Source organism: uncultured Serinicoccus sp., assembly GCF_947500995.1.
Taxonomy (GTDB): domain Bacteria; phylum Actinomycetota; class Actinomycetes; order Actinomycetales; family Dermatophilaceae; genus Ornithinicoccus.
In genome coordinates, this window is record NZ_CANMUA010000001.1 from 572,617 (window position 1) to 627,745 (window position 55,129).

General features: G+C 74.3%; 61 protein-coding genes, 1 tRNA gene and 1 riboswitch (2 of these 63 running past the window's edge). Of the genes, 11 read left to right on the top strand and 51 right to left on the bottom strand.

Going from position 1 to position 55,129, the window contains the following annotated elements:
• The 4 genes from Q0967_RS02490 to Q0967_RS02505 form a co-directional block, all read right to left on the bottom strand.
• Window positions 1-794: the 5' end (the start) of a DUF4011 domain-containing protein gene (locus Q0967_RS02490; protein WP_298748964.1), read on the bottom strand. It extends 2,779 nt beyond the left edge of the window; the window shows 794 of its 3,573 coding nt (coding positions 1-794); its start codon is at window positions 792-794; its stop codon lies beyond the left edge, outside the window.
• Between the two features lie 70 nt (window positions 795-864).
• Complete coding sequence (locus Q0967_RS02495) at window positions 865-2,127, bottom strand: MFS transporter (protein WP_298748965.1); 1,263 nt, start codon at window positions 2,125-2,127, stop codon at window positions 865-867.
• 63 nt (window positions 2,128-2,190) lie between these two features.
• The gene (locus Q0967_RS02500; protein WP_298748966.1) at window positions 2,191-2,535 is read right to left on the bottom strand and encodes a UBP-type zinc finger domain-containing protein; all 345 of its coding nucleotides are present in this window, start codon (window positions 2,533-2,535) and stop codon (window positions 2,191-2,193) included.
• Window positions 2,536-2,609: 74 nt separating this feature from the next.
• Window positions 2,610-3,671: an aromatic acid exporter family protein gene (locus tag Q0967_RS02505; protein WP_298748967.1), complete on the bottom strand. Its 1,062-nt coding sequence runs from the start codon at window positions 3,669-3,671 to the stop codon at window positions 2,610-2,612.
• A gap of 89 nt (window positions 3,672-3,760) precedes the next feature.
• On the opposite strand from Q0967_RS02505, the gene Q0967_RS02510 reads away from it, so the two are divergent.
• Entirely contained in the window at window positions 3,761-4,237 is a 477-nt protein-coding gene (locus tag Q0967_RS02510; RefSeq protein ID WP_298748968.1) for a GyrI-like domain-containing protein, read from the top strand.
• A gap of 6 nt (window positions 4,238-4,243) precedes the next feature.
• On the opposite strand, the gene Q0967_RS02515 is transcribed toward Q0967_RS02510, so the two are convergent.
• From Q0967_RS02515 to Q0967_RS02525, 3 genes are all read right to left on the bottom strand, one after another.
• Entirely contained in the window at window positions 4,244-4,855 is a 612-nt protein-coding gene (locus tag Q0967_RS02515) for a hypothetical protein (RefSeq protein ID WP_298748969.1), read from the bottom strand.
• A 27-nt stretch (window positions 4,856-4,882) separates the two neighbouring features.
• Window positions 4,883-4,955: transfer RNA gene (locus Q0967_RS02520), tRNA-Arg, on the bottom strand.
• A 160-nt stretch (window positions 4,956-5,115) separates the two neighbouring features.
• Window positions 5,116-5,580 (bottom strand): SRPBCC domain-containing protein, encoded by a 465-nt coding sequence (locus tag Q0967_RS02525; RefSeq protein WP_298748970.1) that lies wholly within the window; start codon window positions 5,578-5,580, stop codon window positions 5,116-5,118.
• 80 nt (window positions 5,581-5,660) lie between these two features.
• Between Q0967_RS02525 and Q0967_RS02530 the strand changes: the two genes are divergently transcribed.
• A complete protein-coding gene (locus tag Q0967_RS02530; RefSeq protein ID WP_298748972.1) occupies window positions 5,661-6,128 on the top strand; it encodes an OsmC family protein in 468 nt (155 codons plus the stop codon).
• A gap of 34 nt (window positions 6,129-6,162) precedes the next feature.
• Here the strand turns inward: Q0967_RS02530 and Q0967_RS02535 are convergent, their stop codons facing one another.
• From Q0967_RS02535 to Q0967_RS02550, 4 genes are all read right to left on the bottom strand, one after another.
• Entirely contained in the window at window positions 6,163-8,979 is a 2,817-nt protein-coding gene (locus Q0967_RS02535) for an AAA family ATPase (protein WP_298748973.1), read from the bottom strand.
• Window positions 8,976-10,187, bottom strand: coding sequence for a metallophosphoesterase (locus Q0967_RS02540; protein ID WP_298748974.1), 1,212 nt, complete (start codon window positions 10,185-10,187; stop codon window positions 8,976-8,978). The genes Q0967_RS02535 and Q0967_RS02540 overlap by 4 nt, the downstream gene beginning before the upstream one ends.
• Before the next feature lie 118 nt (window positions 10,188-10,305).
• Complete coding sequence (locus tag Q0967_RS02545; RefSeq protein ID WP_298748975.1) at window positions 10,306-10,680, bottom strand: CrcB family protein; 375 nt, start codon at window positions 10,678-10,680, stop codon at window positions 10,306-10,308.
• The gene (locus Q0967_RS02550; protein WP_298748976.1) at window positions 10,677-11,096 is read right to left on the bottom strand and encodes a CrcB family protein; all 420 of its coding nucleotides are present in this window, start codon (window positions 11,094-11,096) and stop codon (window positions 10,677-10,679) included. Before Q0967_RS02550 ends, Q0967_RS02545 begins: the two co-directional genes overlap by 4 nt.
• Before the next feature lie 43 nt (window positions 11,097-11,139).
• On the opposite strand from Q0967_RS02550, the gene Q0967_RS02555 reads away from it, so the two are divergent.
• Window positions 11,140-12,666, top strand: coding sequence for a hemolysin family protein (locus Q0967_RS02555; RefSeq protein WP_299448946.1), 1,527 nt, complete (start codon window positions 11,140-11,142; stop codon window positions 12,664-12,666).
• Window positions 12,663-13,763, top strand: a complete 1,101-nt coding sequence (locus Q0967_RS02560; protein ID WP_298748978.1) for a hemolysin family protein — start codon at window positions 12,663-12,665, stop codon at window positions 13,761-13,763. Before Q0967_RS02555 ends, Q0967_RS02560 begins: the two co-directional genes overlap by 4 nt.
• A 22-nt stretch (window positions 13,764-13,785) precedes the next feature.
• Here Q0967_RS02560 and Q0967_RS02565 read toward each other — a convergent pair whose 3' ends face one another.
• The 12 genes from Q0967_RS02565 to Q0967_RS02620 all read right to left on the bottom strand — a co-directional run bounded on the left by Q0967_RS02565 (window position 13,786) and on the right by Q0967_RS02620 (window position 26,241).
• Window positions 13,786-14,736: an SDR family oxidoreductase gene (locus tag Q0967_RS02565; protein ID WP_299448948.1), complete on the bottom strand. Its 951-nt coding sequence runs from the start codon at window positions 14,734-14,736 to the stop codon at window positions 13,786-13,788.
• Entirely contained in the window at window positions 14,634-15,596 is a 963-nt protein-coding gene (locus Q0967_RS02570; RefSeq protein WP_298748981.1) for an SDR family oxidoreductase, read from the bottom strand. The genes Q0967_RS02565 and Q0967_RS02570 overlap by 103 nt, the downstream gene beginning before the upstream one ends.
• A gap of 29 nt (window positions 15,597-15,625) precedes the next feature.
• Window positions 15,626-16,390: an SDR family oxidoreductase gene (locus Q0967_RS02575; RefSeq protein WP_298748982.1), complete on the bottom strand. Its 765-nt coding sequence runs from the start codon at window positions 16,388-16,390 to the stop codon at window positions 15,626-15,628.
• Between the two features lie 177 nt (window positions 16,391-16,567).
• Window positions 16,568-17,410, bottom strand: a complete 843-nt coding sequence (locus Q0967_RS02580; RefSeq protein WP_298748983.1) for a C40 family peptidase — start codon at window positions 17,408-17,410, stop codon at window positions 16,568-16,570.
• A riboswitch (cyclic di-AMP (ydaO/yuaA leader) is annotated at window positions 17,409-17,558 on the bottom strand. Its footprint overlaps the gene before it by 2 nt.
• Window positions 17,559-17,770: 212 nt before the next feature.
• A complete protein-coding gene (locus tag Q0967_RS02585; protein WP_298748984.1) occupies window positions 17,771-18,478 on the bottom strand; it encodes a metal-dependent transcriptional regulator in 708 nt (235 codons plus the stop codon).
• 49 nt (window positions 18,479-18,527) lie between these two features.
• Window positions 18,528-19,220 (bottom strand): pyridoxamine 5'-phosphate oxidase, encoded by a 693-nt coding sequence (gene pdxH, locus Q0967_RS02590; protein ID WP_298748985.1) that lies wholly within the window; start codon window positions 19,218-19,220, stop codon window positions 18,528-18,530.
• The gene (locus Q0967_RS02595) at window positions 19,217-19,612 is read right to left on the bottom strand and encodes a hypothetical protein (RefSeq protein ID WP_298748986.1); all 396 of its coding nucleotides are present in this window, start codon (window positions 19,610-19,612) and stop codon (window positions 19,217-19,219) included. Before Q0967_RS02595 ends, pdxH begins: the two co-directional genes overlap by 4 nt.
• A 61-nt stretch (window positions 19,613-19,673) precedes the next feature.
• On the bottom strand, window positions 19,674-21,500 hold the full coding sequence (locus Q0967_RS02600) for a gamma-glutamyltransferase family protein (RefSeq protein ID WP_298748987.1): 1,827 nt from the start codon (window positions 21,498-21,500) through the stop codon (window positions 19,674-19,676).
• Between the two features lie 88 nt (window positions 21,501-21,588).
• Window positions 21,589-22,860: an MFS transporter gene (locus Q0967_RS02605; RefSeq protein WP_298749109.1), complete on the bottom strand. Its 1,272-nt coding sequence runs from the start codon at window positions 22,858-22,860 to the stop codon at window positions 21,589-21,591.
• 5 nt (window positions 22,861-22,865) lie between these two features.
• On the bottom strand, window positions 22,866-23,342 hold the full coding sequence (locus Q0967_RS02610; RefSeq protein ID WP_298748988.1) for a MarR family winged helix-turn-helix transcriptional regulator: 477 nt from the start codon (window positions 23,340-23,342) through the stop codon (window positions 22,866-22,868).
• 283 nt (window positions 23,343-23,625) lie between these two features.
• On the bottom strand, window positions 23,626-24,591 hold the full coding sequence (locus tag Q0967_RS02615) for a hypothetical protein (RefSeq protein ID WP_298748989.1): 966 nt from the start codon (window positions 24,589-24,591) through the stop codon (window positions 23,626-23,628).
• Window positions 24,592-24,777: 186 nt separating this feature from the next.
• Window positions 24,778-26,241 carry an NCS2 family permease gene (locus Q0967_RS02620; protein WP_298748990.1) on the bottom strand — a complete coding sequence of 488 codons (1,464 nt, stop codon included), beginning with the start codon at window positions 26,239-26,241 and terminating at the stop codon, window positions 24,778-24,780.
• Window positions 26,242-26,259: 18 nt separating this feature from the next.
• Between Q0967_RS02620 and Q0967_RS02625 the strand changes: the two genes are divergently transcribed.
• Complete coding sequence (locus tag Q0967_RS02625; RefSeq protein ID WP_298748991.1) at window positions 26,260-26,541, top strand: DUF2530 domain-containing protein; 282 nt, start codon at window positions 26,260-26,262, stop codon at window positions 26,539-26,541.
• A gap of 9 nt (window positions 26,542-26,550) precedes the next feature.
• Here the strand turns inward: Q0967_RS02625 and Q0967_RS02630 are convergent, their stop codons facing one another.
• The 4 genes from Q0967_RS02630 to Q0967_RS02645 form a co-directional block, all read right to left on the bottom strand.
• Entirely contained in the window at window positions 26,551-27,306 is a 756-nt protein-coding gene (locus Q0967_RS02630; RefSeq protein WP_299448954.1) for a DUF3027 domain-containing protein, read from the bottom strand.
• Between the two features lie 5 nt (window positions 27,307-27,311).
• Complete coding sequence (locus tag Q0967_RS02635; RefSeq protein ID WP_298748993.1) at window positions 27,312-27,713, bottom strand: cold-shock protein; 402 nt, start codon at window positions 27,711-27,713, stop codon at window positions 27,312-27,314.
• 155 nt (window positions 27,714-27,868) lie between these two features.
• Window positions 27,869-29,134 carry an ammonium transporter gene (locus Q0967_RS02640; protein WP_298748994.1) on the bottom strand — a complete coding sequence of 422 codons (1,266 nt, stop codon included), beginning with the start codon at window positions 29,132-29,134 and terminating at the stop codon, window positions 27,869-27,871.
• A gap of 189 nt (window positions 29,135-29,323) precedes the next feature.
• On the bottom strand, window positions 29,324-30,340 hold the full coding sequence (locus Q0967_RS02645) for an o-succinylbenzoate synthase (protein ID WP_298748995.1): 1,017 nt from the start codon (window positions 30,338-30,340) through the stop codon (window positions 29,324-29,326).
• Window positions 30,341-30,437: 97 nt separating this feature from the next.
• Here Q0967_RS02645 and Q0967_RS02650 point away from each other — a divergent pair, with 97 nt between their 5' ends.
• From Q0967_RS02650 to Q0967_RS02675, 6 genes are all read left to right on the top strand, one after another.
• Window positions 30,438-30,848, top strand: a complete 411-nt coding sequence (locus Q0967_RS02650; RefSeq protein ID WP_298748996.1) for a VOC family protein — start codon at window positions 30,438-30,440, stop codon at window positions 30,846-30,848.
• A 40-nt stretch (window positions 30,849-30,888) separates the two neighbouring features.
• Entirely contained in the window at window positions 30,889-31,830 is a 942-nt protein-coding gene (locus Q0967_RS02655; protein WP_298748997.1) for a 1,4-dihydroxy-2-naphthoyl-CoA synthase, read from the top strand.
• Between the two features lie 115 nt (window positions 31,831-31,945).
• The gene (locus Q0967_RS02660) at window positions 31,946-32,572 is read left to right on the top strand and encodes a hypothetical protein (protein WP_298748998.1); all 627 of its coding nucleotides are present in this window, start codon (window positions 31,946-31,948) and stop codon (window positions 32,570-32,572) included.
• Window positions 32,556-33,707 carry an o-succinylbenzoate--CoA ligase gene (menE, locus tag Q0967_RS02665; protein WP_298748999.1) on the top strand — a complete coding sequence of 384 codons (1,152 nt, stop codon included), beginning with the start codon at window positions 32,556-32,558 and terminating at the stop codon, window positions 33,705-33,707. Before Q0967_RS02660 ends, menE begins: the two co-directional genes overlap by 17 nt.
• 17 nt (window positions 33,708-33,724) lie before the next feature.
• Window positions 33,725-34,003: a PLD nuclease N-terminal domain-containing protein gene (locus Q0967_RS02670; RefSeq protein WP_298749000.1), complete on the top strand. Its 279-nt coding sequence runs from the start codon at window positions 33,725-33,727 to the stop codon at window positions 34,001-34,003.
• A gap of 10 nt (window positions 34,004-34,013) precedes the next feature.
• Window positions 34,014-34,889, top strand: coding sequence for a 1,4-dihydroxy-2-naphthoate polyprenyltransferase (locus Q0967_RS02675; protein ID WP_298749001.1), 876 nt, complete (start codon window positions 34,014-34,016; stop codon window positions 34,887-34,889).
• Between the two features lie 404 nt (window positions 34,890-35,293).
• Here Q0967_RS02675 and Q0967_RS02680 read toward each other — a convergent pair whose 3' ends face one another.
• The 24 genes from Q0967_RS02680 to Q0967_RS02795 form a co-directional block, all read right to left on the bottom strand.
• Window positions 35,294-35,542, bottom strand: a complete 249-nt coding sequence (locus Q0967_RS02680) for a DUF4229 domain-containing protein (protein ID WP_298749003.1) — start codon at window positions 35,540-35,542, stop codon at window positions 35,294-35,296.
• Window positions 35,539-36,537, bottom strand: a complete 999-nt coding sequence (ccsB, locus tag Q0967_RS02685) for a c-type cytochrome biogenesis protein CcsB (protein ID WP_298749004.1) — start codon at window positions 36,535-36,537, stop codon at window positions 35,539-35,541. The genes Q0967_RS02680 and ccsB overlap by 4 nt, the downstream gene beginning before the upstream one ends.
• Window positions 36,534-38,225 carry a cytochrome c biogenesis protein ResB gene (locus Q0967_RS02690; protein ID WP_298749005.1) on the bottom strand — a complete coding sequence of 564 codons (1,692 nt, stop codon included), beginning with the start codon at window positions 38,223-38,225 and terminating at the stop codon, window positions 36,534-36,536. Before Q0967_RS02690 ends, ccsB begins: the two co-directional genes overlap by 4 nt.
• Window positions 38,226-38,993, bottom strand: coding sequence for a cytochrome c biogenesis CcdA family protein (locus Q0967_RS02695; protein WP_298749006.1), 768 nt, complete (start codon window positions 38,991-38,993; stop codon window positions 38,226-38,228).
• Window positions 38,990-39,649 (bottom strand): TlpA disulfide reductase family protein, encoded by a 660-nt coding sequence (locus Q0967_RS02700; protein WP_298749007.1) that lies wholly within the window; start codon window positions 39,647-39,649, stop codon window positions 38,990-38,992. The genes Q0967_RS02695 and Q0967_RS02700 overlap by 4 nt, the downstream gene beginning before the upstream one ends.
• Window positions 39,646-40,356 carry a histidine phosphatase family protein gene (locus Q0967_RS02705; RefSeq protein ID WP_298749008.1) on the bottom strand — a complete coding sequence of 237 codons (711 nt, stop codon included), beginning with the start codon at window positions 40,354-40,356 and terminating at the stop codon, window positions 39,646-39,648. Before Q0967_RS02705 ends, Q0967_RS02700 begins: the two co-directional genes overlap by 4 nt.
• A gap of 46 nt (window positions 40,357-40,402) precedes the next feature.
• A complete protein-coding gene (gene hemL, locus Q0967_RS02710; protein WP_298749009.1) occupies window positions 40,403-41,725 on the bottom strand; it encodes a glutamate-1-semialdehyde 2,1-aminomutase in 1,323 nt (440 codons plus the stop codon).
• A 48-nt stretch (window positions 41,726-41,773) separates the two neighbouring features.
• Entirely contained in the window at window positions 41,774-42,247 is a 474-nt protein-coding gene (locus Q0967_RS02715; protein ID WP_298749011.1) for a MarR family winged helix-turn-helix transcriptional regulator, read from the bottom strand.
• A gap of 4 nt (window positions 42,248-42,251) precedes the next feature.
• On the bottom strand, window positions 42,252-43,244 hold the full coding sequence (hemB, locus tag Q0967_RS02720) for a porphobilinogen synthase (RefSeq protein ID WP_298749012.1): 993 nt from the start codon (window positions 43,242-43,244) through the stop codon (window positions 42,252-42,254).
• The gene (locus Q0967_RS02725) at window positions 43,241-44,884 is read right to left on the bottom strand and encodes a uroporphyrinogen-III synthase (RefSeq protein ID WP_298749013.1); all 1,644 of its coding nucleotides are present in this window, start codon (window positions 44,882-44,884) and stop codon (window positions 43,241-43,243) included. The genes hemB and Q0967_RS02725 overlap by 4 nt, the downstream gene beginning before the upstream one ends.
• Window positions 44,881-45,894, bottom strand: a complete 1,014-nt coding sequence (gene hemC, locus Q0967_RS02730) for a hydroxymethylbilane synthase (protein WP_298749014.1) — start codon at window positions 45,892-45,894, stop codon at window positions 44,881-44,883. The genes Q0967_RS02725 and hemC overlap by 4 nt, the downstream gene beginning before the upstream one ends.
• Window positions 45,887-47,257: a glutamyl-tRNA reductase gene (locus Q0967_RS02735; RefSeq protein ID WP_298749015.1), complete on the bottom strand. Its 1,371-nt coding sequence runs from the start codon at window positions 47,255-47,257 to the stop codon at window positions 45,887-45,889. Before Q0967_RS02735 ends, hemC begins: the two co-directional genes overlap by 8 nt.
• Entirely contained in the window at window positions 47,254-47,919 is a 666-nt protein-coding gene (locus Q0967_RS02740) for a redox-sensing transcriptional repressor Rex (protein WP_298749016.1), read from the bottom strand. Before Q0967_RS02740 ends, Q0967_RS02735 begins: the two co-directional genes overlap by 4 nt.
• 155 nt (window positions 47,920-48,074) lie before the next feature.
• Window positions 48,075-48,356: a glutaredoxin family protein gene (locus Q0967_RS02745; RefSeq protein WP_298749017.1), complete on the bottom strand. Its 282-nt coding sequence runs from the start codon at window positions 48,354-48,356 to the stop codon at window positions 48,075-48,077.
• An 80-nt stretch (window positions 48,357-48,436) separates the two neighbouring features.
• Window positions 48,437-48,535 (bottom strand): 30S ribosomal protein bS22, encoded by a 99-nt coding sequence (locus Q0967_RS02750; RefSeq protein ID WP_003792170.1) that lies wholly within the window; start codon window positions 48,533-48,535, stop codon window positions 48,437-48,439.
• A gap of 169 nt (window positions 48,536-48,704) precedes the next feature.
• Window positions 48,705-48,905, bottom strand: a complete 201-nt coding sequence (locus Q0967_RS02755; protein WP_058892081.1) for a helix-turn-helix domain-containing protein — start codon at window positions 48,903-48,905, stop codon at window positions 48,705-48,707.
• A 224-nt stretch (window positions 48,906-49,129) separates the two neighbouring features.
• A complete protein-coding gene (locus Q0967_RS02760) occupies window positions 49,130-50,317 on the bottom strand; it encodes an acetoin utilization protein AcuC (protein ID WP_298749019.1) in 1,188 nt (395 codons plus the stop codon).
• Window positions 50,318-50,347: 30 nt separating this feature from the next.
• Window positions 50,348-50,887, bottom strand: a complete 540-nt coding sequence (locus tag Q0967_RS02765; protein WP_298749020.1) for an N-acetyltransferase — start codon at window positions 50,885-50,887, stop codon at window positions 50,348-50,350.
• Window positions 50,888-50,962: 75 nt separating this feature from the next.
• Window positions 50,963-51,766 (bottom strand): pyrroline-5-carboxylate reductase, encoded by an 804-nt coding sequence (proC, locus tag Q0967_RS02770; protein WP_298749021.1) that lies wholly within the window; start codon window positions 51,764-51,766, stop codon window positions 50,963-50,965.
• 5 nt (window positions 51,767-51,771) lie between these two features.
• Entirely contained in the window at window positions 51,772-52,737 is a 966-nt protein-coding gene (locus tag Q0967_RS02775) for a proline dehydrogenase family protein (RefSeq protein WP_298749022.1), read from the bottom strand.
• A 16-nt stretch (window positions 52,738-52,753) separates the two neighbouring features.
• Complete coding sequence (locus Q0967_RS02780; RefSeq protein WP_298749023.1) at window positions 52,754-53,488, bottom strand: ABC transporter permease; 735 nt, start codon at window positions 53,486-53,488, stop codon at window positions 52,754-52,756.
• A complete protein-coding gene (locus Q0967_RS02785; protein WP_298749024.1) occupies window positions 53,485-54,252 on the bottom strand; it encodes an ABC transporter ATP-binding protein in 768 nt (255 codons plus the stop codon). Before Q0967_RS02785 ends, Q0967_RS02780 begins: the two co-directional genes overlap by 4 nt.
• Window positions 54,253-54,310: 58 nt before the next feature.
• Window positions 54,311-54,913: a TetR/AcrR family transcriptional regulator gene (locus tag Q0967_RS02790; protein ID WP_298749025.1), complete on the bottom strand. Its 603-nt coding sequence runs from the start codon at window positions 54,911-54,913 to the stop codon at window positions 54,311-54,313.
• 6 nt (window positions 54,914-54,919) lie between these two features.
• Window positions 54,920-55,129, bottom strand: partial view of a sugar phosphate isomerase/epimerase gene (locus Q0967_RS02795; RefSeq protein WP_298749026.1) — the 3' portion only. 600 nt of this gene lie beyond the right edge of the window; 210 of the gene's 810 nt are visible here — the last part of the coding sequence; the start codon falls outside the window, past its right edge; it ends in the stop codon at window positions 54,920-54,922.

Here is a 55,129-nt window from a genome sequence, read left to right on the forward strand (position 1 = left end):
CGGGCCGGGTCGTCGGCGCGCTCCTGGTCGGGGGACGTGTTGGCCAGCCGCACGTCGGCGCCCGCGAGCGCGGCGACCACGTCGTGGGTGGCCAGCGGCTCCGGGTCGCCGGTGTAGGACGTCACCAGGGGCAGCTTGGCCCACGGGAAGGTGCTGATGACCATCTGCGGGCCGATGGCGAAGCCGGCCATCTCGACGCAGATGTCCTCCAGCGCGCGATAGGTCAGCCGGGGGTCGAAGCCGTGGCTCTGGGCGGACAGCCCGGCCAGCAGCGCCGGGTCGGGCTGGAGGTGCGCCTCGCTGCGGAGGTAGTGCTCGAGGACCGGGTTGAAGACGACGTCCTCGTGCAGCTCGAGCACGAAGTCGGAGTGGGCCGCGTCGGTCGGCGTGATGGTGCACGCGCGCAGCAGCACGGGGGCGCGCGGCGGCACCGGCACGCGGTGCAGGGTCCAGGTCGCCAGGCCGATGGCGAGGAAGCTCGTCTCCAGCCCGTGCTCCCGGCGCATCTCGGTGACCTTGTCGCGGATGCCGCCCAGCCGGCGGGCCGCGTCGGTGAACGCCACCTGCTCGCGCACCAGGTCCGACAGCGGCGTCGGGCGACCCGACAGCAGCTTGGCAACCCCTCCGGGGTGCGCGAGGTTGAGGTCGAAGGTGCCGGTGAGGGAGGTGCGGTGCCACAGCAGCGTGTTGGCACCCCCGAGCTCGGCGACCTCGTGGCGCCAGCGCGTCCGGGCGCGCTGGACCGCCTCGACACGGGCCTCGTCGAGGGTGTGGGGGGGACGCAGCGAACTCACCGACACAGGCTAACGACTCCCGGCGGCAACGCCGCCTCCGCCACACCCGCGTGGCCGTCCCGCGGGCCGCCTACACCCCGACCGGGCTCCGCTCGCGGTCACCGCGCGCCACGGTGTAAGCCGCGAGCCCCGTAGCGGCGAGGGCGGCGACCGCGCAGAGCACGGCATACCCGAAGACGTCCATGACGACCCCGGCCAGGGCGCCCCCCACCGCGGCGGTCAGACCCATGACCAGGTCGGCAGCGCCCTGCACCGAGGCCCGCTGGCCGACGGGCACCGACCCGGCCACCGTGCCGGAGCCGGCCACGAAGGTGCAGGACCAGCCCAGCCCCAGCAGCACGAGGCCCGCGGTGAGACCCGCCGAGAAGCCGGCGTGGCTGAGCGCCGCCAAGAGGCAGGCGAGCACCAGCAGCCCGACCCCGAGGAGGACCACCGGGCGCGCCCCCAGGCGGTCGGTGAGCTGGCCGGTGACGGGCGCGAGGCCGTACATCCCGAGGATGTGCAGGCTGATGACCAGCCCGATGAGCTCGATCTCCGCCTGCCCGTGCCGCATGTGCAGCGGGGTCATGACCATGACCGCCACCATGACGACGTGCCCGACGGTGACCGCGGAGGTGGCCCACAGCGCGGTGGGCGTGGCCGCGATGATCCGCAGCCCGTCGACGACGTTGCCCTCCCGTCCCGGCGGGCGGTCGGTCTCCGCCCGGGCCAGCCGGCGGGCGGTGAGCAGCGGGTCGGGGCGCAGCAGGACGTGCAGGAGCACCGCGGCCAGGAGGAAGCCGAGGCAGGAGAAGACCCAGGCGCCGGCCAGCGGGGGCAGCCCGAGCATCCCGGCGACCGCCTTGCCGGGCCCGACCATGTTGGGCCCGAGGACGGAGCCGATGGTCGTCGCCCACACCACCCAGCTCAGCTGCCGCCCGCGGCGCTCGGGCGCGGCGAGGTCGGTCGCGGCATACCTCGCCTGGCTGTTGGCCGTGGTCGAGGCGCCGAAGAGGGTGGTGCCGAGGAGCAGCAGCCAGAAGGTGCCGGTCGCGGTCGCGGTGATCGCGAGGGCGGCACCCACCCCCCCGACGAGGTATGCCGTCGCCAGGCCGACGCGGCGCCCGTGCCGCCCCATGAGCGCCGCGATGGGGATGGTGAACAGCGCTCCCCCCAGCACCTGGGTGGTCGTGGCCAGTCCCGACAGCGCGTCGCGGCCGCTGACGTCCGCGGCCACGATCGCCCCGACGGCGATCCCGCTGGCCACCCCGATGCCACCGAGCGTCTGGCTGCCCATGAGGGTCAGCACGGTGCGCGACTGCACCGAGGCGGGACTGCTCACCGGCTCGCTCATGCCAGCACTATCCCAGCAGCAGCGGCCCCCGCCCACACCGGCTGCACGGCCGGTCTCGGCGACTCAGCGGATCTGCCGGCGCCAGTCCGACGGCACCGCCCCGGCCGGACCGGGCACCGGCTGGTCCACCGGCCTGCTCGTGGGACCGGCCAACGGCGGACCGTCGACCACCTCGCCCCTGTCGTAGTCCCAGAACCACTCCTCCCCCGGCTCGAAGCTCTGGACGACGGCGTGCCCGGTGGCCCGCGCGTGGGCCGTGGCGTGCTGCGAGGGGGAGGAGTCGCAGCACCCGACGTGGCCGCACCCGGCGCAGCGCCGCAGATGCACCCACCACCCGCCGCCGTCCAGGCACTCCACGCACCCGGTGCCGCTGGGCGGCACGGTGGGGTCGATCAGCTCGTTGCTCATGTCGTCCTGCCCGTCTCGCCTCGTGGTGTCACCGATACCCCAGGGTAGGGCCGACAGCACCCGGCCCGCGCGCCTCAGCCGGAGCGGACGACCTCCGAGGTCGCGACGTCGTCCACGATGGTGATGATGGCCCGCGCCATTTCGATGAGGCCGCCGTAGAGCGGCCAGCGCAGGTCCGGCAGCCCTCCGTCGGACAGGTCCGAGGCCAGCCGGTCGGTCCAGGAGCGCAGCTCCTGCACGTCCGCCTCGGGGTCCTCCACGCGCCGACCCAGCTCGTCGAGCAGCTCGATGAAGGGGTCGCGGAAGGCAGGGTCCCACTCCTCGGCGGCGACCGCGGACTCGTGCACGAGCCGGGACATCCCCCGCACCTGGGCGATGCCCTCCTCCAGCCGGGTGAGCACCCGCGAGAGCTCCTCGCTGCTGGAGGCACGGCGCCGGCGCGGGTTGCCCCACGTGCTCTCCTGCGCCTCGTAGACCAGCCGCCAGGCGCTGTCGAGCCTCCGGTCCAGGGTCCGGGTGCGGTCCACCCAGTCCCCGGTGGGCGCGTCGTCGGCCTGGTCCCGCAGCCCCGCAGCCATGTCCCGCAGGAGCTGGCCCAGACCGCGGTCGATCTCCCCCACCTGCTGCCGAGCGCTCTCGTCGCGCAGGGGGGCGGCGAGGACGGTGTTGACGACCAGGGCCAGCACCACGCCGATGGCGGTGGCGGCCAGCCGGTCGCCCAGGCCGCTCCAGCTGGTGTCGGTCGAGGCGGTGATGACGAACAGCACGGTGGTCGCCACGGTGATCCCCTCGTGCCGCAGCAGCCCCACCCGGGCGAAGCCCATCGCCAGCAGCAGCGCTAGCCCGAGCGTCAGGGTGCCGTGGCCGCCCACCTGCACGGCGGCGAACGCGAGCACGACCCCGACGGAGGTGGCGAGCACGGCCTGGGTCCCTCGGGACACCGTCCGGTAGACGGTCGCGTGCACCGTCAGGAGTGCGGTCCAGGGGGCGAGGAAGGCCTGGTCGAGGTCGAGCAGCGTGTCGGCGACGAGCCACGCCGCCACCGCGGCGAGCACGCTCTTGAGGATCTGGACGAGGTCGCTGCGGACGTCAGGCCGGCTGAGCCAGCGCCGCAGGCGCTGGGAACGGGTGGGCATGGCCCTGACTATGACATCCGTCCCGGGGTCGCACCAGCAGCGATGCCACCCCGGCCACCGGCCACGGCCCGGACGCGAGAGGATGCAGCATGACCGAGCACGCACCCACCCTCGTGACCATCGACCCGCGGCACGTCGCCGTCGTCTCCGGACTCGGCCTCCCCTCAGAGGAGGTGCGGTCCTTCTTCGACAGCGCCTTCCGGACCCTGCACCGCCAGCTGGAGAGCCAGCACCTGGCACCCGGCGGGCCCGCCTTCGCCTGGTTCCTCGGTCCCCCCGGGGACACCACCGACGTCCAGGTGGGGCACGAGGTCGACCTGTCCTTCGTCCCCACGGCACCGGTCGACACCCTGCAGCTGCCCGGCGGGCAGGCCGCCCAGCTCGTGCACGAAGGGTCCTACGACGACCTCGGCGAGTCCTGGCAGCGGCTCGTCGACTGGGTCCGGTCGCACGGTCTGGACGCCGGGGGCGGCATGCTCGAGGAGTACCTCACCGAGCCCGGTCCCGACGTCGACCCGGACACGGTGCAGACCCGGCTGAGCTGGTTCGTCACCCGGCAGGAGTGACCCGCCTCACCGGACCTGCTCCTTCCCCGTCTCCTGCCGACGCTGACGCACCACGACGAAGGTCGCGGCACCCAGGAGCACGCCGGCGACCACGGTGGCGACCGTCGCGGCGGTGCTGCCGAGCAGCTGCTCCAGGAGCACCCGGCTCTGGGAGGTCGGGTCGGCCAGCACCACGGTGACGAAAGCAGTGACCAGGACGGTCGCCAGGATGCCGGGCACCTGCTGCCACCGGCCGGTCAGCCCGAGCCGCTGGCGCAGCAACCTGCCCGCCTTGAGGATCCGGCCGGCCCGGATCAGCCGCAGCGCGCCGACCACGCGCAGCAGCCGGAGCAGCTGGAGGGGGCCGACGGCCAGGACCACGGCGAGCACCACGGCGACCGTGAGCAGGATCAGCCACCAGTTGCGGCGGACCCACGCCCGCTTGTCGCCGGCGACGAGGAAGAGGATGAGGGTCTCGGCGAGCAGGACCGCTCCGGTGAGCCAGTTGGTGACGGCGCCCACGGTGGCGTAGGGGTCGTCCAACAGGGTGAGGAAGACGGCGGGGACGGAGGCGAGGGCCGCGACCACGACGGGCAGCGCGAGGCGCTCCTCCCACTCCGCCTCCCGGTCCTGGCTCACCGGGTGCCTCCGGGATGCGTCAGCACGTGCCCCCGGCAGGATTCGAACCTGCGACACCCGCTTTAGGAGAGCGGTGCTCTATCCCCTGAGCTACGAGGGCGGACCGGGCCCGAGGGCGCCGGAACCGGCCCATCGTCTCACGCCGACCGCGGCGGCCACGGCCAGGTCGCTGCCCGACGGGCTGCCGGTGGCCGGGCAGACCGACGACGGACGCCCGCCGTGCGACAGGGGCACGGCGGGCGTCGAGGGAGGTACGGGGCTCAGCCGGTGGTGGCGGCGGCGAGGTTGCCCAGGCTCGTCTCCAGCTCCTCCTCGGAGACGAGCGGGAAGCTGACCTTCTTGAGCAGCGCCTGATCGGTGACCTTGCCCCAGTCGTAGGTCAGCCGGACCTCGGTGTGGTCCGGGCCCTGCGGGGTGAGCTCCCAGACCCACTCCCAGCCGGGCGGGTCGGTGTCGGCCGGCGCGGTCTGCCAGGCCACGAGCTTGTCCTTGTCGTAGCCGGTGACGTGGTTGTCGGTCTGGTAGTCGCCACCCATGTGGTCGCCGCTCATGTTCATCCGGAAGGTCTGCCCGGTCGAGGTGATGCGGTCGCCGTGGTCGACGGACAGGACGAATCCGGACCCGTCGATCCCGACGTGGTTGTCCGGCAGGGTGAGCACCTCGAACACGTCCTTGGCGGACGCGTCGATGGTGCGGCTGACGGTGAGGCTCGTCTGATCAGTCATACCCCGACGCTAACGAGCGGGCCGGGCTCGCGCGACCTGAGGCCGAGCCTGCCTCCGCCGACGCGTGGCACGCTGGCCCCATGGCGACGCACACCTTCGCGCTGGAGCTGACGTGGACGGGCAACCGCGGGACGGGGACGTCCGGGTACCGCGACTACGACCGGGCCGTGCTGGCCCGCAGCACGGGTATGCCGGACCTCGAGCTCTCCGCCGACCGGGCCTTCCGTGGCGACCGGGCACGGTGGAACCCCGAGGTCCTGCTCGTCGCCGCCCTGAGCGAGTGCCACCTGCTGTCCTTGCTGCACGTCGCCGTCACCCGTGGGGTCACGGTCGTGGACTACGAGGACGCACCGGTGGGCACGATGGAGCAGTCCGGGCTCGGGGGCCGGTTCACCGAGGTCCGGCTGCGACCGGTCGTCACGGTGGCCGACCCCGGGCACCTGGACCTCGTGCCGCAGCTGCACGCCGAGGCCGCACAGGCGTGCTTCATCGCCGCTTCGGTGAACTTCCCGGTGCACCACGAGCCCACGACCCGGGTGGCCGGGTGAGCCTCGAGCGGAGCAGGAGCCTCGCCCGCTCCGGTCAGGAGGCCGCCAGCCGGACCGTGTGGGCGTCGGGGATCGCGGCGTAGCGGTCCGGGGTGCAGGTGAGCAGGATGACCTGGACGTCCTCACCGGCCGTGCCCCGGGCGAAGGAGAAGACCCGGCCCATCTGCTCGAGGCGCTGCGGGTCGGAGTAGCCCAGCGCGTCGTCGATGACCACCGGCACCCCCTGGGCGGGGTCCACCAGATGCGCCACGGCGATCCGGGCGAGGATGCCGAGCTGCTCCTTGGCTCCGCCGGAGAGCTCCTCGAAGGGCACCGTCAGCCCGTCGAGCGTGCGGGCGCGCACGCTCAGCTGCTCGTCGACCGTGACGGCGAAGGTCGGCCCGTAGACCTGTCGCCCGAGCCGCTCGAGCGCGTCGGTGAAGGGCCGGACGTAGGCCCGGTGCGCCGACTCGCGGTGCTCGCGCAGGGTGCTGCGGAGGTGTCGCACCGCGCGGGCCCGGCGGTCCAGGCCGCCGAGGCGTCGCTCGGCGTCCTCGAGCGCCGACTCGGCGAGGGAGTAGAGCTCCTGTCGACCCTCGCCGGCCGCCAGCTCGACCTGGCCGGTGAGGGTGTGCAGCCGCTCGCGGGCCTGCTCCACGTCGTCCCGGGCGTGGCCGAGCGCCACCTGTGCCGCCTGCACCCGCGCGGCCAGACCCGGGACGTCCGCGGCACGCACGGCGTCCTCGGCGCGGCGGAGCTCGTCGCGGGCCGTCTCGAGCGCCTCCGTGCGGTCCCGGGCGAGGTCGAGCAGCACCTCGTCCGGGCGTTCTGCCCGCTCGCGCTCCAGCAGCTGCCTCTCCTGCTCCAGGCGGGGGCGCTCGCTCGTGAGGCGGCCGTGCAGCCGGTCCAGGGCGGCCGTCGCCGCGGCGGCCTCGTCCCGCGCCGCGGCGGCCGTGGCGGCGGCGTCGCGACGGGCCTCTCGCGCCTGCCGGACGCGGCGGCCGGCAGCTCGCTCGGCCTCCACCGCCGCCGCCCCCGCACGCTGGTCCTGCTCCTCGGTGACCTCCCACCCACCGTCGCCGCCCCCGGCGTCGTCCGCCCCGGTGGGCGGGCCTGGCTGGCGGGCACCCGGGTCGCGACCCGGGCCGGCCACCCCGGCCTCGAGGAGCGCCACCCGCTCGCGGCAGGCCCGGACCCGGTCCTGCAGGGCGGGCGGCAGGCACCCCGAGGCGAGGGCCTCGCGCCGGTCCGGCTCGCGGATCCCACGTGCGGCGAGCATGGAGGTGAGGTCGCGCTCGGCGTCGCGCAGCCGCTCGGCCGCCTCCGCCGCGGCGACGGCCCGAGCCCGGACCTCCTCGACGCTCTCGCAGCCCAGGTCCTGCAGGGTGCGGGTCAGGGTCGTGCGCGCCCCCTCGAGCTCGGCCCGGCGTGCGTCCCCGTCCGGCGAGCGGACCACCACCCGGGCCGCTCCCGGCACGATCACCTCGAGGTCGTCGGTCGCCGTCAGCTCGCACGCCTGCCCCGCCCCGAGGTCGGTGGCGGCGACGCCGGACCCGTCCACCGCGCCCACCCTCACGCCGGAGGACGACGCCTCGACGCGCACCGCGGCACTGGCGGCCTCGTGTCGCGCCCGGAGCACGTCGACCTCCTGCGCCCGCCGGTCGACCTCCTGGCGCTGGGCCTCGGTGACGAGCGACCCGGGGCCGGCGGCCCGCTCGCGCAGGACGACCTGCAGCTGCTCCTGCAGGGTCGCCACCACCTGCTCGAGCCCGCTCAGCTCGGTGCGGCAGCGACCGAGCTCGAGGCGTCGGTCGGCCGCCTCGCGCGCGTCCCGCGCCTGCTCCAGCAGATCCTCGGCCTCCTCCAGTGCGGCCTCGGCGCTCATGAGGTCCCCCTGCGCCGTGGTGAGCCGCTCCCGCAGCGCCTCGCCCCGGTCGGCGAGGTCGGCCAGCTGCTGCTCGAGCGCCGCCACCACCTCGTCCAGGCGCGCCACGCCCTCGACCCGCTCGTGGCGGTGCGCGTGCGCCTGCCGGGCCGCCTCGGCGGCCGTGCGAGCGCGCTCGAACCGGTCCGCGGCCCGCTCGTGCCCGGCCACCACCTCGGCCACCGCATCGGCCCGCTCGCGGGCGTCACGCAGGTCGCCCTCGCGGACGCCCACCTGCTGCACCGCCCGACCGACGGCCTCCCGCGCCCGCTGCTGGCGGTCCAGGAGGTCCTCGGCCTCGACCAGGCGCCGGTGCGCCTCGGCGACCTCGGCCTGCGCGGCGTGGTAGGCCTCGATGGCCCCCCGGTAGTCCCCCGTGGGCCTGCCGGTCCGTGCGGTGAAGTAGCGGAGGTACTCCTCTTCGACGAGGCCCAGCACCTGTTCGCCGTCGCCGTCGTGCAGGTGCGCGTCCGCCGCGGAGTCCAGCGCCTGCTGGAGCACACCGCTGGACATCAACGGCACGAGGGTGCCGTCGTCGGACTGAGCCAGCCGCAGCGCGTCCCACAGGGTGGTGTCGAGGTGGGAGACGAGCTGCTCCAGGCGTGCCTGCGCCGCCGACCCGGCCAGCTGCTCGGGGCGCTCGCCCAGCACCTCCAGCTCGGTGCGCGGGCTGCGCAGCCACTGCTTGGCCAGCCGCACCCGGGTCCCACCGATGGTGAACTCGGCCTCGACGAACGGGCCCACGTCGCGCCCGATCGGCTGCAGCGCCTGGGCCCTCGCGCTGCGCGACGTGGCCTTGAGGTCCAGCAGCCGGTCGAAGGCCTCCAGCAGGGTCGACTTGCCGATCTCGTTGGGCCCCTCCACCACGACCACCCCGCTCTCCGGGAGGTGGACGGTGCGGGCGGTGACGCCACGCACGTCGCGCAGGGTGATCCGGTGCAGCCTCATGACCTGCTCCTGCTCAGCCGGTAGAGCAGCGAGAGTGCGTCCCGGGCGCTCTCCTCGTCGTCGGCCCGGCCGACGACGAAACCGTCCCCGGAGGCCGGCGCCGGTGCTGGTGCCTGCGGCTGCTCCAGCGCCTGGCTCTGCATCTCGTCGACCGCCGCCGCGAGGTAGCCACCCAGGCCGAGCTCACGCCATACCTCGTCGTCGGAGACGACCACGACCTGGCGGTGCTGCTCGCGCTCGACCATCGCCCCGAGGTGGTCGCGGTGCCGCTCCCGCAGCTCCTCGAGGCGTGCGTGCTGGGCGACGGTCAGGGTGCCGCGCAGGTTGAGGAAGAGGACCGTGCGGTCCTTGTCCACCAGGCCGCGCAGCTCGGCGTCCAGGGCGTCCAGGTCCGCGTCGGTGTCCACCTCCCGCTCGAGCACGAGGAAACGCCACGTCGCGACGGGGTGCGGCGTCACCTGCACGCGCTCGCCCACGGCCCGACCGGGGTCGACGTCGACGACGAGCGCGTGCCCGGGGTCGACCTCCGTCTCCCGGGTGGGCTCCGGCGCGCCGGGGTAGTGGATGTCCTCGCGGCCGGCCACCGCGGTGCGGGAGTGCCGGTCGCCCAGCGCCACGTAGTGGACCCGCCCCTCGTCCAGCGCGGCCGCGAGGGACGCCGTGCGGATCGTCGCCGCGTCGCGCCACTGCGGGTCGAAGTCGTCCACCCCTCCGTGCCCGACGACCACGCGCACGACACCGTCCGGGGCCGGGCCCTCGGGCAGCAGGTCGACCGCCTCGCCCACGAGGTCGCGCCCCGGGTGCTTGCTCTCCCAGGGTGCCGCGACGAGCTCCAGCCCCGGCGCCACCTCGTGCACCCCGGCGGCGTCCAGGACGTGCACGTGCGGGGGGCACTCGCGCGTGAAGACGTCGGAGCTGTAGACGGAGGCGGCGTCGAGCGGGTCGTGGTTGCCGGGCAGGAGGTAGACCGGCACCGGCACCGCTCGCAGGGCCTCCAGGGCACGACGCACCGTCTGCCCGGTGAGGTGGTTGCTCTCGAAGACGTCCCCGCTCACCACGACGAGCGCGCAGCCCTGCTCCTGGGCCACCCGCCCGAGGGCGCGGATCGCCTCGACGCGGGCAGCGCTGAACCGCGCCTGGGCCTCCGGCTCGAGGAAGCGGCGGGTCAGCCCGATCTGCCAGTCGGCGGTGTGCAGGATCCGCACCATCTCGTCCGCCCTCCTCTCGTCTCCGGCCGGGGTGTCGCTCCCACGGTAGGAGAGCGCACCGACAGACCCCGGCAGGCTCCGGCCGTGTCGGCGATCCGGGGCTCGTGCGCGCAGGGCCTCACGCCCCCACGACGGCGACGGTCGCGGCCCGGGCCAGCAGCGCGGTCGGGATGCCGAGGGCGAGGGTGAGGACGAGGTATGCCGCCGCCCGGCCCCGCGACCGCCGCCCGATCTCCCAGGTGTGCACCGCCAGGGTGCTCCACGTGGTCAGGGCCCCGCACAGCCCCGTGCCCAGGAGCAGGAGGAGCCAGGGGGCGAGGGTCCCGGACAGCCCGACCAGCACGCCCAGCGCGCCGGCCCCCACGACGTTGACGACCAGCACGCCGCGCACGGGTCCGAGCGGCGGCCGCGAGGCCAGGTGGCGCAGCACCGCACCGAGGGCCCCGCCCAGGGCGATGCACAGGACCGCCACCAGGGCGGGGACGCCGGTCACCGTCGGACCCGCCGCAGCGCTGCTCCCCCGGCCAGCGCCGCGGCCCCGACGCAGAGCAGCACCGTGGCGAGGAGGTAGAGCAGGGAGGTGACCGGGTCGACCGTCCCGAGGACGGCCACCTGCACCGCATACGTGGAGAAGGTCGTGAACCCGCCGAGCAGCCCGGTGCCCACCCCGGGCCGCAGCCACCACGCGTGAGCGGCGTGGTCGTCGTGGACGACCAGCCACGCCAGGGCCGCGCTGCCGAGCACGTTGACCAGCATCGTCGCCCACGGCCACCCGCCCGACCCGGGCTCGTGCACGAGCACCGACTCGACGACCCACCGCAGCAGGGACCCCGCCGCCCCGCCGACGGCGACGGCCGCCAGGGTCTGCGGGTGCAGCGGGTGCCGGGCGGACCCTGGGGACGAGGACACGGGGCGACCCTACCCGCGGTCGTACACTGGGCGGCATGGATCGATGGGGCACCGACGCGCAACCTCCGAGTCCCGGGCCGGGCGGCACCCCCGCCCGGCTGACCTGCAGCACGGGGGCCGCCACGTGCTGATCGTGGGCGGCATCGCCGTCATCGTCGTCCTCACCCTCATGACGGGCTACTTCGTCGCCCAGGAGTTCGCCTACGTCAGCGTCGACCGCGGTCGGCTGCGCCAGCTCGCCGATGACGGGGACGCCCCGGCGCAGCGGGCGCTCAAGGTCACCTCCCGGCTGTCGTTCACCCTCTCCGGCGCGCAGTTCGGCATCACCGTGACGGCGCTCATGGTCGGCTACCTCGGCGAGGCCCTGCTGGTGCGGGGGTTGACCGAGTCGTATGCCGAGTCCGGCTGGCTCGCGCGCGCCGCCATGATCTCGCTCTTCTCGATCGGCACCCTCACCTTCTCCACGGTCCTGCAGATGGTCATCGGTGAGCTGGGCCCGAAGAACTGGGCGATCGCCCGCCCGGTGCCGCTGGCCCGGGCGCTCTCGCGCAGCACGCTGGTCTACCTCACCGTGCTCGGCCCCGTCATCTCGTTCTTCGACAAGGCCTCCAACGCGCTGCTGCGCTCGGTGGGCATCGAGCCGGTGGAGGAGCTCCCGCAGGGAGCCACCCCGGAGGACCTCACCCGCATCATCGCCGAGTCGCACAGCGGCGGCACCCTCGACGAGGAGCTGTCCGTCCTGCTGGGCCGCGGCCTCGCCTTCCGCGACCGGGTCGCCGAGGAGGTCATGACGCCGCGGACCTCGGTGCAGACGATCCAGGCCGACGAGCCGGCCGGGGTGGTGCTCGAGGCGCTGGAGAGCGGGCACTCCCGCTTCCCCGTCGTGGGCCGGGACATCGACGACATCGTCGGCGTCATCGGTCTGCACGACCTGCTGGCCGTCGAGCCGCGGGCCCGGCACACCACCCTCGTGCGCGACCTCACCGACGACGCCCTCATCCTGCCCGAGTCGCTCCCCCTGCCGAAGGTGCTGGAGGCGCTGCGGGCCGGTCATCAGCAGCTGGCGGTGGTGGTCGACGAGTACGGCGGCTTCGCCGGCATCGTCACCTTCGAGGACGTGGCGGAGGAGGTCGTCGGGGAGATCTGGGACGAGGACGACGACGACGAGGCGACCAGCGCGGCCCGCGCCGGGGGGGTCTGGGACCTGTCGGCCCGGCTGCGCATCGACGAGGTCGCCCAGCTCACCGGGGTCGAGCTGCCCACGCACGAGCACTACGACACCTTGTCCGGGCTCGTCCTGGACCAGCTGGGGCGCACCGCCGAGGACGGCGACAGCGTCGTCGTCACGTGGACCAGCCGCGACGGCGAGGGCGACGAGTACGTCCATCTCGCCCGCCTCGACGTCGTGCGGACGCGGCGCTTCGTGCCCGAGGTCGTGACCCTCAGCCCGATGGTGACGCGGACCCTGGAGGAGTGGCAGGAGCTCGCCGAGGAGGAGCGCGAGCACCTCGGCGACGGGCTGGTGATCGCCGCACCCTCGGGCGGCGACGGCGCGGAGGTGGCCCGGTGAGCACCACCCAGGCCCTCCTCGTCAGCGTGCTGCTGCTCGTCGCCAACGGCTTCTTCGTCGGGTCCGAGTTCGCGGTCGTGGCCGCCAAGCGGCACCGGCTGGAGGAGCGGGCGGAGGCCGGCAGCCGCGCCGCCCGGGCGGCCGTCGACGCCTCGCGCGAGCTCTCCCTCATGCTGGCCGGGGCGCAGCTGGGCATCACGCTCTGCACGCTGGCGCTGGGCGCGCTGGCCAAGCCCGCCGTCGCCTACCTCCTCGAGCCGGTCATCGATGCCCTCGGGGTGCCCGACGTGGCCGTGCACGCCATCGCGGTGGCCATCGCGGTCTCCGTCGTGGTCTTCCTGCACATGGTGGTCGGGGAGATGGCGCCGAAGTCGTGGGCCATCTCCCACCCGGAGAGCTCGGCCATGATGCTGGCGCTGCCCTTCCGTGCCTTCACCTGGGTCGCGCGCCCGGTGCTCTGGTTGATGAACGCCCTGGCCAACCAGCTGCTGCGCCTCGGAGGGATCGACCCCGTCGACGCCCTCGGCAACGCCCAGACCCCGGCCGACCTGCAGCTGCTCCTCGCCCAGTCCCACGAGCACGGGGTGCTGGAGGACGCCGACCACCAGATCCTCACCGGTGCGCTGCGGCTGGAGGAGGAGACGGTGGAGTCGGTGATGTTCCCGACCACCCAGGCGGTGACGGTCCTGCGGACCGCCACCGCGGCGGACGTCGAGCGCCTCAGCCACGGCAGCGGACGCTCCCGGCTGTTCGTCGTCGAGCCCACCGGCCGCGAGGGTCAGCAGCGCATCCGCGGCCTGGTGCACGTGCGCGACGCGATCCTCGCCTCGGCCCAGGGCCGGGGCGACCGCCCGCTCGGGGACTTCCTCCAGCCGGTCGCCTCCCTGCCGGCGTCGATGCCGCTCATCGACGCCGTCTCCAGCCTGCGCCAGCAGCGCGGCCAGCTCGCCCTCGTGCGGGACGACCAGGGGCGGGCCGTGGGCATGGTCTCCATGGAGGACATCCTCGAGCAGATCCTCGGCGAGTTCGACGACGAGTCCGACACCGGGTCGGCCGACGAGCCGGGCGCGGTGGCCGCCCGCCCCAGCCACGCCTGAGCGCCGACCCGCCCGCCACGCGTCAGCGGTAGCGGTGGTCGACGGCCTCGCCCTCCGGGGTCGGCGCGAGCACGTTGCCCGGCCCGTCGCGGCCGTGGTCGATGCCGCGCTCGAGGCCGAACGCCTCGAACAACGGGGTGATCATGGCGTCGTAGGCCCAGGGCGCCCAGCGGTACCCCCACGCGGTGGGTGCGGTCAGCGCGCCCACACGTCGCAGCCGACGCGGGCGGGCGAGCACCCGGACCACCTGTCGGGCCGCGTGCTCCGTGGACACCGAGGGCGGGGCGGGGCGACCGCGCCGGCCCTGGTAGGTGCCGGCCTGCACGTAGACCGGGGTGCGGACCGCCCCCAGCCCGACCAGGCTCACGTGCACCTGCGGCAGGGAGCGGGTCTCCACCTGCAGGCACCGAGCGAGCCCGTGCACCCCCCACTTGGCGGTGCAGTAGGACGACATCGTGGGCACCGGGATCTCACCGAGGAGGGACCCGACCAGCACCAGGTGGCCCGCGTCCCCCGCCCGGGCGAAGGCCCGCAGCGCCTCCTGCGCCACGTGCGCGGTGCCGTTCAGGGTGGTCCGGACCGCGGCGTCGAAGACGTCCGCCGGGACGTCCTCGAACCTGCCGTAGGCCAGCGTGGCGGGCGCGTGGACGACGGCGTCGGGCGGCGGCACACCCGCCAGGAGGCGGGCGACCGCCGAGCGGTCCGCGACGTCGCAGACGTGCACGGTCACCTCGCCGGCACCGTGGGCCCGGCACTCCGCGGCGGCGTCCTCCAGCGGGCCGGGGCTGCGCGAGGCGAGGTGCAGGTCCCAGCCCGCGGCCGCGAGCTGGTGCGCGGTGGCCCGGCCCACCCCGCTGGATGCTCCGGTGATCAGGGCGCGCACTCGTCCTCCAGGGACCGGGCCGCCCGGCCGTGGCGGGGCGGCACGCGACCGGCGCGGACCCGGTCCAGCGGCCTCCCGGGCCGCACCCATCCGCCGTGCACCTGCTCACCCTCGACGGGGGCGAAGAGGTTGCCCTCGCTGTGCTCGGCGGAGGTGCGGGTCATCGCGACCGCGTGGAAGACCCGGGTGACGATGGCGTCGTAGAGGCCGGGGAGCACCGTGAAGCCCAGGGCGACCCACGGTCCCAGCGTGCCCACCATCGCCGTCCGGCGGGGCCGGTCCAGGCAGGACAGGATCGCCTCGGCCACGGACTCCGGGCTGTCGACCGGGAGCGGGGGGCGCCGCCCCAGCCGCAGCCGGCTGGCGGCGTGCTCGTAGATGGGGGTGTCCACCGGGCCCGGGGCCACCAGGCTGACCCGGACGTGGCGGTGCCGGCGCTGCTCCACCTGCACGGTCCGGACCAGCCCGTGCAGGGCCCACTTGGCCGTGATGTAGCTCGACATGTAGGGGGTCACGACCCGACCGAGCAGCGAGCCGACCACCACCAGGTCGCCCCGGGAACCCCGGGAGTGGAAGTGGTGCAGCGCCGACCGGATGACGTTGGCAGCGCCGAGCAGCGTCACCTCCAGCACCCGGTCCAGGTGCTCCTCGGGCAGCTCGCGGAACTCCGCGTAGGCGATGACCCCGGCCGCCTGGACGACGGCCTCGACCGGCCCCGCCTGCGCGAAGGCCTCCTCCACCGCGGCCCGGTCGGTGACGTCGCAGACCATGGTGCCGACCGACGGGGAGCCCGCGGCGCGGCACTGCCGGGCCGCCTCCGCGAGGGCCGGGGCGGAGCGGGACAGGAGCACGAGCGGAGTGCCCCGCGCGGCGAGGGCCAGAGCGGTGGCCAGCCCGATGCCGCTGGACCCACCGGTCACCAGCACCGGACCGCGCGCGTCGCCGGGCACGTCCCTCCGCGACCGCCGCGACCGAGCCGTCACAGCCGCCTCACCCAGGGCTGGCGCAGCACCGGGGTCAGGTGGGGCCACAGCCCCGCCGGCACGAGGCGGGCACCCGTCATGAGCGCCCGCATCCGGCGGGGGAAGACGAGCACCGAGCGGTCCCGGGCCAGCCCGTGGAGGATCCGCGCGGCCGCGTCCTCGGCGGTGATCTTGAAGGGCTGCGGGAAGTCGGCCGAGTCCGTCATCTCGCTGCGCACGAAGCCCGGCAGCACCGACATCACCCGCACCCCGTCCGCACGCAGGGAGGCGCGCAGGGCCTCCAGCAGGTTGACCACGGCCGCCTTGGTGGGCCCGTAGTAGTCGGCGCCCGGGACTCCCCGGTAGGCGGCCACCGAGGCGACCCCGACGACGGTGCCGCCGCCCTGGGCCCGCAGGGTCGGCAGGGTGACGTCGAGGCACTGGCCCAGGCCGAGCAGGTTGGTGCTCACGTGCTGCTCGAAGGACTCCTGGTCCCACTCCCCCACGTCCGACACCTGCCAGGTGCCGGCGCAGTAGACGACGAGGTCGAGACCCCCGAGCTCGGCCAGCACGCCGTCGTAGGCGCTGCGCACGCTGTCGGCGTCGGTCACGTCCACGGTGACCGGGCGCATCCCCGTGCCCTCGCACAGCTCACGCAGCCGCTCCTCGCGCCGGGCGCTGACGACCACCTCGGCCCCGGCCTCGTCCAGCGCCCGGGCGAGCGCCGCCCCCAGGCCGCTGGAGGCCCCGACCATCCAGCACCGCGCACCCTCGACCTGCACGGGGACCTCCTGGTTCGGGACACGGTGACGCCGCCGGGGCGACCGGTCCCACGGTAGTCAGCCCGGGCCGTGCGCGCGCGTCGGCCTGCCCGGGTATGACGAAGCCCCGGTTCCGCACACGGGGTGCGGCCGGGGCTGTCGTCGGGGCGGGAGCGTGCTCGCCGCGGTGGGCTGGGGTCAGCCGACCCGGCCGTAACCGGAGACACCGTCGAACACCGGGCGCAGATCGAGGACCTTGCCCGGTCGGGGCGAGTCGTACATCATGCCGTTGCCGGCGTAGATGCCGATGTGGTAGGCGGGGTACCCGTAGAAGATCAGGTCGCCGGGCTGCGGGTCGCTGACCGGGGTGGCGTACGCCTGCTGGGCGGCGGCGGTGCGCGGCAGCGAGATGCCCACCGCCGCGAAGACGTAGCTGGTGAAGCCGGAGCAGTCGAAACCGGCCGGGGTGCTGCCACCCCACTGGTAGGGCGTGCCGACCAGGCCGGCGGCGATACCGAGCACGCCACCGGTCGGGGCGGGAGCCGCGGCGGGCTCCGGCTGGGACTGGACGGCCGGCTCGGCCGGGGCCGCGGGCTCCGGGGTGGCGGTGCGCTCGTTGGTGCGGCTCGCGCTGGTCTCCTCACGGGCGGAGACCTGCTCGGTGACCTGCTCCTGCGCGGGAGCGGCCTGCTCCTGCTGCGCGGGGGCGGCCTGCGCCGGCTCCTCGACCTCCACCTCGACCTCGGGGGTGTAGGCGGAGAACCCGCCGATCCCGAAGGAGTCGAGCTCGATGTCGGACGGGGCGGCGACGGCCTCGGCCGGACGGTCCACGGTGACCGTGCGGTCGGCGCTGACGCCCACACCGAGACGGAGCAGGCCGTCACGGTCCTGGGGCACCTCGGGTGCTGCGTTGGCGCTCAGCGCCGCACCGGCCAGCAGGCCGGTCGACGTCGCGGCCACGGCCGCCGTGCGGGTCAGGGTGATGCTGGTCGTGCGGAGACGACCGGGCCGACGGTGGCGGCCGGTGGTGCGCTGCGTCATGTAGATCCTCCAGTGCCTGCGGGGTGAGCTGTCGGGCTTCGGGCTGGAGTGCCCCTGGACCGGGTTGGCCGGTCCTTCGCCCCAAGGAGCCGCAGGGGCGGCTCCAGAGGTGGTTCCCCCGCTCCTGTCAAAGCGGTGTCGTACGTGCCACGGCCCCGATCGGCGCGCGGACAGGACTAGGCAGTCGCGCTCGGGGGTCCCCCCAGGGAGGAGGACTCTTCGAGGTTACACAGGGGTGCCACCAAATGTCACGCTCAGGTAACGACGGTGTGGACGGCCCGTGACCCCGTCACCCGTCGCAGGGCACCTGACCTGCGACGATGCCGAACCACTTGACCATTCTTCCAGGTAACGAGTGAGTCATCTCACAGCAACATCGGCGCCGGTGACGACACAGAACACGTGCCCGGCCACGTCCTGCGGCAGGGACACGGCCTCCCCGTCGACGGCTCCGACGATGGTCCGCCCCTCCTCGCCCCAGATCTCCACGTCGGCCCCCGGGCGGATGCCGGAGTCGAGGAGCAGGCCCAGCACCTCGGGGTCCACCTGCACCGGTTCGCCCAGACGTGCGACCCGGGCCGTCGTGCGCCCGCCCCGCTCGGCGATCTCGCTGCTGGCCTCTCCGTCCGCCGCCGGGGCGTCGTCGCGCCCGAGCTCGGCGAGACCGGGCACCGGGTTGCCGTAGGGCGAGCTCGTGCCGTCCTCGACCAGCTCCAGGATGCGCCGCTCGACCTGCTCGCTCATGACGTGCTCCCACCGGCACGCCTCGTCGTGCACGAAGGCGGGGTCGAGGCCGATGACGTCGGTGAGCAGGCGCTCGGCGAGCCGGTGCTTGCGCATGACCCGCACGGCAGCGGTGCGCCCCGCCTCGGTGAGCACGAGGTGGCGGTCCTCGGCCAGCTCCAGCAGGCCGTCGCGCTCCATCCTCGCCACGGTCTGGGAGACCGTGGGACCCGACTGCCCCAGCCGCTCGGCGATCCGCGCCCGCATGGGCAGGACGCCGTCCTCCTCCAGCTCGAAGACGGTCTTGAGGTACATCTCCGTCGTGTCGATCAGATCGCCGCTCACGGCGCCATCCTACGGTCGAGGTCCGACATCGCGTCCCGGTCGGCGGAGGTCACGGCTGGATCCGCCCGCGCCGCCAGGAGTCGGGCTCGTCCAGCCCGCCGGGCGCCACCCGGGTCCAGACCAGCCGGTCGTGCAGCCGGTTGCGCCGGCCGCCCCAGACCTCGACCCGCTCGGCCCGCACGCGATAGCCGCCCCAGTGGGCGGGCAGGGGCACGTCGTCGGCGTCGCCGGTGTCCGGCCAGCGCTCCTCGCACTGGCGGTATGCCTCCTCCAGCACCGCGCGGTCCGCCACCGGGTCGCTCTGGGCCGAGGCGTGGGCGCTGATCCGCGAGCCGTAGGGGCGGCTGCGGAAGTAGTCGGCGACGAGGTCGTGCTCCAGCGCCTCGGCATACCCCCGGAAGCGCACGGCGCGGAACATCGAGGGCCAGGTCAGCGAGACCGCCACCGCGTCGTTCTCCCGCAGCTGCCGCCCCTTGGCCGAGGCGGTGCTGGTGAGGAACCCGGGGCCGCGGCCGTCCAGGAAGCGCATGAGCACGGTGCGGACGTCCGGCATACCGCTGCCGTCGACGGTGGCCACCGAGATGGCCGACGGCTCGGGCACGTCACCCTGCTCCTGCTGCCGCGCGATCGCGGCGTCCAGCCACGCCTGCACCAGGGGCAGCGGCGCGTCCGGTGCGTCCGCCTCGACGATGCCCTCGCCGCTGTAGTCGGTGCGCCCGCCCAGGGCCGGCGTGCCGGTCACCGCTTGCCCCGTCGGGGCAGGTGCACGGTGCGGCGCAGCTCGTCCGGGGTCTGCCGCTTGCCCGGGTCGGCGTTGAGCAGCAGGGTGTCGAAGGCGGCGTCGGTGTGCGGGTGGACCCCCACCGGCTCGTTGCGCGAGAACACCACCCAGTAGGGGTGGCCCCGGTGGAAGACCTGCTGCAGCGACCCGTCCACCACGGTGTCGGCGTGCGCCATCGCGTGCTTGCGCGGGTTGGTGCGCGCCTTGGAGGCCTGGTCCTGCACGAACTTCGTCGCCGGCTCGCGCTGCTTGAGGATCTGGTCCACCACCTGGGGGCCGTACTTCTGGGCCAGGGCGTAGACGACCGGACCGTACTTGATCGCCTGCTTGGCCAACCGTGTCTTGCCAGCCACGGGTCCTCCTGCGGGTCTCGGGGTGCGCTGCCAGCCTAGGCGGTGCACCGGTGTCGATAGGTCAACGCCCGACGGCATACCCCTGCATCCCGCGCGGGTTGGCCGCGGCGCCGAGCACGCCGGTGTCCGGGTCGCGGCTGACCGCGCACATCCGCCCGAGGCTCCACGGTCCCTGGTCGAGCACCTCGTGGCCGCGTGACCGCAGCCCGTCCACCACCTCCTCGCCGAGGCGGGACTCGGCGACGAGGACGCCGGGCTCGCTGGCGCGGGGGTGGAAGGAGCCGGGGAAGCTCGTCGTGTGCACGTTGGGGGCGTCCACGGCCTCCTGCAGCCCGAGCCCGCCGACGAGGTGGCGCAGCAGGAAGACGCTCTGCCACTGGTCCTGCTGGTCGCCGCCGGGGGTGCCGCAGGCGAGCACGGGTATGCCGTCGCGCAGGACCATGGTCGGCGTGAGGGTGGTCCGGGGACGCCGCCCGGGGACCAGCGAGCTGGGCAGCCCCTGCTCGAGCCACATCATCTGCAACCGGCTGCCCAGCGCGAACCCCAGCTCGGGGATGAACGGGCTGGACTGCAGCCAGCCTCCGCTCGGGGTCGCCGAGACGAGCATGCCCCAGCGGTCGACGACGTCCACGTGGCACGTGTCGCCGCGGGTGACGCCGTCGCGCTGGACCGTGGGCTCCCCGGCCGTGGCGTCGCCGGGCTCCACCTCGGCCCCCTCGGTCTGCCGGGCCTGGGCCGCGACCCGCGGGGTGCGGCCACCGGGCGACCCCGGGCGCAGCTCGCGCGAGGCCTGGGCGGAGATGAGCGCGGCCCGCTGGGCGAGGTAGTCCTGGGCCAGCAGCTCGGCCACGGGCACGTGGACCTCGGAGCCCTCCTCGGCGCTGTCCCCGAACCACGCCTCCCGGTCGGCCATGGCCAGCTTCCAGGACTCGACGAGGGTGTGCACGCCCTCGACCGTGTCCAGGTCGACGTCGGCCCCCGGCCCGCCGGCGGCCTCGTCGACCATGGCGAGCACCTGCAGCAGCGCCGGTCCCTGGCCCCACGGACCGGTCTTGGCGATCGTGTGCCCGCGCCACTGCGTGGTGACGGCGTCCTCCCAGGTCGCCTCGAAGGAGGCGACGTCGTCGGCGGTGATCACGCCGGGGAGCACGGCGCCGCCGCTGTGCCGGAAGGCGCGCTCGGCGAAGGCCCCGACGGCCTCGGCGACGAAGCCCTGCCGCCATGCCCGCAGCACCGCGTCGATGCCACCCTCCCGGGTGGCTCCTCCCTGCACGGCGGCCTGCTCCTCCGCGAGCAGCCGCTCCAGGGTGTCCGCCCACGCCGGGTTGGTGACGAGGCTGCCCGGCTCTGGCGGCGCGCCGTCGACGAGCCACTGCTCGGCGGAGGTGTGCCAGTCGTCGGTGAAGAGCTCGGCCACCGAGGCGATGGTCGCGCTCACCCGCGGCAGGACCGGGTGGCCGTGCCGCGCGTAGTGCAGCGCCGGCTCCAGGGCCTGCCGGGCGCTCATCGTGCCCCGGTCGCGCAGCAGGGTGAGCCACGCGTCGACCGCCCCCGGCACGGCGGTGGCCAGCGGCCCGGACCCGGGGACCCGGTCCAGCCCCGCCTGGGCGAAGTGCTCCGGGGTGGCGCCCGCGGGGGCGGGCCCCTGCCCGCACAGCACCCGCGGGGTCGGGTCGTCCACGGAGGAGACGATGAGCGGCAGGTCACCGCCCGGCCCGTTGAGGTGGGGCTCGACGACCTGCAGGACGAAGCCGGCGGCGACCGCCCCGTCGGCGGCGTTGCCGCCGAGCTCGAGCATCCGCATACCGGCCGAGGACGCGGTCCAGTGCGTGCTCGACACCATGCCGAAGGTGCCGCTGAGGGTGGGGCGCGTGGTGAACGTCGTCATACCGCTCAGCCCAGCGTCGCGAGGACGGGGACGAGGATGAGGGCGGCCAGGGCCACCAGGACGACGACGCGACGGGTTCGGGCGCTCATCAGACCACCTTCTCAGGGAGGGGCTCGGTCATGCGCACCAGGTAGACCGGGCGCGGCCAGGTGGCGCGGAAGCGCAGCCGCAGCTGGTCGTGGCGCATGAGGTAGAGGGTCGCCAGCACCGCCGTGCCGCCGCACATGAGGGTGGCGATGAGCACGGTCGGGCGGGCGCCGAACTGCTCGGCGAACCAGCCGAGGAACGGCGAGCCCACCGGGGTGCCGCCCATGAAGACGGCCATGTAGAGCGCCATCACCCGGCCGCGCACCGCCTGGTCGACGGTGAGCTGCACCATGGCGTTGGCGCTGACCATGACGGTGAGCGCGCAGAGCCCGGTCGGCACGAGCAGGATCGTGTATGCCGTGAAGCTCGGCGCGAACGCGAGCGCGCCGGTGAGGACGGCGAAGGCGAAGAGGGACCCGAGCAGGAGCCGCCACCGCGGACGCTCCCGCCGGGCGGCCATGAGGGCCCCCGCGAGGGAGCCGATCGCCATGACCGAGCCGGTGATCCCGAAGTCGGTGACGCCCTTGCCGAAGACCTGGGTGGACATCAGGGCGTTGAAGATCTGGAAGTTCATCCCGAACGTGCCGTGCATGAAGGCGACGACGAGGATGAGCATGATGTCCGGTCGGCCGCGCACGTAGGCGATGCCCTCGCGGACCCGGCCGCGCGGTCCGGTGCGCGGCTTGCTCGTGAGCTGGCGCGGGTCCATCGCCAGCAGGGCCACGATGACGGCGACGAAGGTCAGCGCGTTGAGCAGCAGGGTGGGGCCGGTGCCGAAGGCAGCGATGAGCAGGCCCGCGACGCCCGGCCCGAGCAGCCGCCCGGAGTGGAAGGAGGCGGAGTTGAGGCCGACGGCGTTGGTGAGCTGCGCCTTGGGCACCATCTCGGAGACGAAGGACTGCCGGGCGGGGGCGTCCACGGCGGCGGCGGTGCCGGACAGGAAGGCCAGCACGAACATGTGCCACAGCTCCATGTGCCCGGTGAGCACGGCCACGCCCATGACCACGCCGAAGAAGGCCATGGCCGACTGGCTGACGAGCATGACGGAGCGCTTGGAGAAGTTGTCGCTGATGGCCCCCGCGAAGGGCGTGAAGAGCAGGATGGGCAGGAACTGCAGGCCGGTGACGATGCCGAGGGCCTGCGCCGAGTTGTCGGTGAGCTCGGTGAGCACCACCCAGTCCTGGGCCACCCGGCCCATCCAGGTGCCGGTGTTGGAGATAATGGCGCCGGTGGCGTAGATCCGGTAGTTGCGCACCGACAGCGCGGAGAACATCGCGCTCACCGGCCCTCCCCCCGGCGGGCCGTGCGGTCGCCCGCCCGGTCGGCCTCGAGGATCTGCTCGACGAGGTCCGTGGCCCGGCGCAGCAGGGCGCGGTCCTGCTCGCTCAGCCCCTCGAGCCGGGCGGCCATCCACGCGTCCCGGTGCTCGCGCTCGCGCTCGACGACCTCCCGGCCCTCCCCCGTCAGCGAGAGCCGGACCAGGCGACCGTCGTCGGCGTCGGGCGAGCGGACGACATACCCCTGGTCGGCGAGCTGGGCGACGCTGCGGCTCATGCTCGGCGCGCTCACCTGCTCGATCGCGGCCAGCTCGCCGAGGGTGCGCGGCTGCTCGTGCAGGCGCACCAGCACGCTGAAGTGGTGCGGGGCGATGGTGTTGTCGGCGTCGAAGCGCACCCGCCGCGCCACCCGCATGCAGGCGATGCGCAGGTCGTGCGCCAGGGCCGCGGTGGCGGGGTCCGGCGTGAGGTCAGGCATACGGTCGTTAGTTTAACTCATTACCTGACCTAACGACCTGCCGAGGGGGTATGCCGTCGGCCCCGCTGCCCGTGGTCCGCCACCGACCTGCTGGCTGCCGTGGGGACGGCATGCCGTGCGCGGTCATGGCCCCGAGAGGGCCACGGGCTCGCACAGCCTCCTGCCCTCACGTCCCGACACCGCCCCGGCTCAGCCCCAGCACGCACCTCCGTGCGCGGTCATGGCCCCGAGACGGCCACCACCGCGCACAGCCGCTCGCCCGCAGTGCCGCACAACGGGTGGCCTACGGGGACACCAGCCTCGCGTCGGTGGTGAAGGCGCAGCTCGGCGAGCAGGGCCCCGGCCGGCCGTCCCAGCCGTGTCGCCGCTGCACCAGTGCCACCTCGACCGCGAGCTCGCACGGGTGCAGGACGACATCGCTCCAGCCGGCCCGGAGCATGGCCCGGCCCTGCACCAGGCCGTTGCGGTCGCGGGCCCGGTCGAGGTGCTCGCGGTCCGCGTGGAACAGCGCCCCGTCGATCTCGACCCCGACACCGCGCTCCGGGTCGAGCAGGTCGAGGTACTGCAGCCCCTCCGTGGGGGTGGCCCCTCGGGTGCCGACCAGCTCACCCGACGGGGCCACCGCCACCTGTGGGGTCATGGTGGGGAGCCCGTGGGGCCGCTCGACGTCGCGGACGTAGCGCCACTCCGCCACGCTGCCCAGGCCCAGCTCGGCCGCCTCCAGCACCGTCTCGAGCTCGGCCCGCCGGGGATGGCTCGGGTGGTGGGCCAGCTCGGCCCGGAGCACGGCCGGGCTCGAGCGACCCGGCCGGCAGGCCCGCAGCAGCAGGGCCACCATCTCGTCGTCATCGGTCCGGGGCAGAGCCAGGACGTCGAGGACGCTCTGGTGCAGCCCGCTCACGGGGATGCCGGAGCGGACCGCCCGGGTCAACCGCCGTCGACGGCGCACCCGGACACCACGCAGGTCCGCGCGCAGGGTGCGGGCGGCCGGGATCGCGACGGTGATGACCGGCGGCCGACGGTCGCTGAGGCCCCACAGTGGCAGGGCGCACTCCTCGCTCGCGACGGCTCCCGGGCCGGCGGCCAGCACCGCTGCCGCCACGCGCTCCTGCCAGACGATGGGTCCGGAATGGGTGAGGTAGACCCCGCGGTGCATCACCTGCCACTGCCTCCGGGCGAGCAGGCCGCGGACCTGCTTGGCCGACCGCCCGGCCGCCAGCGCCTGCTTCCTCGTCACGACCCCCTGCACGGGTCCAGCCTGACAGTGCGGCGACGTCCTTGGGCCCGTCGTCCACAGGGCACCCTCCCGCCGTGCACGGTCGTGGCCCCCAGAGGGCCACAGGTGCGCACAGTCATGGCCCCGAGGTGGCCTCCAGCCGCTCCACCCACCCGCCGTGCGCGGTCGTGGCCCCCAGAGGGCCACGGGGGCGCACGGTCAGACGCCGAGCAACCCCCGGATCGGGTCGATGCCGAAGTAGACGAGGAAGAGCACGGCCACCAGCCACATGAGCGGGTGCACCTGCTTGGCCTTGCCGCGCACCACCTTGAGCAGGACCCACGTGACGAAGCCGGCGCCGATGCCCGCGGTGATGGAGTAGGTGAACGGCATGAAGACGATGGTGAGGAAGGCCGGGAAGGCGATCTCGAGGTCGTCCCAGTCGATGCCGACGACCTGCTGCATCATGAGGAAGCCCACGACGACCAGCGCCGGCGTCGCGGCCTCGTGCGGCACGATCGCGACCAGCGGCGACAGGAAGGTCGTGAGCAGGAAGAGCACGCCGGTGACCACGGAGGCCAGCCCGGTCCGCGCGCCCTCGCCGACCCCCGAGGCGCTCTCGATGTATGACGTGTTGCTGCTCACCCCGCCGGCGCCACCGGCGATGGCACCGATGGAGTCGACGACGAGGATCTGCCGGGTCCGGGGCGGGTTGCCCTCCTCGTCCAGCAGCCCGGCCTCGGCGCCGACCGCGACCATGGTGCCCATGGTGTCGAAGAAGTCGGCCAGCATGAGGGTGAAGACGAGCAGGAACAGCGCCGTGAACCCGATGGCCTCGACCGAGCCCAGCAGGCTGAACTGACCCAGCAGCGAGAAGTCCGGAGCGGCCACGACGCTGTCCGGCAGGGCGGGCACCCCCAACCCCCACCCGGTGGGGTTGCTGCCGTCGGGGGCCTGCGGCCCGATCTCGAAGACCGCCTCGACGAGGATCGCCAGGAGGGTCCCGCCGACGATGCCGTAGAGGATCGCCCCCTGCACCCGCAGGGCCATGAGCGCGGCGATCGCGAAGAGCCCGACGAGGAAGACCACCGTCGGCCAGCCGGCGAGGAAGCCGCCGACGCCGAGCTCGACCGGGACCGGGCCGCTGGCGGGCCGGCGCACGATCCCGGCGTCGACCAGGCCGATGATGGTGATGAACAGGCCGATGCCGACGCTGATCGCCGTCTTGAGCTGGGTGGGCACGGCGCGGAAGACCGCCTCCCGGAACCCGGTCAGCACGAGCACGAGGATGATGATGCCCTCGAGCACGACGAGCCCCATCGCGTCGGCCCAGGTCATCCCGTCCAGGCTCGCGATGCCGTAGGCGACGAAGGCGTTGAGGCCCAGCCCGGTCGCGAGCGCCAGCGGGTAGTTCGCCACCACCCCCATGAGCACCGACAGCACCCCCGCGACGAGGGCGGTGCACGCGGCGATGACGGCCAGGTCCCCGCCCGCGAGCAGCTCGCCGGTGCCGTCGGGCACGGTGCCGATGATGAGCGGGTTGAGCACGACGATGTAGGCCATCGTGAAGAAGGTCGCGAGCCCGCCCCGGAGCTCTCGCGCGAGCGTGGACCCGCGCTGCGAGATCTGGAAGAAGCCGTCGAGGGAACCCGGGGAGCGCGTGTCCGGCGCGGTGGTCGACATGCGCGTTAGCGTAGTCGGGTGAGCACCGGTCCCCAGCACGCCGACGACGACCCCGCCGCGGCCGGCCGCGGCGGACACCTCGCCCCCCTGCAGCCGCCGGAGGTGCCGCTGCGCACGATCACGCTGGTCCGCTGGGGGACCCTCGCCTGGGGGGTCGTGCTGCTCGTGCTGCTCGTCGTGCCGACGCTGCGCAGCGGCGACCGCGACTGGTGGGTGTGGGTGCCCGTCGCCGGGATCGTCGGTGGCCTGCTGGGGTATAGCTACCTGCGCCGCGGCAAGGGCAACGCCGCCGCGGCGTGACTCCGGGGCTCAGCGCTCGGTGAAGACGATCTCGGTCTCGTCGTCGAGCACCGGGGGGTCGATCTCCTCGCTGGGCCGCTGCTCGACGTCGACCTCGCTGTGGGCGCCGCAGCCGAAGTCGAGGGCCACGACGGCACCGTCGGCCGGCGACCACTCGTTGGCGCAGACGCCGAAGACCGAGCGCAGCGCGCCGGACATGGGGACGAAGTAGCCGCAGGTGCGGCACGGCGCGGGCGCCTTCCGGGCGCCCTCGCTGGCGGGTCCGTGCTCGCCGTCGTGCCAGCGGGTCGCCGCCGCGTCGCGACCCTCGGGCGAGAGGACGCGGGGGCGACCCAGGCCGAGCTCCCACAGGGCGACGGCGTCGACGTCCTCCTCGCCGGTGGCCTCGAAGCCGGCCTCCAGCCGCGGGTCGTCCTCGACGAAGGCGGTGCGGTCCCCGGGGCCGATGTCGCCGGGTGCCAGACGTTCGGCGTACGGCACCCACTCCGGCGCGAGCAGCGCGCCCTCGCCGGGCAGCAGGTGCACCTCGCTGACGGTGGCCTTGCGCGCCCGCGGGACCCGGGAGAGGGTGACCGCCCAGCGCCAGCCCGGGTAGGCGGAGGCGGAACAGGCGAAGTAGTGCGTCGCCAGCCGCTCGGCCTCCAGCACCACCTCGAGGTGCTCGCCGACCGTCCCGGGCTCGGCGATCTCGAGAGCGGCGGCGCGGGCGACCTCGACCGCCCCGGTCAGGACGGCATCGCTCTTCGGGCTCCTCGCGGTGGGCATCCGGGTTACTTCCCCGCCTCGAACTGGTCGGCGACCGCGCGCAGCGCCTTCGCCATGGCCGTGCCGTGCGGGCGGTCGGGGTAGTGACCCCGGCGCAGCGAGGTGGAGGCCTGGTCCAGCAGGGTGATGAGGTCCTCGACGACGACCACCATCTCCTCGGCCGGCTTGCGGTCCCGCATCGACAATCCGCGGGAGACCGAGGGCGCCGGGTCCATGAGCCGCACGTGCAGCGCCTGGTCGCCGCGCTTGCCGGCGACGATGTCGAACTCGACCTTGCTGCCGCGCTCCAGCGCACCGACGCCGTCGGGCAGCGCGGAGCGGGGTACGTAGACGTCGTGGCCCTCGTCGCTGGACAGGAAGCCGAAGCCCTTGTCCTCGTCGAAGAACCTGACCTTGCCGGTGGGCACGGAGAACCTCACGAAGGGTGTGGGGGATGAACGGGGTCCACCGAGGATATCCCGCACGAGGGCGCGGGTCGAATGGCTTCCCCGGGGCAGACCTCACCCCCGGTGCCGGATGGGCGGCACCGGGGGTGAGGCGACTCGCGTGTCGCCCCGAGCGACTAGACGCGGGCCTCCTCAGCGATGGGGTCGTAGGAGGCATCCCCCTCACTGAAGGCATAGGCGGACTCGCTGTGCTCGGACAGGTCGATGCCGCGCTCCTCGTCCTCCGGGCTGACCCGGAAGCCGATGGTCTTGGCGATGACGAGGGCGATGACCGTCGTCATGACACCCGTGTAGAGCAGCGTGAAGACGGTGGCCACGACCTGGGCGACCATCTGGTCCATGCCGCCACCGTAGAACAGGCCGCCGCCCTCGCCCTCGACCGGCAGGGCCACGAAGCCGATCATGACGGTGCCGATGATGCCGGCGACGAGGTGGACGCCCACCACGTCGAGCGCGTCGTCGTAGCCGAACTTGTACTTCAGGCCGACGGCGAGCGCCGAGCCGATCCCGGCGACCACGCCGAGGAGCAGGGCGCCCAGCGGGGAGACGCTGGCGCAGGCCGGGGTGATGGCGACCAGACCGGCGACGACACCGGAGGCCGCACCGATCGAGGTGGCGTGGCCGTCACGGACCTTCTCGGTGACCAGCCAGGCGAGCATCGCCGCGGCCGGGGCGGCCAGGGTGTTGACCCAGATGAGGCCGGCCTCCTCGGCGGAGCCCGCGGCGCCGCCGTTGAAGCCGAACCACCCGAACCACAGCAGGGCGGTGCCGATCATGACCAGGGGGATGTTGTGCGCCTTGTGGAAACCCTTGGCGAAGCCGGCGCGCGAGCCGATGACGTAGACGAGGACGAGCGCGGCCAGCCCGGCGTTGATGTGGACGACCAGGCCGCCGGCGAAGTCGATGGCCTCGCCGAAGGTGCTGCCGATCCAGCCGTCGGCCGAGAGCAGGCCGCCGCCCCAGACCATGAAGGCCAGGGGGCAGTAGACCAGGGTGACCCAGACGGGCACGAAGACCGTCCAGGACGCGAAGCGGGTGCGGTCGGCGATGGCGCCGGAGATGAGGGCGACCGTGATGATCGCGAAGGTGGCGCCGAAGCCGATGCCGATGAGGTCGCTGGTGCCGACCGCGCCGGTCAGGCCGAAGTCACCGGCCGGGTTGCCGACGATGCCCCCGAGCAGCGGCGGGGCCGAGCTCATGCCGTAGCCCCACAGGACCCAGATGACGCCGACCAGACCGATGGAGATGAAGGACATCATCACCATGTTGAGCGCGGCCTTGGCCCGGGCCATGCCGCCGTAGAAGAACGCGAGACCGGGGGTCATGAGCAGCACGAGCGCCGCGGACACCATGACCCAGACATCGCTTGTCGAGAGTTCCATCGTTGTGCCTCCAGTGAGTGGTGCGGACGAGTGACCTCCCTGGGGTCACGTCGTCGGGGTGGGAGGTCACGTCGCTGTGGGCACCAGTCAAGACCGGCCATGTTTCAGGACCAGGCGCATCCGCGTAACAAGTGTGTTGCCGATGTTTCCGTCGCGTAAATCTTTCGCCGCCACCGCGGGGTCCGGCCCTCAGGGGGACTGGAGCAGGGCGTGCGCGCGGGTCAGCCGGGCGCGCCACCAGGCCTCGCGCTCCGCGCCCCCCCGGTATGCCGTGAGCGCGGCCGGGTCGACCGCGTCCCGGGCCGCGTCGGCCCGGAGCACGGTGAGCCCTCCCCCCGCCGGCACGAGCGGCTCGGCGACGACGTCGGCGGCGAGCAGGGCCCCGGTGCCCAGGCCGCAGTCGTGCTCCAGGACGGGCAGCGCCGCGGCGAGCCGCACCCCCAGGGCCAGCCCCACCGAGGTGTCCAGGGCGGAGGAGACGACGGCGGGGAGGCCGGCCTGCTCGATGACGGCCAGCGCCCGCGCGACGCCGCCCAGCGGCGCCGCCTTGACCACCACCAGGTCGGCCGCCCCCCGGCGGGCGACCTCCACCGGGTCCTCGGCACGGCGCACCGACTCGTCCGCGGCCACGGGGACGTCGACCCCGGCCCGCGCCAGCGCCAGCCGGAGGGCGGCCAGCTCCGGCACGGTGGCGCACGGCTGCTCGGCATACTCCAGCCCCAGCGGCGCGAGGGCGGTGAGGGCCCGCACGGCGTCGTCCACCGACCAGGCGCCGTTGGCGTCGACGCGGATCCGCGCGGCCGGGCCGAGGACGCGCCGCACCTCGCGGACCCGCCCGAGGTCGTCGGCGAGCGACTGCCTGGCCTCCGCCACCTTGACCTTGGCGGTCCGCCGCGCGTCGTACCGCGCGAGCACCCCTTCGACCTCACCCGCGGCGACCGCCGGCACCGTCGCGTTGACCCCGACCGTGTCGCGCACCGGGTCCGGCAGCCCGCCCCACCCGGCCTCCACCGCGGCCTCGAGCCAGCGCGCGGCGTCCGCGTCGGCGTACTCGGTGAACGGCGCCCACTCGGCCCACCCGCGCGGCCCCCGCAGCAGCACCGCCTCCCGCTCGGTCACCCCGCGGAAGCGCACCCGCAGCGGCAGGGTCACCACGTGCGCGGAGGCCAGCAGCTCGTCGAGGTCGGGGGTCGGCGTCGGGGGCACCGCCCCAGGGTAGGCGGGCCCCGGAGATCCGCCTCGCGGACGCCCGCTGACCGGGTCGCGGAGCACACTGGGGACCTCGATCGAGAGAGGACGCCCCATGGCACTGAAGTGGTACACCGTCGTCGTCGACTGCGCGGACCCCCAGGCGCAGGCCCGCTGGTGGGCCGAGGCGCTCGACTGGCTCGTGGTCTACGACACCCCGGACGAAGCGGTGGCCGTCCCCCGCCAGGCGATGGAGGCGCCGCAGCACGAGCCGGACCTCGACGCCTGGATGCAGCGCGGGCAGGGTCTGGTCTTCGTGCCGGTGCCGGAGGGCAAGGAGGTCAAGAACCGCCTCCACATCGACCTCGCCCCGCACACCAGCCAGGACCGCGACGCCGAGATCCAGCGGCTGCTCGACCTGGGTGCGACCCGCGTGGACGTGGGTCAGACCGAGGAGCACACCTGGACGGTGCTGGCCGACCCCGAGGGCAACGAGTTCTGCGTGCTGTCGACCCGCGACGGCTGACCGCCCGGACCGGCCCCGCCCACCGCCTAGGCTGGCCCGCGTGAGCGAACAGAGCACCACGGCAGGCCACCCCTTCGACCCCGACCAGTGGGAGCCGGTCGAGGGCTTCGACCTCACCGACCTCACCTACCACCGGCACCGCGAGCTGGGCTGCGTCCGCATCGCCTTCGACCGCCCGGAGGTCCGCAACGCCTTCCGCCCGCACACCGTCGACGAGCTCTACCGCGCCCTCGACCACGCCCGGATGACCCCGGACGTCGGCGTGGTCCTGCTCACCGGCAACGGACCCTCGCCCAAGGACGGGGGCTGGGCGTTCTGCTCCGGCGGCGACCAGCGCATCCGCGGCCGCAGCGGCTACCAGTACTCCTCCTCCCCCGACGCCGACCCCACCCGCGGCGGGGTGGACGAGGCCCGGGTCCGGGCCGAGGGCGGGCGGCTGCACATCCTGGAGGTCCAGCGGCTCATCCGCACCATGCCCAAGGTCGTCGTGGCGGTGGTCGGCGGGTGGGCGGCCGGGGGCGGGCACAGCCTGCACGTCGTCTGCGACCTCACGATCGCCTCCCGCCAGCACGCGCGGTTCAAGCAGACCGACGCCGACGTCGGCAGCTTCGACGCCGGCTACGGCTCGGCATACCTCGCCAAGATGGTGGGGCAGAAGAACGCCCGCGAGATCTTCTTCCTCGGCCGCGCCTACGACGCCGAGCAGATGCAGCGGATGGGGGCGGTCAACATCGTCGCCGACCACGCCGACCTCGAGACCGAGGCGGTGCAGGCGGCCCGCGAGATCCTCGGCAAGAGCCCGACCGCGCAGCGGATGCTGAAGTTCGCGCTCAACCTCACCGACGACGGCCTCATGGGCCAGCAGGTCTTCGCCGGCGAGGCGACCCGGCTCGCCTACATGACCGACGAGGCCGTCGAGGGCCGCGACTCCTTCCTGGAGAAGCGCGCCCCGGACTGGCGCGCCTACCCCTGGTACTTCTGAGCGGCCCGCACCCGGGGCGGTCCGTACCCCCGGCTGCCGCACCCCGGGGGCCGGCGCCCCACCGTGAGAGGATGACGGGGCCGATCACGGCCGCGACCAGGGAGGACCTTCCGCGATGCGACGCCCACTCATGGCCCTGCTGGCCGCCCCCGCCCTGTTCCTCGCCGCCTGCGACGGCGGCGCGGAGGTCGTCGAGACCACCGGCGGGACCTCCGCGGAGGGCACGGACGACGCGGCCCTGACCAGCGGGGCAGGCGCCTCCGACGAGACCGCCGCCACCGACGACGCGGCGGTGACCAGCGCCGCGCCCGACGGGGTCGAGGGCGGCGAGGAGGGGCAGGCCGCCGCCGACCGCGCCAAGGAGTTCCTGCTCGCCCTGGTCGACGCGGACCCGGCGGCCTGCGGCCTCATGCTCTCCTTCACCGACACCAGCCGGCCGATGTCCGAGGTGCCCGAGGACCTCGAGCTCTGCGAGGAGCAGCTGCCCGAGACCATGTCGGCCGCCGTCGAGGCCCAGGGCCTCGGCGAGGAGGGCCGGGACATCCTCGGCGCCATGCAGCTACGGGGTGCCGAGATCGGCGCCGAGGGCGACACGGCCGTCATCGACGAGGACAACTACTCCGAGCTCTTCGCCGAGTCGATGGGGGACTCGACCATCACCCTGGTCCGGATCGACGGCGAGTGGTTCATCGACGTCGAGCGCTTCCTGCAGACCCCCGAGCCCGGTGACGGCGGACGCTGACGACCTGGTCGTGCCGCCCGGCGCGACCTGGGCCGACCTCGGGCCGCCGCTGCGCGCGCTGATGGACGGCGCCGACGGACGCCCCGTCGTCGTCGCGACCTCCGGCTCCAGCGGGACCCCGAAACGTGTCCGGCTCCCCGCCGCGGCGCTGCGCGCCTCGGGCACCGGCACGGCCGAGCGGCTCGGCGGGCACGGGCAGTGGCTGCTCGCCCTGCCCACCCACCACGTCGCCGGGCTGCAGGTGCTCGCCCGGTCCGCGCTGGCCGGCACCGAGCCGGTCGAGCTGGACGCCGCGCGCCCGTTCACCGCGACGGTCCTCGCCGCGGCCGTCGGCAGGCTGGACCCCGGCACCCGCCGCTACGCCTCCCTCGTCCCGACCCAGCTGCACCGTGCCCTCGCCGACCCCGGGGGCGTGGCCGCCCTGCGGGACCTGGACGCGGTCCTCGTGGGCGGTGCGGCCACCGACGACGGGTTGCTCGCACGGGCGCGGGCGGCCGGCGCCCGCGTCGTCACGACCTACGGCATGTCCGAGACCTGCGGCGGCTGCGTCTACGACGGGGTGCCGCTGCCCGGGGTGCGGGTCGAGGTGACCGCCGAGGGCCGCGTCCGGCTGGGCGGGCCGGTCCTGGCCGAGGGCTACGTCGACGACCCGGACCGCACGGCGCGGTCCTTCGTCACCGACGCCTCCGGCCGGTGGTTCCTCACCGAGGACCGCGGGGTATGCCGTGCCGGTCGGCTCACCGTCCTCGGCCGGGTCGACGACGTGGTCGTCTCCGGTGGGCACAAGGTCGAGCCGCGCGACGTGGAGGCGGCGCTGCGGGCGCTGCCCGAGGTGCAGGACGCCCTGGTCGTCGGCCTGCCCGACCCCGAGTGGGGGCAGCGCGTGGCCGCCCTGGTCACCCTCGAGCCGGGCCCGGCCTCCGCCGCCCAGGACGACGCGCAGCGGCACCGCGCCGAGCCCACGGTGGCCGACGACCTGCGCGCCGCCCTGCGCCGGAACCTGCCCGCGCACGCGGTTCCGCGGCAGGTCGAGGTGGTGGACGGCATACCGGCGCTGCCCACCGGCAAGCCGGACCGGGCGGCGGCGCGGCGACTGCTCGACGCGGGTGGCAGAATGAAGCCTCACCTGCACTGACGTGGAAGGAGGCAGACGTGCTCCGTGTGGTCGTCGCCGTAGCGCTCCTGGCGTTCGTCGTCTTCACCGTCGTCGACGCCGTGCAGACCGACAAGCACCAGGTGCGCGGTCTGCCGAAGCCGGTGTGGGTCGTCGTGTGCGTGATCCTCCCGGGCATCGGCGGCCTGGCCTGGCTCGTCGCCGGGCGCCCCCGCAGCCTGCTCGACATCATCTTCGGGGACCGGGGCGGACGCTCCGGGCGCCCCCGCGGCCCGCTCGGGCCGGACGACGACCCCGACTTCCTGCGAGACCTGTAGGAGCCCGCCGATGGCCACCCTCGCCCAGTGGATCGAGGGCGCGCGACCGCGCACCCTCCCCGCCGCGCTCGCCCCCGTGCTCGTCGGCACCGCCGCCGCGGACGCCCTCGGCGCCGCGGACCTCGGTCTCGCGGTGCTGGCGCTGTGCGTCGCGCTCGGCTTCCAGATCGGCGTCAACTACGCCAACGACTACTCCGACGGGATCCGCGGCACCGACGAGGAGCGGGTCGGACCGGTCCGGCTGGTCGGGCAGCGGCTGGCCGACCCCGCCAACGTCCGGACCGCCGCGTTCGCCGCGTTCTTCGGCGCGGGCCTGTGTGGCCTGGCCCTCGTGGCGCTGTCCGGGGCGTGGCTGCTCATCGTGCTCGGCCTGCTGGCCGTGTGGGCGGCCTGGCACTACACCGGCGGCGCGAAGCCCTACGGCTACCGCGGGCTCGGCGAGGTCATGGTCTTCGTCTTCTTCGGGCTCGTCGCCGTGCTCGGCACCACCTGGACGCAGGCGCAGGCCCTCGACCTCGCGGCCCTCGGCGGCGCCGTCGGCTGCGGCCTGCTCGCCAGCGCCATTCTCGTCACGAACAACCTGCGTGACCTCGAGGGCGACCGCGCCGCGGGCAAGCGCACCCTCGCCGTCCGCATCGGCTTCCGGCGCACCCGCCGGCTCTACGCCGGGCTCCTCGTCGGTGCCTTCGTCGCGGTCCTGGTCGCCGCGCTGGCCCACCCCCTGGCCCTGACCGGCCTGCTCGCCGCCCCGCTCGCCTGGCGCCCGTACCGCCTGGTCACCGACCCCGACGCCTACGGCCCGGCGCTGCTGCCGGCGCTGGCGCAGACCGGGGTCCTGCAGCTGGGGTATGCCGTCGCCCTGTCGATCGGCCTCGTCCTGTCCTGAGGTGGCCTGGGGCCTGGGGCCCGTGCCCGCCCACGCCGGCAGCGCCTGCGCGATCCCGTCCCCAGGGGCTCTTGCGTGTGCGGTCGTGGCCCTTGGAGGGCCACCACCGCGCACAAGCCAGCCCACCCGACCGCTCGACCAGCCTCGCCAAGCTCTACGTGCGCAGTTCTGGCCCCTGGAGGGCCACCACCGCACACAGACCAGCCCCACCTGATCGCTCAGGCCCCGGCGAGGCCCCGTCCTGTGCCACACGGCCTCCGCGAGCCCTACGTGTGTGCGGTCGTGGCCCTTGGAGGGCCACCACCGCGCACAAGCCAGCCCACCCGACCGCTCGACCAGCCTCGCCAAGCCTCCACGTGTGCGGTCGTGGCCCCTGGAGGGCCACCACCGCGCACGACCGCGGCTCAGTCCTCCTCGTCGACCCGCTCGTCCTCGATCTGGGCCCGGCGGCGCTCCATGCGGTCCTCGACGCGCCGCTCGAGGCCGGCCGCGAGCCGCTCCCGGTCCGGGGCCAGGAGGAAGTAGGAGACGACCATGGAGGCCACCGCCGCCAGCACGGCCGCCCACAGCACGTTCAGGGTGAGCAGCCGGCCGAGGGCGAAGAAGCCGATGAAGACGAGCAGCCGCATCGCGGTGTAGCGGGCGACGATCAATTCGCGACCCCCGAGTAGGAGTGCAGCCCGGTCATGAGCAGGTTGACCACGGTGTAGTTGACGACGATGCAGGCGAACCCGGCGATGGCGACCCAGGTCGCCCGACGCGTCGTCCACCCGGACGTCGCGCGTGCGTGCAGGTAGGCGGCGTAGACCACCCAGATGACGAAGCTCCACGTCTCCTTGGGATCCCACCCCCAGTAGCGGCCCCAGGCCTGCTCGGCCCACACGGCGCCCGACATCACCGCGAAGGTCCACAGCGGGAAGGCCACGATGTGCACGCCGTAGGTGATCCGCTCGAGCTTCACCGCCTCCGGCAGCGCGGCCAGCCAACCCCGCACCTCCCCCTTGCGCTGGGCGCTGTCGCGGAGCAGGTAGGCCGTCGCGACCGCCGCTCCGATCAGGAAGAGGGCGATGGACAGGGTGGCGACCGTGACGTGGATGACCAGCCAGATGTTGTCCAGGGCCGGCATGAGCTGGGAGGCCTCGGTGTACCACCACAGCTTGGCGGCCCCGAGGATGAGCAGCACCGGCACGACGACGAAGGCGCCGAGCCAGAGGCGGTCCTTGCGCAGGCTCCACGCGGAGTAGACGACCAGCGCGAAGGAGGCCGTGAACAGCGCGAACTCGTACATGTTGCCCAGCGGGGCGCGGGTCACCGACAGACCGCGCAGCACCGTGCCGGCCACGACGAGGAAGGTCCCCAGCCAGGTGAGCTGCAGGCCGACCACACCCCAGCGGCGGGTGGGCGCGGGGGTGTCGGGGGCCGGCGCGAGGACCGTGCCGGACCCGACCCCGGCAGGGCTCGGCGGCACCGCGCGGCCGGCTCCGGCCGCCACCGGGACGTCCTCCCGCGCCGTGCGGTCGGCGCGGCGGGTGCGCCTCGAACCGGTGACCGCGAGGTGCACCGAGAAGGCGACCATCGCCAGGGCCAGCACCACGATGCTGGTCCAGATCGCGAGGTCGCTGGCCTGGGCCAGGGAAGCGTTCGTCATACCTCATCCTTGTCTCGCGCGTCGTCCCGCGCCGCGTCCGCGGCGTCACCGGTCGCCCGGTCGGGCTCGAGGACCCGGCCGCCGCTCGCCCCGGCGATCTGCTCGACGAGCTCGTCGACCAGGTCGTCCAGGCCGGGGTCGGTGCCCTTGGGCAGGGCGGCGACGCTCAGTCCAGTATGCCGCGAGCCCGGGTCGGCGGGGTCGCCCGCACCCGGGTGGACGCGGACGAAGACCCGGCGCCGCCGGACGCCGAGCATGAGCACCAGCCCGACCAGCGCCGTGCCGGCGAAGAGCAGGGCCGGCAGACGACCCGGGTCGTGCCGCACGAGCAGGCCGCCCCAGCGGATGACCGTCTCCATCTCGATGGTGCCCCGGTCGCCGGGGATCTCCAGGGTGTCGCCCGGGCGCAGCAGCATCCGGCTGGGTTGGCCGTCGTCCTGCATGACCTGGTCCAGGGACTCGGTGGGCAGCGAGAAGACCGACTGCGAGCGCCCCTCCGGGAAGAGCTCGCCCTCGTAGGCCGTGAGCACCAGGGCCGGGTCGACCAGACCCGGGAAGGAGGACGTCATCCCGGCCTCGCTGATGTCCAGGGTGGGCAGGAAGCCGCCGGCGAAGCCCAGCCCGGGCTCGGCGCCGGGCACCTTGATGACGCCGTCCGAGCCGTAGGTGTTGTCCTGCGGCAGGAAGGTCACGGCGTCGGAGAAGAGGATCTCCCCGGCCGCGTCACGGACGGTGACGACCGGGGCGTAGCCGTTGCCGAGGAGGAACATCGAGGTGCCGTCGATGGACAGCGGGTCGTTGACCCCGAAGCCGACCTGGCGCTCGGACCCGTCGGCCTCGATGGTGGCCACCCCCCGGAAGACCCGAGGCTGGCCGAACTGCGCGCCCTCGGCCTGCGCCTCGAACTGCACGTCGAGGTCGTCCACCCGGACCGTGAACGCCGGGATGTCGGACTCGTCGACGAGCGGGCCGAGGCTCAGGGTGTCGAAGGTGCCCGCCCCCGCCGTCCAGGACTCGCCCTCCTTGATGATGATCTCGCCGCGCCAGCCGAAGAGGTGGCCCACCGCGACGGCGACGATGATGCCGAGCAGCGCCAGGTGGAAGAGCAGGTTGCCGGTCTCTTTGGCGAAGCCCTTCTCGGCGGCCACGACGAGGGCGCCGTCCTCCTCCTCGCGCAGCCGGAAGCGCCGTGCGGACAGCCGGGCCCGGGCCGCCGCCACCACGTCGTCGGGCGCGGCGTCCAGCACGACGTGGCGGTGCACCGGGAGCCGCCCGAGCCGGGCCGGGGTGCGCGGCGGCTGCGCCCGGACGGCCCGCAGGTGCTGGCGCATCCGCGGCAGGACGCACCCGACCAGGCTGATCATGAGCAGCAGGTAGATCGAGGCGAACCACGGCGAGGAGTAGACCTCGAACATCCCGAACCGGTCCAGCCACCGGGCCAGGCCGGGGTCGTCCTCGAAGTACTGCCGCACCCGGACCGGGTCGACGCCGCGCTGGGGGAAGATCGACCCGGGGATGGCGGCGACCGCCAGCAGCAGCAGGAGGGCCAGGGCCGTGCGCATGCTGGTGAGCTGCCGCCAGGCCCAGCGCGCCCACCCCAGCGGGCCGAGCCGGGGCCCGCCGAGGGTGGTGCGGTCCTTGGGGTAGCTCGACTCGATCCGCTGCCGGGCCTGCTGGTCGGTCGCCATCTAGAGCACCGTCTCGAAGCCGCTGACCAGCTGCGCCTGCACCCACGCGGTCAGGCCCGCCCACACCCCGCTGAGCATGAGCAGCCCCAGCACGACGAGCAGCCCGCCGCCCACGCGCTGGATGACCAGGTAGTGGTCGCGCAGCCACCGGGAGGCCCGGCTCACCCAGCCGACCCCCGCCGCCACGAGGAGGAAGGGCAGGCCCAGGCCGAGGCTGTAGGCCGTGCCCAGCACCAGCGCGCGGCCCACCTGGTCCTCCCCCGGCACGATCGAGGTGCCGAGGGTCTGGATCGCCGCGAGCGCCGGGCCGGTGCAGGCGGTGAAGCCCAGCCCGAAGGCCACGCCCAGCAGGGGCGCCCCGGCCAGGCCGGCGGCCGGCCGCCAGCGCAGCTGCCAGGAGGCGCTCGGCTGCACGACCATCACGAGCCCGAGGACGAGCACGACCGCCCCGGCCACGCGCAGCAGCACTCCCTGGTGCTGGACGAGGGCCAGTCCCAGCCCGGAGATGGCCACGCTCATGAGGAGGAAGACCGCGGTGAAGCCCAGCACGAAGAGCAGCGCGCCGAGCACCAGCCGGCCCCGCGCCCGTCCCGCGCCGCCGGCCGCCGCCGCGTCCTCGCCCGGGCGACCGGGCGTCATACCGCCGAGGTAGCCGAGGAAGCCGGGCACGAGCGGGAGCACGCAGGGCGAGGCGAAGGAGACCACGCCCGCGAGCGCGGCCACACCCACGGCCAGCAGCAGCGGACCGGTGAGGACGAGGTCGCTCACCCGGCCGCCCCCTCCCCGCCCGCCTGCACGGTGCCGTCGGCCAGGACGTCGTCGACGAGGCCGCGCAGGGTGGTGGCGTCGACCTCACCGCTGACCCGGGCCGCGAGCCGGCCCTCCCCGTCGATCACCAGGGTGGTCGGGGTGGCCACCGCCAGGCTGCCGAGCTGGGCGCGGGTGCGACCGCCGTCGTCCTGAAGGGACGGGTAGGGGACGTCGTACCTCGTCTCGAAGGCCAGCGCGTTGGGGATGGTGTCGCGCGAGTTGAGGCCGATGAAGGTCACCGGCTCCCCCGCCTCCCGCAGCGCGGTCTCGACCTCGACGAGGTCGGGGACCTCGGCCACGCAGGGTCCGCACCAGGAGCCCCAGACGTTGACCACGACCACCTCGCCGGCGTGGTCCGTGCTGCTCCAGGGCTCGTCCTCCAGGGTGGTGCCCTCGAGGGTCACCTCCTGGTCGCGCTCGCCGACGGCGACCTGCTGGATGGTCCCGTCACCGGCGACGTAGCCCTTCTGGTCGCCCTGCCGCATCTGCTCGTTGATGCTCGTGCCGTCGTCCCCGGTGCAGCCCGCGAGGAGGGCCACGGGGAGGAGTGCGGGGGCCAGGAGGACCCTCGTCGCCCGTGGGCGACGGCCGCCGCGCGTCGGTGCCGCGCTCACCGCGCCACCTCGCCGGCCTCGCCGGTCACGTCGACGGCCGCGTCGAGCAGATGACCGGCCGGCTCGGCATACATGACCCGGACGGGCAGCGGGCCGTGGAAAAGGACGGTGGTCACCGAGGCCAGGCTGCACCGGCGCCGCCGCGGGTGGTGCCACAGCCGCTCCCCCTGCACGGCGCGGCGCAGCGTCCAGATCGGCAGCTGGTGGCTGACCACGACGCCCTCGTAGCCCTTGACCTGCTGGCGCAGGGCGTCCAGCCCGGCCCGCATCCGGGTGGCGATCTCGGCGTAGGGCTCGCCCCAGGAGGGCCGGAAGGGGTTGACGTAGAGCGGCCAGTGCCGGGGGTCGGCCAGCATGCGCCGGTCCACCCGCTCACCCTCGAAGGCGTTGCCGCTCTCCAGGAAGCGCTCGTCGACCTCGACCTCCAGGCCGTGGGCCCCCGCGATCGGCTGCGCCGTCTCCCGGGCCCGCTCCAGGGGGGAGCTCACGACCCGTCGGACGTCCCGGTCGGCCAGGTGCTCCGCGGTGGCCTGCGCCATCCGCCGACCGAGGTCGGACAGGTGGTAGCCGGGGAGCCGGCCGTAGAGGACGCGCTCGGGGTTGTGCACCTCGCCGTGCCGCACGACGTGCACGAGGGTGACGGGGGTGCCGTCGTGGAGGGTCCGTGGGGTGCCCTCGCTGGGGGGCAGACCGTCGGCTCCAGACATACGCGCGATTGTCCCACGGCTCGCTGAGCAGACGCTGGGACGCCCCTCAGGCGACCTCCGCCGCACTCTCCCCGATCGCCCGCACCGCGTGCTCGACCGCCTCGTCGTCGTGCGCGGCGGAGACGAACCACGACTCGAAGCAGCTCGGCGGCAGGTGCACCCCCCGGCGCAGCATGGCGTGGAAGAACCGGCCGAAGAGGGCGGTGTCCTGGTCCTTGGCGTCCTCGTAGCCGGTGACCTGGCCCTCCCGGAAGAAGACGCTGAACATCGAGCCCGCCCACTGGATGCGGTGGGGTATGCCGTGGCGCGTGAAGGCGTCGGTGACGGCACCGGCGAGCGCCTCGCTCACCTCGTCGAGGCGCTGGTAGACCTCGTCCGTGCACCGCTGCAGGGTGGCGAGCCCGGCGGCCGAGGCGACCGGGTTCCCCGACAGCGTCCCGGCCTGGTAGACGGGTCCGTCCGGGGCGAGCCGGGCCATGACGTCGGCCCGGCCGCCGAAGGCCGCCGCCGGGAAACCGCCGCCCATGACCTTGCCGAAGGTGAACAGGTCGGGCGCGCCGCCCTCGGGGACCCCCTCCAGACCGAGCCACCCCGAGGCCGAGCAGCGGAAGCCGGTCATGACCTCGTCGCTGACCAGCAGGGCCCCGTGCTCACGGGTGAGCCGCCGCAGCGCATCGGTGAAACCGGGCGCCGGCGGCACCACGCCCATGTTGCCCGCCGCGGCCTCGGTGATGACCGCGGCGATCTCCGGGCCCCGCTCGGCGAAGGCCGCCTCGAGCGCGGGGACGTCGTTGTAGGGCAGCACCACGGTCTCGGCAGCCGCGCTGGCCGGGACACCCGGGCTGTCCGGGAGACCGAAGGTCGCCACCCCCGACCCGGCCGAGGCCAGCAGCGCGTCGACGTGCCCGTGGTAGCAGCCGGCGAACTTCACGACGACGGACCGCTCGGTGAAGCCCCGGGCCAGCCGGATGGCGCTCATGGTGGCCTCGGTGCCCGAGCTGACCAGGCGCACCTGCTCGACCGGTTCCACCCGGGCCACGATCTCCTCGGCGAGGGCGACCTCCCGGGCCGTGGGCATACCGAAGGAGAAGCCGTCGGCGGCGGCCTCGGTGACCGCGGCCCGGACCTCCGGGTGCGCGTGGCCGAGGATCATCGGGCCCCACGAGCAGACGAGGTCGAGGTAGCGGCGCCCGTCGGCGTCCCACAGCCAGGGGCCCTGCGCCCGCTCCATGAACCTCGGCGTGCCCCCGACCGAGCGGAAGGCGCGCACCGGCGAGTTCACGCCGCCGGGGATGACGGACCGGGCGCGGGCGAGGAGGGCGTCGGAGGCCGGGGCGGTGTCCGGGTGGGTCACGGGTTCGGCGGTCATGTCGACCAGCCTACGAGTGGGACCGCGCCGGCCTGCCCGGTGGGAGCCTCAGACGGCGTCGAGCGCCTCGTCCTCGCCGTGGCGGATCGCCAGCACCACCCGGCGCATCAGGTCGCCGTGGGTGATGAGCTCCTCGCGGGTGAGGTGGTCGAGCAGCGCCGCGCGCACGCTCTGCACGTGCACGGGCGCGAGCTTGTGCAGCTGCGCCTGCCCGGCCTCGGTGAGCACCAGCACGACGCCGCGTCGGTCCTGGGGGGCGCGCACCCGCTCCACCCAGCCGCGCTTCTCGAGCCGGTTGGCGGTGTGGCTCACCCGGCTGCGCGACTGCACCACCAGGTGGGCCAGCTCGGCCATGCGCATCCGGCCCCCGGGCGCCTCCGAGACCATGCTCATCAGCTCGTACTCACCGAGGGAGACCCCGAGCTCGTCCAGCGCCTCCTCCATGAGGAGCCGCACGAGGTGCGAGCCCCGCAGGATCGAGCGCCAGGCCCGCTGCTCCTCGTCGTCCAGCCAGCGCACCATCCCGTCATCCTCCTAGGAGTCGTGCCGCCTCCGTCGCGTAGTAGGTCAGCACCACCTGGGCCCCTGCCCGGCGGATCGACGTCAACGTCTCCACCACCATACGGTCCCTGTCCAGCAGTCCCTGGGACGCGGCCGCCTCGATCATGGCGTACTCCCCGCTCACCTGGTAGGCCGCCACCGGCACGTCCGCGGCCGTGGCCACGTCGGAGAGCACGTCGAGGTAGGGCAGGGCCGGTTTGACCATGACCATGTCGGCACCCTGCTCGAGGTCCAGGCGCAGCTCGCGCAGGCTCTCGCCCCGGTTGGCCGGGTCCTGCTGGTAGGTCGCGCGGTCGCCGGTGAGCGTGGAGGCGACGGCCTCGCGGAACGGGCCGTAGCAGGCACTGGCGTACTTCGCGGTGTAGGCGAGCACCGCGACGTCCGTGCGGCCGGCGCCGTCGAGGGCCTCCCGGACCACCTGGACCTGACCGTCCATCATCCCGCTGGGGCCGACGACGTGCGCCCCCGCGCGTGCCTGCGCAAGGGCCATCTCGGCATACACCTCGAGCGTGGCGTCGTTGTCGACCCCTCCGGCGTCGTCGAGGACCCCGCAGTGGCCGTGGTCGGTGAACTCGTCCAGGCACAGGTCGCTCATGAGCACCGTGCTGTCGCCCAGCTCCTCACGCAGGGTGCGCAGCGCGGTGTTCAGCACGCCGTCGTCGCGCAGCCCGGCCCGCCCCACGGCGTCCTTGTCCTCCGGCCGCGGCACCCCGAAGACCATGAGGCCGCCCACCCCGGCGTCGCGGGCCTCCTGGGCGGCCCGCACCAGGCTCGTCGGCGTGTGCTGGACCACGCCCGGCATGGAGCGGATCGGCTGCGGCTCGCTGATGCCGTCACGGACGAAGACCGGCAGCACCAGGTCGGCCGGGTGCAGGCGGGTCTGCGCGACGAGCCGGCGCAGGGCCGGGGTCGCGCGCAGCCGTCGCGGGCGTTCGTGCGGTCGGGTGTATGCCGTCACCGGCGCGACCGTGCGCGCCGCGGCGCCGGCTTGCGCAGGCTCGGGCGCACGAACTCCTCGCCCTGGGCGTGGGCCTGCGCCATGAGCTCCCGCGTGTGCTCCGCGAGCGCGTCGACCAGGCTGGTCGAGCTGGGCTCGGGGGCCACCACGTCGACCCGCAGACCGTGCTCCTCGGCCGCCTTCGCGGTGGCCGGCCCGATGCACGCGACCACGGTGTGGGGGTGCGGCTTGCCGGCGATCCCCACGAGGTTGCGGACGGTCGAGGAGGAGGTGAAGCAGACGGCGTCGAAGGCGCCGCCCTTGATCGCCTCACGGACCGAGGCGGCGGGCGGCGCGGCCCGGACGGTGCGGTAGGCGGTCACGTCGTCGACCTCCCAGCCCATGGCCTCCAGCCCCGCCACGAGGGTGTCGGTCGCGATGTCCGCGCGCGGCAGGAAGACCCGGTTGATCGGGTCGAGCACGTCGTCGAAGGGAGGCCAGGACTCCAGCAGACCCTGCGCCGACTGCTCGCCCTCCGGGACCAGGTCGGGCTCCAGGCCCCACTCGCGCAGCGCCTGCGCGGTGACCCCGCCCACGGCCGCGAGCTTGAGCCCGGCGAAGGCCCGGGCGTCCAGCCCGAGCGCCTCGAACTTCTCGCGGACCGCCCGCACGGCGTTCACCGAGGTGAAGCCGATCCACTCGTAGCGGCCGGTCACCAGGCCCTTGACCGCACGGTCCATCTGCTGCGGGGTCCGGGGCGGCTCCACGCTGATGGTGGGGACGACCGAGGCACTCGCGCCATAGCCGGCGATGCGGTCGGCCATCGGTCCCGACTGCTCCTTGGTCCGCGGCACGAGGATGGACCAGCCGAACAGCGGCTTGGACTCCCACCAGGACAGCTCGGCCTGGAGCTCCACCGGGTGACCGACGACGGCGACCGTGTCCTCACCCAGGTCCGCGGCCTCGTCCAGCGCCTCCTGGAGGGTCGTCACCCGGGTCTGCTGGGTGGTGGTGGTGCCGTGCTCGGTGAGGGCGGTCGGGCTGTCCCCGGCACGCCCCGCCTGCAGCAGCTGCTGCAGGGCGCGCTGCAGGCGCCCCTGGGAGCCGCGCACGACGACCGTCACCTCCTCGGCGACCGAGTGCGACCAGTCGACCCCGGTGTCGGCCGCGTCCACGACGTGGACCTGACCGCGCTGGCCGTCGGGCAGCACACCGGCGTAGGCCGGGACCGCCCAGGCGGCGCTCACCCCCGGGACGATCTCGAAGGCGACCCCGGCGTCGTGGCACGCGCGGGCCTCCTCGACCAGCGACCCGCCGGAGACGTCGTCGGCGAGCAGCCGGACCACCAGGTGAGAGGCGTCGTCGAAACCGCGGGCGGTCCGCACGAGCAGCTTGGAGCGTGCGGCGGGGGTCAGGGCAGGGCCCTCCTCACCGCAGACGGTGCGGACGATCTCGGTGTGCTCCCCCACCCAGGACCGCACGTCCTGCTCCTGGTGGGCCGCGTCGACGACGACGACGTCGGCGACCGCGAGGTAGTCCCGCGCCCGCACGGTGAGCAGCCCCGGGTCACCGGGACCGGCACCGACGAAGGCGACGCGGGCGGCGGCGCTCGTGGGCAGCGGGGCGTGGGTCAGGTGGACGGGGGCGGCGTCGGTGCTCACAGGTCGGACTCCGGGGTGTGTGACCCGGCAGCGACGAGGCCGCTCGGGTCGGGACGGTTCAGCAGGAGCGCGGCCATGGCACGGCCCAGCTCCTCCGGCGCGTCGACCGCGCCGGATGTCACGCGTCGCTGGGCCCCGGTGTCCAGGGCGGCGAAGGCGTGCAGGATGAGGGTGGCGGACGGCGGACCGTCGGCGGGGTGGTCCTCGGCGGACGAGCCGGGCTGAGCGAGGGCGCCCACGGGGGCGGTGCACCCGGCCTCGAGCGCGGCGAGCGCGGCGCGCTCGGCGCTGACCGCGGCCCGGGTGGCCGGGTGGTCGAGGATCCCGGCCAGCTCGGCCGCGAGTCCCGTGTCGTCGGCACGGCACTCGACGGCCAGGGCACCCTGGCCGGCGGCCGGGATCATGTCCTCGGTGTCGAGGACCTGGGTGGCCTCGTCGAGCCGGCCCAGCCGGGCCAGTCCGGCGCGGGCCAGGACCACGGCGTCCAGCACCTGGTCACGGACCATCCGGATGCGGGAGTCGACGTTGCCGCGGATGTCGCGGATCTCCAGGTCGGGCCGCAGCAGCCCCAGCTGGGCCGCTCGTCGCGGCGACCCGGTGCCGACCACCGCGCCGGCGGGCAGGTCCGCCAGCGCGAGACCGTCGCGGGCGACCAGCACGTCGCGCGGGTCCTCCCGCTCGGGGACCGCCGCGACCACCAGGCCGTCGGCCGGGGCCGTGGGCAGGTCCTTGAGGGAGTGGACGGCCAGGTCGATCCGCCCGTCGAGCAGCGCCCCCCGCAGGGCGGAGGCGAAGACGCCCGTGCCGCCGATCTCGGTGAGGCTGCGGCGCGAGGTGTCGCCCTCGGTGGTCACGAGCACCAGCTCGATCTCGCGCCCGGCCTCGCGCAGCCGGTCCGCGACCCAGCCGGACTGGCTGGTGGCGAGCGCGCTGCGGCGGGTGCCGAGCCGGAGCGGGCGGGCGGCGGCCTCGGCGGGCGGTGCGGGGGTTCCGGTGCCGGGGTCAGTCATCGCCGCCCCCGTCCACCGTGGGGTCCGCGGCCCGCTCGACCACGCCGAGCGGTGGCGTCGACACGCTCGCGACCTCTCGGCTGTCGAGGTCGAAGAGCTCACGCAGGGCGTGGGCGTAGTCGGCGGGGACCTCGTCGTAGCCGGCCTGCAGCTGCTTGACCCGGGTGGTCGGCGTGTGCAGCAGCTTGTCGACCACCCGCTGCACGGTCTGCCTGACCTCGGCGCGCTCGTCGTCCGGCAGGTGCGGCAGCCGGTGGTCCAGCCGGCTCATCTCCGCGTCGACGACCCGGGCGGCGCTGGTGCGCAGGGCGGCCAGCGTGGGCCCCAGCCGCGCCGCGTGGCGTTCGGCGAGATAGCCGGCGACCTCGCCGGTCACCAGCCCGCGGACGGCCTCGACGGCGCCGGGCTCGCCCGTGCCGGCGTCGGCGCGCTCCTGCGCGGGCCGCTGGAGGTCGGCCAGGCCCCACAGGTGGACGCCGCGCAGCCGGGTGACCCCCGGGTCGACGTCACGCGGGAGGGCGAGATCGAGCAGGACGGTCGGCGCACCGGTCCGGCCGGCCTGGCTCCGGGCCCTGGCGACCAGCGGCTCGTCGAGGACGTTCCCCACGGCGCCGGTGCAGGTGAGCACCAGGTCGGCGGACCCGACCGCGGCGCCCAGGTCGGCCCACGGGAGGGCGCGCACGCCGTGCTGCTCCGCGAGCCGCTCCGCGCGGGCCGGGGTCCGGTTGACCACGACGACGTCGCCGACGCCCTCGCGCACGAGGGTGGCGACCGCCAGTCCGGACATCGCGCCGGCGCCGATGACCACGGTGCGCGCGGCACCCAGGTCACCGAGGACCGCCCGGGCGTGGTCGAGCCCGAGGGTGACCAGCGACCGGGAGACTTGGTCGATGCCGGTCTCGGCGTGCGCCCGCTTGCCGACCCGGAGGGCCTGCTGGACGAGGGGGTTGAGCGAGGCCCCCAGGTGCCCGTGCCGCTGGGCCTGGGCGAGCGCCTGGCGGAGCTGGCCGAGCACCTGGCTCTCGCCCACGGCCATGGAGTCCAGCCCGCACGCCAGCTCGAAGAGGTGGGCGACCGCGCGGTCGTCGTAGTGGACGAAGAGGTGCTCGGTCAGCTGGTCCCGGGTGAGCCCTCCGACCTCGGTCAGGGCCGCACCGATCTCCTCCAGCGCCCCGTGGAAGGTGCCGGCCTCGACGACGACCTCGAGCCGGTTGCAGGTGGAGAGGACCAGCGCCTCGTGGACGTGGTCGCCGGCGCGGAGCCGGCCCGCGAGCCGGTGCGACGCCTCCTCGTCCAGGACCACCTGCTCGAGCAGGGAGATGGGGGCCGACCGGTGGGACAGCCCCACCACGAGCGCGCTCACGAGACCTCCTCCACGTCCGAGCCGGAGACCGCCACCGCACGCTGGTGCTGGTGGAAGGTGAGGATCTGCAGCTCGGTGGCGAGGTCCACGCGGCGGACGTCCACGTCCGAGGGGACCTCGAGAACCCCCGGGGCGAAGGTGAGGAGGGAGTGCACACCCAATCCGACCAGGACGTCGGCCACCTCCTGGGCGGCGTGCGGCGGGGTGGTGATGACGCCCACCGCCACCGGACCGTCGGGACGCAGGTCCCCCAGCGCCTGCACCGTCATCCCCTCGACGCGGCTCCCCACGACAGCCGGGTCGTTGTCGGCCAGGGCGACGACGTGGAAACCCCGGGTCGCCAGACCCTCGTAGCTCGCGAGCGCACGACCGAGGTTGCCCATCCCCACGATGACCACCGGCCAGTCCCTGCTGAGCCCGAGCTCGGCCGAGACCTGCTCGGCGAGCCGGGCGACGTCGTACCCCACGCCGCGCACGCCGTAGGTCCCGAGGTGGGAGAGGTCCTTGCGCACCTGCGCCGACCGGACCCCCGCGAGACCGGCCAGCTCCTCGCTGGAGATCGAGGCCCGCCCCTGCTCGGCCAGGGTGGACAGCGCCTGGAGGTAGCCCGGGAGTCTGCCGACGGTGGCCTCTGGCACACCTCGCCGGTTCGACTCAGCCATCACGGCGGCACCGGCTCCTCTCTGGATGGGCAGCGCCGACCCGGTGGGGGCTTATATCAGACCCTCGTGCACCGATCGGCGCGGACCCCATCAACTCTAGGCTCGGACCCCGTCTTCCGCCAAAACGACGCCAGGCCGCAGGCTTCCCCGCGACGCTACCGGCGTCGCCCGGAGGACAGGGCGGCCCGCAGGTCCGCCGGGTCGATCTCCCAGCGGGCGACGGGCTCCCCGTCGACGAGCAGCACGGGGACCTGGGTGGTCCAGCCGTCGTGCTCGCGCTGGTCCATGACCCCCGCCCGCCGTTCCGCGTCGATGTCCCGGACGACCACCGCGGGCACCTGCTGCGAGACCACCTGGAACATCTGCTCGCACAGGTGGCACCCCGGGCGCGACAGCATCTCGACGCGCGGCGCCCGGGCTCGGCGCGGCAGGCGCATGGACCCTCCCTCCGGAGACGACGAGGCGCCCCGGTGGACGGGGCGCCTCGGTCGGGTCGTCGGCGGTGTCGCCGGACGTCCTACTTCTTGTTGCGACGCTGGTGACGCGTCTTGCGCAGCAGCTTGCGGTGCTTCTTCTTGGCCATCCGCTTGCGGCGCTTCTTGATCACAGAGCCCATGGGGCCATCCTTCTCGTCGTCGGTCCGGGTGGTGCAGCCGGCGGCCCGGTCCACGAGGACCTCGGGCGGCGCTGCACAGCCACGTCAGCGTAGCGCGAGGGGCGCCGGGCTCCCAAAAGCCGGGGTCACCCGGTGGTTGGCACGCCGGTGGCGACGGGCACGGACGGGGTCACGCGGTGCCGTGGTAGGACTCCTCCAGGTAGGCGTGCACCGCCTTCTCGGGCACCCGGAAGGAGCGACCGACGCGCACCGCGGGCAACTCGCCCGAGTGCACCAGCCGGTACACGGTCATCTTCGACACACGCATGACGGCAGCCACCTCGGCCACGGTCATGAACGTCATCTCAGCGAGCTGGCGCTCATCTGCCATAGGACGCATCCCGTCTCTCAAATATGTGCAGGCAGCGCGCGCGGCTTCCCCTCCGGCATGCTGCCTACCTCCGTTGTCGGGCTAACACTAGGGGCAGGAGTGCAGGTTGCGAAAGTCGTGACGACAAATATGTCCAGCGCGACACGCCGTGCGTGACCAAAGATGCAGGTGGGCGCCGTGTGTCTCCGTGGTGCTGGAGTGCGGACACGCCGTGCGACCGGCCCTCAGTCGAGGTAGGGGTCCAGCCCCCAGCCCGGAAAACAGGCCCGTCGGGTCGCCATGACGGCCAGGTCGACCGGGTCGTCGAGGTCGTGGCCGTCCTCCCACCGACCGACCCTGATCTCCCGGCCGCCCCGGTCCCCCATGCTCCGCGGGGCGTCCTGGCCGTAGACCTCCTCGACGTGGCGCCGCCAGGTCTCCGGGACGGGGGTGGTGGGGTCGACCGGCCGGCCCGTCACCACCCCGATGAGGTGGGTCCAGGCGCGGGGCACCACCTCGACCAGCTCGTACCCGCCGCCGCCGAGGGCGACCCAGCGGCCCTCCGTCAGGTCGTCGGCCAGGTCGCGGACCCAGCCGTAGGCGACCGCCAGCGCCTCCATCGACACGGCGAGGTGGGCCAGCGGGTCGGCGTAGTGGCAGTCGCACCCGTGCTGGCTCACGACGATCTGCGGGTCGAAGGCACGGGCGAGGGTGGGGACCACGGCCTGGTAGGCCCGCAGCCACCCCTCGTCCCCGGTGCCGGGGGGCAGGGCGATGTTGACCGCCGTGTCGGGAGCCCTGGGGCCGCCGGTGTCACCCGGGAAGCCGGTGCCCGGGAACAGCGCCCGGCCCGTCTCGTGGATCGACACCGTCATGACCCTCGGGTCGTTCCAGAAGCAGCGCTCGACGCCGTCGCCGTGGTGGACGTCGAGGTCGAGGTAGAGGACGCGTTCGGCGCCGGAGTCCAGCAGGTGCTGGATCCCGACGGCGATGTCGTTGTAGACGCAGAACCCGGAGGCGGCCTGGGGCATGGCGTGGTGCAGCCCGCCCGCGATGTTGCAGGCCCGGACCGTCTCGCCCGACCACACCCCCCGGCAGGCCTCGATCGTCGCCCCCACGGCCAGCGTGGAGGCGTCGTGCATCCCGGCGAAGGCCGGGGTGTCCTCGGTGCCCACGCCCTGCCGTCCCCGGGCGGCGGACGGGTCCGCGGACGCCTCCCGCACCACCTCGACGAGATCGCGGGTGTGCACCGTGAGCAGCTCGTCGTCCGTGGCGTGCCGGGCCGGCAGGAGCCGCACGTCGTCGTGGCCCAGCAGCCCGAGGTCCTGCGCCAGGCGGTGGGTCAGCAGCAGGCGGCTGGGATGCATCGGGTGCCCCAGGCCGAAGTCGTAGGCCGCGTAGCGCTCGTCCCACATCACCCACGACGACGTCATGGGCTCACGCTAGACCACGCGGGCCGCCGGTCAGAGCGAGGTGGGCACCCCGGCGGCGTCACCGAGCGGGTAGACCATCATCATCTCCTCGGACTCGGCATCCTCCTCGTCCACCCCGCGGATGCGCATGGGACGACGGTCGTCCGTCGGCCGGAAGCCGAAGCTCGAGGCGAAGGCGACGGCGCGCCCGTTGTCGGTCCCCACCCAGTAGACGAGCTGGCGCAGACCGATCTCGCGCCCCACCTTGGCGGCCTTCTCGAGCAGCCGCCGGGCCACCCCGCTGCCCCGGCGGGCCGGGGCGACCCACAGACCGAAGAGCTCCCCGGCGCCGGGGATGTTCGTCCGGTGCCCGGTGCCGACGCTGACGACGCCGACGACCTCGTCACCGTCGTGGGCCAGCACCCGGCGCGAGCGCTCCATCCGCTCCTGCCAGCGGGAGTCGGGGAACGCCTCCTCCTCCTCGGCCGAGGCGACGAAGGCCTCCGGGGACTCACGCAGGGCACGCAGCCTGACGTCCTTGTACGACGCCCACTCGTCAGGGCCCAGCACGCGTACGTGAATCTCGCTCATAGCTGCCTACTCTTTCACACGCGTCGCCCGGGCCCCGCCGTCACGGGTGAACACTCGGTGACACGGCACCGAGGCTCATTCCTCGCGCGGCGACAGCTCGTGCGACCTCCTCGCGGCCGCCTCCATGGCGGTCAGGAAGGCGGCCCTGACCTTGTGATCCTCGAGCGCCCGCAGGGCGGCGACACTGGTGCCACCCGGGCTGGAGACCTGTTCCCGGAGCACCGTCGGGTGCGTCCCGGTCTCCCGGATCATCGTGGCGGCACCATACAACGTCTGCACGACGAGCTCGGTCGACGTGTCGCGCGGGAGCCCGAGCAGGACCCCCGCCTCGATCATCGCCTCGACCACGTAGAAGATGTAGGAGGGTCCGCTGCCGCTGATCGCCGTCACGGCGTCCTGGTGCCCCTCGTCGAGCACGACGACCCGGCCGACGTGCTCCATCAGGGCGCGCGCCCGCTCCACCTGCTCCGGCGTGCAGTGCCGGCCCGGGCTCATGGCCGACATGCCCTGGTCCACGAGCGCCGGGGTGTTGGGCATGACCCGCACCACCGAGGTGCCCTCCGGCAGCCGGCGCTCGAGGAACTCGGTGGTGATGCCCGCGGCGATGGACACCACGAGGGCGTCCGGGCGCACCTGGTCACGGATCTCGGCGACCAGGGCCGCCATGTCCTGCGGCTTGACCGCCAGCACCACGACGTCGGCGGCCGCCGCCGCAGCCGCGGGCGCGTCGTGCCGGGTGCCGTGCTGGGCCGCGACCTGCTCGGCGCGGGCGGTGACGCGGTCGCTGAGGACGAGGTCGGCGGGGTCGTGACCGGAGCGGATGAGCGCCGCGGCGAGCGTGCTGCCCATGACGCCGGCTCCCAGGAGAGCGATCGGCACGGCGGTCAGCCCTTGGTCGCGAGGCTGCGCAGGAAGAAGGTCAAATTGGCCGGGCGCTCGGCCATCCGGCGCACGAGGTAGCCGTACCAGTCCTCGCCGTAGGGCAGGTACACCCGCATGCGGGACCCGGAACCGGCCAGCCGCAGCTGCTCGTCCGGGCGGATCCCCAGCAGCATCTGGAACTCGTAGCTGTCGGCGTCGCGCTGGGCCTTCGCGACGAGCACCGAGGCGATCTCGACCAGCCGCGGGTCGTGCGTGGCGATCATGGGGTACCCCTGCCCCTCGACGAGCACCTTGAGGCACCGGACGTAGGCCTTGTCGACGTCGTCCTTGTCCTGGAACGCGACCGACTCCGGCTGCTTGTAGGCGCCCTTGCACAGCCGGATGCGTGACCCCTCGTGGGCGAGGTCGCGGCAGTCCTGCTCGGTGCGGTGCAGGTATGCCTGCAGCGCGACGCCCACCCACGGCCAGTCCTGGCGCAGCTCGGCGAGGGCGGACAGGGTCGGGTCGGTGGTGGTGTGGTCCTCCATGTCGAGGGTGACCGTGGTGCCGGCGTTGGCCGCCGCCTGGCAGATGGCCCGGGCGTTGTCCAGCGCGATGGCGTGGCCGTCCCGGCCCAGGAACTGGCCCAGGGCCGAGAGCTTGAGGCTGACCTCCGCCGCCCCGCCCTGGGTCAGGCCGGCGTCGGACAGGGCTGCGATCAACCCGAGGTAGGCGTCCCGCGTGGCCTCGGCCTGCTCCGGGTCGGTCGTGTCCTCGCCGAGGTAGTCGATGGTCACCTGCCGGTGCGTGTCGACGAGCTCGCCCGTCACCCGCACGGCGTCGGGGGTGCTGTCACCGGCGACGAACCGCTTGACGACGTCCCGGCTCACCGGAGCCTGCTCGATCACCTGGCGCAGGGTCGTGTTGCGGCTGACGCCCAGCAGCGTCTGGCGCATCAGGGCGGACGGGTTGAGGTCAGCGAGCTCCATGGGCCCAGGCTACGCCTCACGGGGTGTGCCGTCGCAGGGTGAGCGAGGCGAGCGCGATCGAGCCCGCGGCGAAGGCGGCGAGCACCGCCAGGTCGGCGCCCAGCTCCGCGGCCGGCTCGACGGTGGTGGCCACCGCGCCCAGGGCGTCGACGGCGTAGGACAGAGGAATGACGGCCGAGAGGAGCTCGAGCGCGCGCGGCATCTGGTCGCGTGGCACGAACAGGCCGCAGAGGAGCAGCTGCGGCAGCACGAAGGCGGGCATGAACTGGACCGCCTGGAACTCGGTGCGGGCGAACGCGCTGGCGAGCAGGCCCAGGGTGGTGCCCAGCAGCCCGCTCGCGACGGCGACGACCACCAGCCAGACCACCGGCCCCTGCACCTCCAGGCCGCACACCCAGACGGCGAACGCGGTGGCCACCAGGGCCTGGAGGACCGCCATGGCGCCGAAGGCCAGGGCGTACCCGCCCAGGAAGTCGGTCCGCCCCAGCGGGGTGGACAGCAGACGTTCCAGCGTGCCGGAGGTCCGCTCGCCCAGCGTCGTCACGCTGGTCACGACGAACATCACGACCAGCGGGAAGAGCCCGAGCAGCTGGGCCCCGGAGCGGTCGAAGAGCGGGGCGTCCTGGCTCATCCACGCCAGCAGCCCCAGCAGGACGCAGGGGACCACGAGCATGAGCGCCAGCGTGCGCCGGTCGGCGCGCAGCTGGGCCAGCACGCGGCCGGCGGTCGCGGCGGTGCGGGTGGGGTTCATCGCCGGCTCCGGTGGGGTGCGCGCCCGGGCGCCGACGAGCCGGTCCGGCCGGCCGCCGCGTCGTCGACCAGATGGAGGAAGGCCCCCTCGGCGTCGTCGGCCCCGGTCCGGTCGAGCAGCGCCGGGAGGGTGTCGTCGGCGAGGATGCGGCCCTCCCGCAGCAGCACCAGCCGGTCGCACCGGGCGGCCTCGTCCATGACGTGGCTGCTGACGAGCACCGTGGTGCCGGAGGCGGCGAGCGTGGCGAAGAGCTGCCACAGGCTGCGGCGCAGCACCGGGTCCAGGCCCACCGTGGGCTCATCGAGCACGAGGAGGTCGGGGTGGCCCACGAGGGCGGCCGCGAGGGAGACCCGGGAGGCCTGGCCGCCGGAGAGGTCGGCCACCCGCTGGTCGACCTGCCCGCCCAGGTCGACCTGCCCGAGGACCTGGTCGACCCGCCCGCGGTCCGCCCCGACGAGGGTCGCGAAGTAGCGCAGGTTCTGGCCGACGGTGAGGTCGCGGTAGACGCTCGGGCTCTGGGTGACGTAGCCGACGCGGCGGCGCAGCCCGGGAGACCCGGCTGGTTCCCCGAGCACCTCGACCGTCCCCGAGACCCGCTCCTGCACCCCGACGACGGAGCGCATCAACGTCGACTTGCCGCCGCCGCTGGGCCCCAGCAGACCGACCACCTGCCCGACGGGGACGGCGAGGTCGATGTCGCGGAGGACCTCGTGCCGTCCGCGACGGACGCTGAGACCCTCCGCGCGCACCGCATATTTCATCATGTGATGAAACTACTCCCGCACCCACCACCCCGCAAGGGCCGCCGCGCCCGGACCGGTCTCAGCGGGGCAGCAGGTAGCCCTGGAGCACCGGTCCCACGCGCTGCACGAGGGTCTCCGGGTCCGCGTCGGCGACGCCCGGCAGCCGCACGACGTAGCGCCCCATCGCCAGCCCCATCGCCGCGGCGGCGGCGAGACCGGCCCGCAGGTCCCGCTCCTCCGGACCCAGCCCCGGTTCGAGCCCGGCGACCACCTGGCCGAAGATCTCCTGGGTGAGGAACTCGCGCACCGCCCGCGACACCTCCTCGCTGGTGACGATGCTGCGCAGCAGGGCCTCGAAGCTCGACCTGCGGGCCTCCCACACGCCCAGGAAGGTCCGTACCGCCCGCAGCCCCACCTCCTCGCGCGGCCCCTCCGTGACCTGCGACACCAGCGACGCCGGGCGCCCGGGCAGCGAGACCAGCACCACCGACTGCGCGAAGAGGTCGTCCTTGCCCTCGAAGTAGTGGTGCACCAGCGCCGGGTCCACCCCGGCCGCCCGCGCGACGGCGCGCAGGCTGGTCCCGGCATACCCGGTCCGCGCGAACTCGACCCGGGCCGCCTCCAGGATCGCCGCCCGGGTGTCCTCGCCCCGCCGCGGACCCCGTCGGGCCTCGACGCCCACGCCGGCTCAGCGCCCCGGGGCGCCCGGGAGGTCGTGCTGACCCAGGTGCTCGCGCGCGAAGGCGAGCGACTCCGCGAGCGCCGTCTCCCGCTCGGCCGTCTTCATCGTGCGCGTGCTCACCTCCAGGCTCACCACGCCCTGGAAGTCGGTCCGGACGAGGTGCTCCAGCACCTCCCGGCACCGCTGGTCACCGCGCCCGGGGACGAGGTGCTCGTC

Coding starts and splice junctions, on each gene's coding strand:
- Q0967_RS02610 (WP_298748988.1), bottom strand. CDS start 23,342: ATGCCTGACCTCACGCCGGACCCCGCCACCGCGGCCCTGGCGCACGAC.
- Q0967_RS02650 (WP_298748996.1), top strand. CDS start 30,438: ATGGCACTGAAGTGGTACACCGTCGTCGTCGACTGCGCGGACCCCCAG.
- Q0967_RS02600 (WP_298748987.1), bottom strand. CDS start 21,500: ATGACGACGTTCACCACGCGCCCCACCCTCAGCGGCACCTTCGGCATG.
- hemL (WP_298749009.1), bottom strand. CDS start 41,725: ATGACCGCCGAACCCGTGACCCACCCGGACACCGCCCCGGCCTCCGAC.
- Q0967_RS02675 (WP_298749001.1), top strand. CDS start 34,014: ATGGCCACCCTCGCCCAGTGGATCGAGGGCGCGCGACCGCGCACCCTC.
- Q0967_RS02500 (WP_298748966.1), bottom strand. CDS start 2,535: ATGAGCAACGAGCTGATCGACCCCACCGTGCCGCCCAGCGGCACCGGG.
- Q0967_RS02510 (WP_298748968.1), top strand. CDS start 3,761: ATGACCGAGCACGCACCCACCCTCGTGACCATCGACCCGCGGCACGTC.
- Q0967_RS02755 (WP_058892081.1), bottom strand. CDS start 48,905: ATGGCAGATGAGCGCCAGCTCGCTGAGATGACGTTCATGACCGTGGCC.
- Q0967_RS02505 (WP_298748967.1), bottom strand. CDS start 3,671: ATGCCCACCCGTTCCCAGCGCCTGCGGCGCTGGCTCAGCCGGCCTGAC.
- Q0967_RS02780 (WP_298749023.1), bottom strand. CDS start 53,488: ATGAACCCCACCCGCACCGCCGCGACCGCCGGCCGCGTGCTGGCCCAG.
- hemC (WP_298749014.1), bottom strand. CDS start 45,894: ATGACTGACCCCGGCACCGGAACCCCCGCACCGCCCGCCGAGGCCGCC.
- Q0967_RS02750 (WP_003792170.1), bottom strand. CDS start 48,535: ATGGGCTCTGTGATCAAGAAGCGCCGCAAGCGGATGGCCAAGAAGAAG.
- Q0967_RS02535 (WP_298748973.1), bottom strand. CDS start 8,979: ATGAGGCTGCACCGGATCACCCTGCGCGACGTGCGTGGCGTCACCGCC.
- Q0967_RS02760 (WP_298749019.1), bottom strand. CDS start 50,317: ATGACGTCGTCGTGGGTGATGTGGGACGAGCGCTACGCGGCCTACGAC.
- Q0967_RS02605 (WP_298749109.1), bottom strand. CDS start 22,860: ATGTTCTCCGCGCTGTCGGTGCGCAACTACCGGATCTACGCCACCGGC.
- Q0967_RS02775 (WP_298749022.1), bottom strand. CDS start 52,737: ATGGAGCTCGCTGACCTCAACCCGTCCGCCCTGATGCGCCAGACGCTG.
- Q0967_RS02495 (WP_298748965.1), bottom strand. CDS start 2,127: ATGAGCGAGCCGGTGAGCAGTCCCGCCTCGGTGCAGTCGCGCACCGTG.
- Q0967_RS02580 (WP_298748983.1), bottom strand. CDS start 17,410: ATGACGCAGCGCACCACCGGCCGCCACCGTCGGCCCGGTCGTCTCCGC.
- Q0967_RS02765 (WP_298749020.1), bottom strand. CDS start 50,887: ATGAGCGAGATTCACGTACGCGTGCTGGGCCCTGACGAGTGGGCGTCG.
- Q0967_RS02555 (WP_299448946.1), top strand. CDS start 11,140: ATGGGGCACCGACGCGCAACCTCCGAGTCCCGGGCCGGGCGGCACCCC.
- ccsB (WP_298749004.1), bottom strand. CDS start 36,537: ATGACGAACGCTTCCCTGGCCCAGGCCAGCGACCTCGCGATCTGGACC.
- Q0967_RS02705 (WP_298749008.1), bottom strand. CDS start 40,356: ATGTCTGGAGCCGACGGTCTGCCCCCCAGCGAGGGCACCCCACGGACC.
- Q0967_RS02540 (WP_298748974.1), bottom strand. CDS start 10,187: ATGGTGCGGATCCTGCACACCGCCGACTGGCAGATCGGGCTGACCCGC.
- Q0967_RS02785 (WP_298749024.1), bottom strand. CDS start 54,252: ATGATGAAATATGCGGTGCGCGCGGAGGGTCTCAGCGTCCGTCGCGGA.
- Q0967_RS02530 (WP_298748972.1), top strand. CDS start 5,661: ATGGCGACGCACACCTTCGCGCTGGAGCTGACGTGGACGGGCAACCGC.
- Q0967_RS02565 (WP_299448948.1), bottom strand. CDS start 14,736: ATGGGTGCGGCCCGGGAGGCCGCTGGACCGGGTCCGCGCCGGTCGCGT.
- Q0967_RS02740 (WP_298749016.1), bottom strand. CDS start 47,919: ATGGCTGAGTCGAACCGGCGAGGTGTGCCAGAGGCCACCGTCGGCAGA.
- Q0967_RS02525 (WP_298748970.1), bottom strand. CDS start 5,580: ATGACTGATCAGACGAGCCTCACCGTCAGCCGCACCATCGACGCGTCC.
- Q0967_RS02630 (WP_299448954.1), bottom strand. CDS start 27,306: ATGCCCACCGCGAGGAGCCCGAAGAGCGATGCCGTCCTGACCGGGGCG.
- Q0967_RS02660 (WP_298748998.1), top strand. CDS start 31,946: ATGCGACGCCCACTCATGGCCCTGCTGGCCGCCCCCGCCCTGTTCCTC.
- Q0967_RS02640 (WP_298748994.1), bottom strand. CDS start 29,134: ATGGAACTCTCGACAAGCGATGTCTGGGTCATGGTGTCCGCGGCGCTC.
- Q0967_RS02690 (WP_298749005.1), bottom strand. CDS start 38,225: ATGGCGACCGACCAGCAGGCCCGGCAGCGGATCGAGTCGAGCTACCCC.
- Q0967_RS02745 (WP_298749017.1), bottom strand. CDS start 48,356: ATGCGCCTGCCGCGCCGAGCCCGGGCGCCGCGCGTCGAGATGCTGTCG.
- Q0967_RS02715 (WP_298749011.1), bottom strand. CDS start 42,247: ATGGTGCGCTGGCTGGACGACGAGGAGCAGCGGGCCTGGCGCTCGATC.
- Q0967_RS02620 (WP_298748990.1), bottom strand. CDS start 26,241: ATGTCGACCACCGCGCCGGACACGCGCTCCCCGGGTTCCCTCGACGGC.